This window comes from Olsenella kribbiana, assembly GCF_036408795.1.
GTDB lineage: Bacteria > Actinomycetota > Coriobacteriia > Coriobacteriales > Atopobiaceae > Olsenella_L > Olsenella_L kribbiana.
Genome location: NZ_JAZGJP010000004.1, coordinates 57062 through 113983 on the forward strand (window position 1 = coordinate 57062; position 56922 = coordinate 113983).

Below are 56922 nucleotides of genomic sequence, written 5' to 3' on the forward strand. Positions count from 1 at the left end.
GCTCACCCGCGCGGCGGGCATGCCCGTGGGCAGCGCCGGCAAGCTCGATTGGAAGCGCCTCGTGCGCGAGGCCGGGCTCGAGGTGACGAGCCTGCACACCAACCTCGGCTGCCTCATGGAGCGCCCGGAGGGCACGATTGCGCTCGCCCGGGAGCTCGACACCTCCACCGTGGTGATCACGGGGATGTACCGGTTCGACTATTCCGACCGGGATGCCGTGGAGACGCTCGCCTGCGACCTCGACGCCTGCGGCGAGCGTTTGGCAGCCGAGGGCATCAAACTGCTCTACCACAACCACAACTCCGAGTTCCGCAAGGTCGCACCCGGCGTCACCGCCTACGAACTGCTGCTCGAGCAGACGGATCCCGCTAAGGTAAACTTCGAGCTCGACACGTACTGGCCCGCCGAGGCCGGCGTGGACGTGCTCGGCCTCATGCGCCGCGTGGGCAGCCGGCTGCGTCTCTGGCACATAAACGACCGCGGAGCGCGTGTCAAGGGACCCTCTATGACGCCGATCCTCGCCTCGGACAGCATGGAGCTCGGATGCGGCAACATGCCGCTCGAAGAACTCTGGGCATTGGCGCAAGCCTCGAACGTCGAAGGCATCGTGCTCGAGACGCACAAGAACTGGATCGACAAGTCCCCGGTGAAAAGCCTGGAGGTCAGCGCCGCTTGGCTGCGCGATCACGTGCGTTAAACGGTATCGGTCGGCGAGCCCCAGAACCCTCTCGAACACACCCTTCCGGACCCCTATCACACGGCTCAGGCATGAAGCTTTCCGTACCAGCTCCTTCGCATGCGCGGACCTCCCCTGTTCATACCCGAGAGGTAACTGCCTCGGAACCCCGATACGCCTGCGTGTGCGGATCTGCCGCTTCTGTATCTTTCAAAACGCCCATAAGTGGCAGATTCGCGCACGGGAACATTTCCGAGGGTCGATCGGCGCCGAGCCGGTCGGCCACACCGCCGCAAGTGGCCAATTGAAGCTGGGACGGTGCGGCCGCGCCGACGGACGAGCCGCACAAAAGACGCGGGGCGTCGCACCCGATGGCGCAACGCCCCGCGCAGCGTCCCCCTGCTGCGCCAGTGCCCTACGCGCGCACACTGGAAGCAAGCTCCATGGCTTCGCGACACGCAGCCGTCACCGGTGAGAAGTCACCGCCTGCAAAGAGCGCCGGCTTGACCATCCAGGTGCCGCCGCAGGCGATAATCTCAGGCGAGGCCAGGTACTCGGCCACGTTCGCCGGCGACACGCCGCCGGTGGGCATGAAGCGATGTCCTACGAACGGCGCGCAGAGGGCCTTGATGGTCGAAAGGCCACCGTATTGTGCCGCCGGGAAGAACTTGGTGACCGTGAGACCGAGGGCGCGCGCCGCCGCGACCTCGCTGGGGGTCACCGTGCCGGGCAGCACGGGCACGCCGCGCTCGATCGCGTGGCGCACCACAGCCTCGGAGAACCTGGGCGACACAATGAACTCCGCACCGGCGTCGACCGCGTCGTCTACCTGTTCCGGCGTGAGCACCGTACCAGCACCGATGCACATTTCGGGGTGGGCAGCGCGCATGGCGCGGATGCAGGCGGCGGCGCACGGGGTGCGGAACGTCACCTCTGCGGAGGGCATACCGCCGGCGATGAGGGCGTCCGCGAGGGGCTCAGCGTCCTCCTCGCGCTCGAGCACAACCACAGACACGATCTTGAGCTCAGCAAGCTCATCGTAAAACGCTTCGAACATGGGGCTTCCTTTCGGAGTTGATACGGATTAAGGGGCCGACGCAGGCTCGCTACCGGGCGACGCACGTGCCGCCGCCGGCAGAAACTGCGACAGAGGCAATCTCTGCCTCGGTCACGAGGTTGGAATCGCCATGGATGGTGAGCTTGAGCACCGAGCCGGCGATGGCGTAGTCGACGGCACGCTGGGGGGCGTAGCTGTGGAGCAGCGCGTGCAGGTAGGCGCCCGAGAATGCATCGCCCGCAGCCACGCCCTCGAGCACGTGCATGTCGTAGACGGAGCTGAACCACCACGAGCCGGCCGCATCCGTCCCGGCGGGCTCACCCGGGGCGCCGTGCGGCAGCAGGTCATCGGTCGCCGAACAGAAGAGCATCCCCATCCAACGGGAATCCTCAACCGAGCGAATGTCGCGAATCACCGAGAGAACCTGCTTGCACCCGAACTCGGCGCAGATCTGACGAGCCATCTCCACGTAGCCGTCGCGCTCGGCGATACCGGCCTCGAGCGAGCCGGAAACGCAGGTCATACCAAGGCCGGCAGGCGCGTCCTCGTCGTTGGCAATCACGATATCGACCATTGGCAGAAGCTCGCGCATCACCTTTTGCGAGCGCTCGGGCGACCACATCTTTCCACGATAGTTGACATCGCACACCGTAACGATGCCGCGCTCGCGGCAGGCGACCAATGCCTCCTTGCAAGCACGTGCCATCTCGTCGGAGATGGCCGGTGTCACACCCGAGAAGTAGAAGAGCCCGACGCCCTCAAGGATGCTGTCCCAATCGAAGGCGTCCGCCGACGCGAGGTTGATGGCGGAGTACTTGCGGTCGTACACGCAGCCGTTGCCGCGCACCGACGCCCCCACCTCAAAGACGTAAGACCCCAGGCGATCGCCCGCGCGCACCACGCGCGACGTGTCCACACCATAGGCGCGCAGATGGCGCAGGGCGCACTCCCCCAAGCGGTTCTCGGGCACCACTGAGACATACGCGGCACGGTCATTCTGATATGACAGTGAGAGGGCAACATTGGCCTCTGCACCGCCGTATGCAACGTCAAACGACTGTGCTTGCTCGATGCGCCGCTGGTTGGGCGGAGAGAGGCGCATCATGATTTCCCCAAAGATCAAAACAGTTTCTGACAGTCAAGAAGCCGGGTGATGGTTGCTTCACGTCGAGCTGCGGAAACGTGCATCGGCAAGCATGAGATGGCGGACCACCCTTGCAGTCTCGAGCCACCTCTCGCTGGCCTGCTTGACGCGGAATAGATAGACGTACCAGTTCAGGTATGACTGCAGATACTTCATCTCCATACCGGTGAACCGCCAGAGATAGCGCTTGATCCAGGAGCAGAGGTTGTTCACCATCGCGACCCGCTCGAGATACACCGGATCGTTCACGTCCGCCTTGTAGGCTTCATGGGTGCCCTTGATCGCCTTGACGAGGGCATTGTGGGCACGCTCCCTGTCCCCTACGATGGTCGAGCCATCCGCGATATGCGGCTCGAGGCTCTCCCTGATCCTCCTGGAGGAAGGCTTGCCGTGGCCGCATACGACGGCGACGGGATTCTTGTGGATGTCGATTGCCACTGCGATGCATACCTGCTGCCTGGAGAGCCCGCGCTTCCTGGCCTGCCCGAATCCGTGGGAGAGATCCGTGTCCACGATATATGTCTCGTCGATTCACACCCTGTCCTTCAGGACGATCCGGTCCTGGTAGCCATCCACGGTCGCGAACACCCTGTGACGCCATTCCCATGCCACCTGGTGGGAGACCCCGCAGATCTCGGCCGAAGCGTCGAGCGGCACGCTGAAGCGCATGAGCCGCACGAACTGGATCCATGCGGCCATATCCGCCTTGCTGTGCTCGAGGACCGTGCCCGTGAGGGAGTTGTATCTCCTGCCGCAGCTGCGGCACCGGAACCTCTGCAGCCCGCTCTCCTCGTGCCCGTCCCGCCACGCCCCCTTCGCCCCGCAGGACGGGCAGGCTGGCTGCGAACGGTAGAGGCTGGCGGCATCGGCGAAGGTCCCGAATCCGACGGCTTCCCAGCATTCCCTCTCGTGCACGGCAGACGACAGCAGTGCGAAGTCGCCGGAATCCAGGCCGGCGACCATCTCTGCGAAGGCATTCCCCTTCGGCATGGCGGCATCCCATCTGCAGCCTGGAGCCTGCCCGGTGGGATTGTCGCCAAACAAAGAGCCAGGCAGGCTCCAGGTCGCATTCTCTGTTTGGCAGCGCCATCATACCATGCATGCCGGGCACAGGCACATATGTTCGTCACCCGGGTTCTTGACTGTTAGAAAACGGAAACGAAGCGCGGACGAAGCGTGGAGATGTGGCGTTCTGGGAGCCTGAGGACGCCGAGGAAATGGCGGCGCTGGGGGGGCATACTCGACACCATCGGCGGCGGTTCGGTGGTCTCCCATGACGGGCGATTGAAGAGTTCGTAGACCATTCGTAGACTAAACGCCGGTCCCGAGGTATCGCACGAAAAAAGGTCATGGGCAAACAATGCCCATGACCTGCTGTTTTATATGGAGCCAGCTATCAGACTCGAACTGATGACCCCCGCTTTACGAGAGCGTGGACATCAGGATTATCAGGGTAAATGAGAGAAAATTGAGAATAATATATTCGCAGTTAAATAGCCGTTTTTCACGATTCCTCAGGTAAAGCCTAGAAAAATCTTTCACCCCTATTTCAACCCTAGCATGCTTGCAGGGTTGAAATTTTTCCATTAGGCTCTGTGGCAAAAGCCTACAAAGCTTTTGCCACAGAGCCTAATGGAAAACCTCCACCGACTGGAACGAACTCATGAAGCTGCAAATCAAGGACAGTGCTCAGGGGTACGCCGAGCCTGTCAAAGGAAAGCCAGGCACGTTCCGTCTCTATTTCTCTCTTGGGAAGGATCCTGCCACAGGAAAATATCGCAGGAGCCCCAAGAAGACAATCCACTGCAAAAGCGGCAACCCAAAGAACTGGCACAAGGAGTGCATTAATCAGCTTCGCGAATATCGCAAGGTGCTCGAAGGCGAAGCTGACGAGGACAAGAACAAGGAGTTCACAGTAGCCGACTATGCAGAAAGCTTCCATGAGCTCCGAAAAGATGCATTCAAATCGCCTCTTGCATTCCAGCGTGAGGGGGATTACATACGTCACATCTCTTCGCTTTTCGGAGAAATCCGCCTTTCGGACCTGCATCCAGACGACGTTCGACGTGTCTATGCCAAAGCGCTAGAAAATGGAATGTCCGAATCAGAGCTGCATGGCATGCATATCAAGTTGCGTCAAATACTGCAGGATGCTGTCGACAACGAACTCATAGACCGCAATCCTTGTTCTTCAATCAGGCTGCCAAGGCCTGTCTATCAGGAACGTAAGCCCCTGACTGCTGAAGAAGCATCACGTTTGCTTGACTGCCTTCTGCAAGAGCATGAAGACGCAAGAGCCATTGGGACCGTAATATTGCTCGAATGCGGACTGCGCAAAGGTGAGATGCTGGGCCTCAAGTGGATTGATTATGATCGTGAAAAGCGCACTCTCAGCATTGCTCGTCAGTACTCAAATGACCACATGCTCAGGCCACCGAAATCGAAGACGAGCCAGCGCACCATTGCGATAAGCACAAGACTCATGGTTGTTCTCGATATATGGAAGAGGGCGCAGCAGCAGCTGCTGCAGGAGTTCGGCCTAAAACAAACAGAAGATACTCCCATTGTTCATTCGCTGAACATCCGGACGGCCGATTCGAAAAAGCACGTCGAAGCTACGCATATGGATGGCCACAACTTCGATCGATGGTTCCGGGATTTCTGTGTTGACAATGGGTTCGGGACATACCAGAACGTGAAGAAGCGCTTTGTCCGGAACGGCAAGCTTCATATCAGGGGCGATCACTATCTCGGATTAGTACCCCATGCGCTGCGCCATACACAGGCAACGCTCCTGATTGGTGAGGGAATGGACGTCAAGACCGTTCAGGCACGTCTTGGCCACGCATCGCCCAACATAACTCTGGGCATTTACAGCCATGCCATCGAGACAAACGACAAAAAGGCCGCGAAAATGCTAGACAGCATCATCTCCTCATGACAGTCCGCCAGCAATCTCTTGCATTGAAATAGAGCGAATTTGTCTACTATCTATCGACAAATACGAGTACAATAGTTTTAAGGAGGTGATTAGAATGCGAACGTCCTGGAAAAAGACTGCGCTTGTTCTGGACGAAAACTCGATGACAACTTTCAAGGGGCTTGGCGGAGACCTTTCCGATATGAGCGGACAATCCATCTCTTATTCAGTGCTTAGCTGCATGGTCAGCAATGTAGCCAGGTCTCGGAAAGGCCAGCAGGTCGTTAGGTCGACCTATCTCGACGAACGGCCAACATGCCTGAAGGCCTATGCTGCATTTTTCACCGACCTGTGGTCAGACAGGAGAGATGGGATCAATGCTGACAAGATCGTATATAGCTTCCTGCAGTATTCGATCAGGTTTGAATTGCAGATAGATCTTAAGGATATCCTTGCATTCCACCTGCGCGAGCAATGGGGGTCCATTGCAAGAGCGTTCAAGCGTCCGGCGGCAGAAGATGCTGAAGCAGCAGAGGCGATGGAAGAGGCTGCTCTTCTTGGAAAATATCTAAATCCCGGCGAAGGCAACGCCGCCAAATGCGACGCCAGCAAATTCATAGCTTTCATCTCGGAACATTGGAAGCTGCTGAGCGATTGCGGACCTACCTATGCCGCCCTTGTGGACATGGCACAGATGAGCCATGCGTCCAGCAAGTCCACAGAAGAAGATGCGTCTATGCGGATTTCCCTGCTCATGCAAATCGACCGATGTTACCTGAACTACTACAGAGAGTGATGCGCAGCATCATGAAGCAGCAAAGACATTGTGAAAAAAAAACTGTGAAAGGAGATGCCCACCACAAATTTAGCAATGCAAACCAGCCCGCTCCCCCCTTCCATCCTGCCAGATTGTAGAGGAGGAGCAGACCAGTCGTAAGAAGAATTATATGACACATTGTGATTTTATCCACGCGGAACATATCCCCGTGGATCTCGATGCCTGCTCTCTTGGCATCGAGTACAGCTCTCGTCCGAACGAGAGCATGGACGCCGAAGCTCTCCTCGACGTCAGCGACATACAGGAGCTCACCGGATTGTGCAAGCCCGTTGCGAGAAGGCTGATGAGGGAATCCGGGCACTGCTTCACCCTCCACCGCCATCTCTATGTCCTCAAATCGAGCTTCTTCGACTACCTCCGCTTGCTGGAGGTGAGCGATTCATGCAGCCGCTAGGCACAAGACGTCATGAAGACCCCATATCAGAAGACCTGCTCCTCGACAGCGACATCGAGGGCATGAGGCTTCCAAGCCCACGCATAACGACCGGCTTCGAGCCGCTGGACCAGCTGGTCAACGTCGCGCATTGCGGGCTCATGTACACGATAGGCGCTCAGCCCGGCATGGGGAAGACGACGCTGGCAGTCGAGATTGCAGACAACGTCGCCGCCCAGGGACACCCAGTCCTCTTCATCACGCAGGAACTGCCTCGGCCGAGGCTGGTGGCCAAGAGCCTTGTGCGCCTGAGCGACGGCGTCCTGACCCTGGCGAACATATCCGATGCACTGCCGGTTGGCAGCGACCTTCATGCGGATCTCCTGAACGCGAAGGAACAGTACCGGAAGGCCATCGCTCCGAATATCTATTTCGCGACAGTCGAGGATATCGCAGAGGTCGACCGGCTGGTCAGCGACATCCGCAGCTGCCATGGCGAAGCGCCAATCATCTTCATCGACTACCTGCAGATTCTCGCTGCATGCAGCGACACGCCATACATGGACGAGCGGCTTGCCATCGCAGGATGCGTGAAGCATCTCCGCTCCACCTGCAATGCATACGAGACGACCATCTTCGCGATCAGCTCAATAACACGCGGAGCATACGAAGGCAGGAGCTCGAAGAAGGCTGGCACGTCTCTAGACATATATGCCGGGACCTCAGCGGTTGAATACAGCTTCGACGGCGCCCTCTGTCTCACCGCCGACAGCGAAAGGATAGCCCCCGCAGGCATGTGTGCCGTGAGCATCTCCGCCCTCAAGAACCGCTACGGAGAGCTCGGATCCGTCAGCCTGGATTTCGATGGGGCACACGCTGCCTTTCATCTCGCCGAATAGCCCATCGTGCGGCATGGCCTCCGCCATGCCGCACACTCGGCGCATCACGTAAAAATTTTCCTGCACAATGCCCGATCCACCATATCCAGCGCCTGTCAGGAGATGGACAGGGCATTTCAGTCCAGCTATCCAGTACAGAGGAGAAAGGCATGGATTCAAGAGAGCTCAGACATTGGTTCAAGCCGCTTTATCGAGTCAGCGAGGTCGCAGAGCTTCTTGGTGTTTCCAGAGCCGAGGCATACCGCCTTGCAAAGACCGTCGATGCAATCAAGCTCGGCTCGTCGATACGAATCCCGTACACGGAAGTAATCAAGCTAATCGAGAAGAGGGGGCGGAAAAGCAATGGAAAGAAGGCTGCTCGCTGAAGCCATCCCGAACCTGGAAAGCTCATTGGAGGCATCGGGACCTTGGAAGCCGAAGCCGCTCAGCGAGATATACAAGAACAATTGCATGACACCGGAAGAGATTGCAAGCCTCTGGAGCCCGGCACAGACCTGCAGAGTAGAGGGGGCAACACCCTTCATCGAGAAGCTGGCCGAGGACGACAAGTCTCCCCTGCCGGATTCAGCAGAAGCGTGGCTCAAGACAGCGGGGAGGCGGCACTGGCTCGTTCTTCGGTGTAGCAACCATGAAGAGGCCGATGCTCTCTGTCTACGAGTCCTCAGGCGTACGCATAGCTGCAAGGCTGTGCTCTGCCGTCCTGAGGAGCTGCTAAAGGACTGCAATGAAGCTCCCAAGTATGGGCCAGGCAACAAGGCAAGCATCGTGAGGCACCTGAGCAGGCAGCAGATGCTTGGCATCTCCTGCATCGGGCCTGAAATGCCCGCGAGTGCCGCGGGCTTTGTAGCAGACCTTCTGGAAGAGCGCCTGCAGCAGATGCTAACGACCGTCATCGCTGAAGATGCTTTGAGCACAGCATGGCGGCGGTGCCTCGTGGAACGCGGTGCCACACGCCGCGATGTCGAGCGCATCTTCCAGGCAATCTACAGAGGCATCTCGCTGTAGGCAAACAAAGATCATCGTCCCAAAAACGGGACGATGATCCCGACGGAAATGAGGAATCCCATGATCAGCGAAGACGAGTACGAGGAACTGCTTTTCAGCACACTACAGACTGGAACAGCATACATGCTCGACAACGGCGATGAGACAAATATCACAAGCATCATGCTCAAGAATGACAATCTGCCTGTCTGGGCTGGGTATGGAATCGTCACCATGAAGGCTACCGGCTTTAACATGAAAGATATTCCGGAAGGAGCAACGGGAACCTATTACATCTCCAGCATGATGAGCGACGCCGGAAATGTCTCAGTCATCACCTGTGCCTTCGGCATCGAAAACGGACATCACTGCTCATGGGCAATTGCTCCTGGGATGGAGAGGCCACAGCTCCTGGAAGACGGAAAAGGACTCGAAAGCACTCTTCTCGATATGCCTGAGCGAGTTCCAACGGAAATGACACTAGCAGCATATGTATCCATAGCAGCAATGACGGAAGTCTTGAAATCAGGCTTCCAGTCCTTTGCTGAAGCGGGCAACAGCAACAGATAAGAGATGCATGGAAGCATGGCCAAGCGCGAGGCCTTCCATGCCATACGAAATATGGAGATGGTTCTTCATAAGCAAGACCGGTACGGCACAGGCAGTCAAAATTTGTGAGGCAGAAAGAAGGCGGTAATTCGTGAGACTCACTTACCTGATTGACGCAGGACCAAAGATGACCATATGGCAAGATCGCATACTGCGCGGATGCTGCGATGCATGCATCTACAGTGACGAACGATGCAGGGGCTTCGCATTCCGATTCCCGAAACCAAAGATCATGGATAGGTGGCTCAATTTTCGAAATGTGAGGGACAACATCGACTGCGGGTTCGCAGAAGGTAGAACAGAAGAACTCGGAGAGTTCGAAATCATCGTATTTCTTGGCGGCAGCAGTAGCGTGAAGAAAGGTGGACCCAGTACATATGCAGTACTAATCGAAATCGGAGGCGAAATAGACGGCTCCAAAATCGGAATCCTTGACGAGGGCATTGCCGATGAGGTGAATGACAGACGCAGGAACTGGATGTTCTTCTGCTATGACAAGGCACTGGAATACTGCGACGCCATCGTCGATGGAACCGCATCAATCGATGATGTACTCTTCATCGACACAAGCATCATCTAGCTGCAATTCTTCGCTGAAGGCGGTACCGACAATCGCGGCGGGCCACGGAATATGAAATCCGTGGCCCGCCGCTTTGCATGCGTCGTATGATGCACCCTATCTCCTCGCACCTGTTCCGTCGTCGAGAACCCTGTCCAGGAGCCTCCCTGCATGCCCGAGAGCCCTTGTCATGCCGACCGCATCCTCGATGCCGCCTCGGGAGAGCGAAAGCCTCCTTCCTCCCGGAATGCCGACGTCTCCCAGCGTCCTGGCATTTACCCTGCGAATTCCGCCTGGCACAGAATCATCCCGATACCTGAACTGCAGATCGTCGCGCCTTGCGCTCCACGTCATGACGATCCCGTCCTTCTCCAGGAGCTCCGCAAGCCGGCGCATCCTGTTGAAGGACCCCGGCATGCACGAGACCTCATGCGCCCGCTTCGCGATCCTCCTTCTCAGATGCTCCAGGGAGCTCCGGTTGCCATGGCGCCTCTCGGCACGGGAGGGCTGGCGTGCATGCGTCCGGCTGTTCCTGCCACGCTCAAGCTGGCGGAGTCCATGCTCTCGGTCGAGCTCGCGGACCGCCGCCACTCGTGCATCCCTCGCCTGGCGCCAGTTGCCTTCGTCAAATCTTCGGCCGGACCTGAGGTCGGTGACATTTACGAACATATGGACTGCGTAGCGCTCCGTGCCGTCACGCCTGCAGCCTTCCTTGTGGAGCACGTAGACCGCCTCATGCGCCGGATAGCGGCGCTCAAGGTATTCGCGTGCGTATGCAAGGCAGCCTTCAGGCGTGAGCTTCCCGCCGTTGATATCGCACTCGTCGGGAAGGAAGCCGAGGATCTGGTGGTATCCAAGCACGGGCTCTGTGCCACGCGATGCCCTGTCATGTCCATATGCTGCCCGCGTGGCCGACATCTCTTCCGCCCAGCCCTCCTCGTCAGAGACATTCATCGTGCCGTGTCCGAGGGCCTTCTCCCTGTCGAACGAGAAGTACCTGCCAAGGGAGCGCATGTGTCTGGTGCCCCTGATCGTCACCTGCTTGATCGCGGTCATGGCCCCTCCCCTCAGTCGTAGGCCGCCCATTCGTCCTCGTCGGCAGTTTCCTCTGCTTCGGCCTTCATTGCCGGAAGATCCTTCCAGTCCGGGGCCCATCCGGAGGGCGCAGGCGCTGGCAGGCGGGCAGAGAGCTCTTTCTGTGCATGCATCCTGAATGCAGCCTCCTCATCCCTCGTGCCGAAGCCATAACGGGCGCATGATGGCGTCTGTGTGATGTCTGCCGTCGGGGCGCAGATGACGCCCGCATGGCTCGCAGGCGCGCCCTCCTCTGCCATCTTCACGACGATGGATCCATCCCTCGATGCGAGGCGCGTCTGCCACTCCCAGGTATGGATGAGATCGTCTGCGATCTCGCCCGCGCCTGCCGTGGTGGATTGCCCGGAGGCAGATCTGGAGCTGCCCTTCGACCTGGGATGCCTCGTCGTCTTTCCGCAGAGCGCCGTGAACAAGGCGCAGTCCTCCTGGCTTCCGAGCCTGAGGGCCACCTTGACGGCACAGTTCGCGAGTATCTTCTGCTTGCCATCGCGTCCGTACTTGTCGAGCTGCCCCGTATCCTGGACGAAGCCATGCCATCTTATGCCGAGGCTGCGTCCCAGGGAGCAGAGTGCAGGAAGGCAGGCCACGCGGGGAAGGTTGCCCCACTCGTCGCCCACGATCGTCACAGAACGGGGAAGCCTTCCGCCATTGCCGTCTGCGGCCAGGAAAGCCGCCTGCCAGATCTGGGCAAAGAGCATGGCGAAGACGCCGTTGTAGGGGCTGCCTTCATCCTGGATCCGGAGGAAGAGAGCACATTTGCTCCTTCCCTCAACGATCTCCGCAGGATCGATGCCGCTGCCAGACATGACGCGCCGCACGGCATCGGATCCATACGGGCGGAGGGCCACCTTGAGCGTCGACATGATGGATGCAAGCTCGTTGCCTTCTGCGGAGAGTATCTGCGACCCGAGGGCACGGACCGGGCTGCCATCCGGAAGCGACGCAATGAGCGCCTTGAGGCCTTGGGCGCCTCTCTCAGAGCCCTCGTCCACGATGCGGCAGACGGAAGGCATGGTGCGCATGGCATCGGGGCACTCAGGAGCAGATGCCACATAGGCAATGGCAGCAGCGAGGATGCCTCGCGCGGACTTGACCCAATGGCTTGCTGAGCCCGGACGATCGTCTGGAACGATTGACGCTGCGATATCCTCTGCAGCCTGCTGCATGCCAGAAAGATCCCCTGCAGACGCACGGGTAACGCAGAGCTTCAAAGGATCATAGGTATCGGAGAACGCAGGATGCATGAGGTCGAGCAGGAGCGTCTGATATCCCTGCTGCCGGAGCCCCTCTCCCATGAGCTCGAAGAGCTCGCCCTTGGGATCGCTTATGACAAGCGTCTCGCCTGCTGCGGCGCATAGGTCTACCGTCTCGGCAACAAGGCGGCGCGTCTTGCCAGCGCCGCTCGTCGCAACCGTGATGCTGTGGGGCGATCTCGCCTCGAAGAGATACTTTCCTCGCGAGAACCCATATACGAGCCCCGTGCCCTTGGGAACAGATCTCCCATTCCACGTATCCGATGCACGGACTGCTTCGCTCCCCTGCTTGATGCGTGCATCCCCCAGGCCGGCCGAGGCAGCTTCCGCATTTCCGTGCGAGACGGCATGCACGGCTGCTGCAGAGAGCGGGATGCCGAGAATGCAGCCAATGGGCTCCTGCATGAACATCCCCGAGAGCCACCAGGAGGATGCACCCGAAAGAGCCTCGACTGCATTCTTGGGGATATATCCATGTCCAAGAGCGCCAGCAGCCAGAGGGCAGGCTGCCGCAGCGAGAGCCGCGGCAGCGAAGATCCTGGCGCCTATATGTCCCTGGCGCTCAGGCAAGCGCATCCTCCAAGCAATCGGCAAGAAGGCGCTCCGCATCCATGCTCTTGGAATAGATGTCTGCATCGTCGCAGACTGCCTGGCAAACGTTCACCAACCGAACAGGATGCCCCTTCTGCACCTCATCCGCCAGAAGGCCGACTACGGTGAGCTTGCACGCATCCTCAAGCTCGTCACGGGAGATGCCAGTACGGGCTGCCATGGCATCGAGGCGCTTCTTAGCCAGCTTCGAAATCCCTTCTGCCACGGCTTTCGCCCCGCATGCAGCATCGGGAACCGAAAGCGAGAGCTTCCTTGCCTGCAAATAGAGATACACGCGTGTACTTGCAGATCGCCTGCCGCCCGCCCTGAGCTGATCGATCAGCTTAGCGGCTTCCTTGCGGACCTCTTCCTTCTCCATGACGTTTTCCTTTCTGGATGCTATGCATCCCTCGAAATCCTCACTGCCTCGGCCACCTTTGCCGTTGCAGCAGCCAGCTCCCTGAGACAGGCATCCGCTTCAGGCGAGCCGAGGCCAGCATTGAGCTTGCGCGCAATCTGATTGGCGTTATTGCCGCAGCGCTTGAGCTCGACGAGCGCCTCCCTGAGGCCTTCTGCCGTGACAGCTGGCACGGCAGAACCCTCAGCTTTCTCAAGCCGATGCCTCACATAGTCTGAGCGAGACCTTCCGGAGGCATGGACCCTCTCGTCCAGCGCAGCCATCTCTTCGTCAGTAAGCCGCACTTCGAGTCGAGAGCTTCGCTTCTGCATAAAGGCCTCCTCTGCAAGGCCCGACGCCTTCTGTACCTGATTCTCATTGGATATGCCGTACAGCAGAACGAGATGGAGGAGATGAGACGCATGAGACGGAATTCATCAGTCCCACACTGACATCCGAGATGCAGACAGGCTGCAGGATGCCGAACGAGAATGCTTGGCCTCCAATGAAGGCAGACAGAGCATGCACCGACGAGAGCAGGCTGAAAGGCACAAGCAGAGCCCAGGGGGACATCTCCGAGCTGGCGGACAGATAATCTGTACGGCAGCTCGCACATCTTGCAATCCCCCTGGGCTGCTCTTCATAGCCGATAGCCATCATGGCTGTGACGCTTTCTGCCACAGCCATGATGGCAACACTGTTTCGCTATTTGCCCAGCGCTAGGTGTTCCTGCTGGGCAAATAGGCAGGCGCGGGAGGGCTTGGCTGCGCCCGTGCGCGACAAAATTCGGGCCGCTGGACATACATCCCAGCGGCCCTATATTGCCGACGAGCGGTACTATTTGACGCCTAGCAGGTGCCGTCCCAGCGGCATACAGCGACAAGGTGCCTTATACGTGCATGGTTCTTTCCGACGATAGAAACAGCGCAGACGTCATGACGTATGGAATCCGTATCTTCATGGTCGAGGAGGTAGCTGAGGCATGCCCTTCGCATCGTCCGAATATCATGTTCGGAGATGTGAAGCTCCGGCACAGCTTCGGAGCCTTCCGCTTCGGCAGCACGGACGTCGATAAGCACTGTCTCTCCGTCATCCTCGGCAACAATGACAGGAGCGGCCTCAGAGCTGTGCCACATATTATCTTCGACCTTCAAGCCCCTATGAACAAAGTAGCTCCTGCAGAGAAAGATTGCCTGCTCCTGGGCGGCTCCTGTTGAGTTCTCAGCACCGAATATCTTGCTTGCCATAGTTGAATATCCTCCCGGAATAATTGGGGCCCTCTGCCCCGCTGCTGCCTGTCAAGCAAGCCCTGTCGCATCGAAGGACGCGCCCTTGCGGGCGTGGCGCTGCGTACTGCGATACGACAGGGCGCCGGCGATCGGGAAGAGGTGCTTGATCGCCGTGCTTTACTGGCTGCAGCGGGGCAGAGGGTCCCAACCACTAATATGGACCCGGAGACTGGAATGCCTTCAGGCCGGTGCTCCGAGGCACAAAACTTCACTCATTTCTACATGTATAGGTGCGTTGTACACACTGACGAGTCATCTACCTACAGAAACTATCTAACAATGTGTCTTCAGCTGACATCTGATTCTGCGCCTTGCCTGCCCACCGAGCTAGGTATCCTTTCTGCAGCCAATGCAAGAAGCAAAAGACACGATATGGATACCTGCCCGGATATGAACTTGGCGAGATCTTTATCAGGTCATGCAAGCACGGTACCGAATTAATCTATCCAGCATCATGCAGTGCGTGGTACATGTCGTCGACAAGCACCCCCATGAGCTGCCGCCGCGCCTCCTCGTTGCTGAGGAGGAACCCATACCATTCCTCGTTCTGGTCGTATCCGCGCACCAGGGCATCCTCGCTACGGTCATCGACAGTGTTCTTGAAGTCCGTCTTGCTGTTGACCTTCGCGGATTGCTGGACACGCTCATCGGCTTTGAGGATGTTGTCAAGCGCCATCGCCGACGGCACCACGACCTTCTTGTCAAAGTGGGTGCCCCAACGGGCATTCCACTCGTCGATGATCCGGCTGAGCCTGTCGTAGGTCTTCTCCGTGAAGCCGGAGCCAGTGCCTCTCGGCGCAGTTACCGCAGGCGCCGCAGTAGCGCCTTCGTCTTCATGCTCCTCACCCTTCCTGACCTCGAACTCGTCGAGCCTGACCTTGTCGGCGATGTCGAAGTCGTTGGCGCCGTGCGTGCCCGCCTCGAGGGAACGCAGAAGCGGCACGCAGAAGTTGTACTCCATGTGCATGCGCTCGTCGACGAAGGGCGCCGCTTGGAGCAGGAATGCGTACTGTCTGACGAAGTTCCTCACTGTGCGGCGAATCTCGTCTGCAGTCTCCTCGTCTCTCGATTTCACCCCGCTGGCCGCAGCCTCGACAAGCGCGAACATGCGCGCCTTCTCCTTGGTCGTGCGGGAGTCCTTGGCGAGAAGCACATTGAACTCGCGGACGTCGTCGGCGTCGAGGACGCCATACTCGAGCATGCGCCTCTCGGTCTCGCGGACATCTGCAATGGTCAGCGGCTCCTCGAGCACTGTCGTCTTGTAGAACGGAGCGAACGAGTCGCGTATGGATTGGAAGTCGTTCACGAAGTCGAGCACAAACGTGCGCTTGTCGTATGGCTTGCAGATGCGGTTGAGGCGCGACAGCGTCTGCACCGCGGCGATGCCGTGGAGCGGCTTGTCGACGTACATCGCCGCCAGGAACTTCTGGTCGAAGCCTGTCTGGTACTTGTCGGCGACAATGAGCAGCTTGTAGCTGTCGGTGTCGAAGGCATCCGCCGTCTTTTCTTCGGGAAGTCCATTGAGGCCTGCCTCGGTGTACGTCTCCCCGTCGATGCAGACCTTGTCGGTGAAGGCCACAAGCGCCCGGACGTCGCTGAGCGTCCTCATGTTTTCCTTCCTGAGCGACTCATAGGCAAGGAAGTAGCGGACCGCCGCCTCGCGGGAGCTCGTGACAATCATAGCCTTGGCATGTCCGCCGAGGGTCTGTTTCACGGTGCCGGTGAAGTGCTCGACCATGACCTCGAGCTTGCCAGAGATCGTCCTTGCGTCTACGTTGATGAGATGCTGGAGCGCACGCTTCGCGGGCGCGCTCTCGAGCTTCGGATCGTCAGCGATCGACTTCACGACGTGGCAGTAGGCCTCGTAGGTCGTGTAGTTTGACAGCACATCGAGGATGAACCCCTCCTTTATGGCCTGGTTCATCGAGTAGAGGTCGAACGCCTGGCGATGCCCCTGCTGGTCGATGCTCCCGAACTGCTGGAGCGTCTTCCAGGTGGGGGTCGCCGTGAAGCCGACGATGGTGACATTCGCCTGCTTGCCGGACCTCTTGATGTCCCGCCTCAGGAATTCCTGGACGTCGTCGAGAGTGGAGTCGTCCGCATCTGCCTCGCCTCCGCCTGCAAGCACGCCATCGACCGCGGACATCGACTTGCCCGACGTCGATCCGTGTGCCTCGTCGATGAGGACAGCGAAGCTCTTGCCCGAGCCCTCGAACGTGCCGGGCTTGAGGTAGAGGAACTTCTGTGTCGTGGAGACGACTATGCGGTAGGAGCTGTCGAGGGCCCTTCCGAGATCTGAGGAGGTCTTCCCCTCATCCATCACGCGGACAACGCCAGAGTCTTTCGCCATGTCGAGCATCGCACCCTGAAGCTGGTCGTCGACGACCCTCCTGTCGGTGATCACGATCACCTTGTCGAAGAGGGGCGTGTCCGAGCCTGACTGGTACATGCCCGAGAGCTTGTGCGCGAGCCAGCATATCGTGTTGGTCTTGCCCGAGCCGGCCGAGTGCTCGATGAGGTAGTCGCGGGCGGTGCCGTTCTTCATGATGTCCTCGGAGACACGCCTCACAGCCCTGAGCTGCTGGTAGCGCGGGAAGATGACCGTCTCGTCGACGACCTTCTTCCTCTTGTCTCGCCTCTTCGAGACGAACATGAAATCGTACACGAGGTCGAAGATGCTGTCCTTGGTGAGGATGTCTTCCCATACATACGCCGTATCGGGACCGTCCGGGTTGTGGGGGTTTCCAGGCTCGGTCGCATGGACATCCTCCGGTTCGGCAACGCCCTGATTGAACGGCAGGAACGTCGACGCTTTCCCCTTCAGGGTAGTGCAGACGTAGGCGTTCTCGAGGTCCATCGCGAAGTGGGCGAGCGCGCCAATCTTGGGCACGAGGAGCCTTGTCGTGCAGTCCCGTTCCATATACTGCTCGATAGCGTCGCGGTAGTCCCATCCGGTACCCGACGTATTGCACTTTAGCTCGAATGTGAAGAGCGCGAGGCCGTTCAGGAACACGACGAGATCGAGCCTCTCCCCTGGCTTGTGATAGACCTCCTCCATCACGGAGAGCCTGTTGCCGGCGTAGAGGTCAGAAGCCTTCTTGTCGAAGAGCGCGGATGGTCTGGGCTCCACCAGGTCGAGCGTGACGCCTCCCTCGAGGGGCACGCCGTCCCATATCGCCTGGAGGAGTCCATGCCTCTTGATCTCCCGGTCGATCACATTCAGGACTGTCGCCTTGTAGCCACCGTCGTAGATCGAGCGGAGACGCTCCATGGAGTCGTGCTGCGTCTGCTCCAGGAACTCGAAAAGGAGCTCCGTGTCCATCGCGTAGGCTGGGTCGTAGTCGTGCTTCGAGTCCCGCTCGACGTACTCCCCGCTCTCGACGAGGGAGTCAATAATCAGTCTCTGGAAATCGTGCTCGGTAAGAGGATTGCCACCATGTCGCACGGTATGGACGGACTCGGTGTACGCCTTCACTTCCATGACTTATGCCTCCTGGTCCACGCGGCGCTTGCCGGTGACGTACTCGTAGATGAGTGACTGCCTGCGGCGTCTCAGGACGTCGACCTGCCTGCGCTTGAGATCGAGTATGCGATCAATGCGGGAGCATCTGTCGTCGAGGAAGGAAGCAATCTCGAATTGTTCATGGATTGGGGGGACAGGCGTACGCACCAAAGATAGATTGCCCTGGGATAGCTTCGGCTGTGCGGACCCCGTTATGTACTGTGAATAGTCACACGCCTCCAACGCGTAGAAGAAGAAGCGCATGCACCCACCCTTTGGTCTGAGGATATGCGCATGATTGTTTACCCAATACTTTCCATCCGCGAAATAGACCAATGGTAGATGTCTTAGAACCAAATTCGCTCCATCTTCGCCTATCAAGAGCGCTGGTCCCTCAACGTTATAGTCGTCGATTTCATCAATGATGCCCGATGCACCATAATATGGATATAGAGTTTTGCCGTCTTTTGACCTCTGTGACGCCTCAATAGGTGCCCTTAAATAGTCAAGGAAGTCAAGGACGTACTTCACTCGCTTGGTCTTCCAATGTTCTGGAATTTCGCCGATCCATTCGACGCCGCTCGGCCTCGTCGGCACGTCCCGGTCGAGCCCCTTGGTCACGGCCTCGTGGATGAGGGACGACTTGTAGCGCTCGAGAAGAGCAATCTGTCGATCAAGCAATTCATAAGCTTTGTTTGCCTCGTTTATTGTGCAGTCGAGATAGGTTGCGATGCTCTCCTGCTCGCGCCTTGGAGGCACCGGGAATGAGACTTGCCCTAGCCCGTCGGAAGAGAGTTCCATAAACGTCGTCCCACGACCACTGCGGATGAATTCGGATTTTGCCGCAATAGCGGCATAGTAGGTATAGCGGTGATTTAGGATATGTCCCACCAAGGTCTTGCATCCCTGGTTCGTGCAAATGGGGATCGACACATAGCCAATCTTTCCAATTGGAGCACGCGATGAGATGACGACGCTACCTACTGGAACCATCGTAGTGGTGCAAGAGTCGTATCCCTTCTTGGTAATGAATTTAGACGGTGCATGCAGTTCGCCCTCGTCGCTCATGTCCGCGGGGGTCACCCACGGGATCTCTCCATCCCAATAATCCAGGCTGCTGGTATCAGGCGTTGCCCCTTGAACGATTGAACACAGGTACTTGATTGGCTTCGTACCCCACTCGTCTGGAATGTCACCAATCCACTCGATCCCGCTCGGTTTCATCTACACCAGCCCCTTCAGCTCTTCGTCGAGCTGGTCCTCGAGCTGCATGAACTCCTCCAGGAGCTCGTCGGAGCTCTCGGGTGCCTCATACTTGTAGAAGTAGCGCGTGAACGGAATCTCGGCGCCGATGGGTGCCTCCTTTGCAGCAGCGAGCGTGGGGCCCGAGAGCATCTTGCCGCTGCTGTATATGGCTACCTGTGAGTCCTCGTCGACCCAGCGTGCGTCTGGCACGTACGGCAGGACCTCGCGCTCCATGTAGTCTGCGACAGGCTCGGAGAGCTTGACGAGCTCCTTGTCCTTCGTGCCGTTGTCGAGGACCAGGTAGCCCTCCCTGTTTTTGCGGAGCGGCGCGCCCTTGTCAGGGCGCGAGAGCCTGTCGACGAGCGTCGCCAGCATGCCGGCGTCGGGCGCCACGCCGGCATCCGCAAGTGTCTTCTTGAGTCGCTTCTTGAAGGTACCCTCGTCGTAGGTCACATCGTCCGATGCGTTGTCCCTCAGGACGGCAACCATCCGTTCGAACACGGGCTCGTTGGCGACGAGCCTCTCGAGGTCGGCTTCCTGCTTCTTGGTGCGGTCGGCGGCGTCTATTGCCTGGAGCTTCTCGAGCTTGTCGGGGTTGTGCATGTTCTCCATGAACCTGCCCGTACAGATGTCATCGATCCTCTCGTCCGTCACGGCGTAATCTCGCTGCAGAGGCTGGAACACGGAGTACTCGCGGTAGAGGAACTCCTCGTTGGGGAGGATGTGGGAGCGGTCGGACTCCTCGAACGCCTTGTATATGCCGACAATCTGTTCTATCTGCTCGTCCGAGAGCATCTTGCGCTTGTTGCCCATGGAGCGCCTCATCGGCGTCCAGATGTCGGTCGCGTTGATGAGCTGCACCTTGCCCCGGCGCTCGGGTCGCTTGTTCTTGGAGATGACCCACACATAGATGCCGATGCCGGTATTGTAGAAGAGGTCCGTGGGAAGGCCGATAATCGCCTCGACGAGGTCGTTCTCGAGGAGACCGCGCCTGATCTGGGACTCGCCTGACTTGGTCGATCCTGAGAAGAGCGGCGAGCCGTTAGAGATGACGCAGGCACGGCCGCGCTTGTCGTCGAGCTTGTACACGACGTGCTGCATGAAGAGGAGCTGCATGTCCGACGTCGCCGGGAGCCCCCATGGGAAGCGGCCGTGGTAGCGCTCGTGTTCCCTCTTGACGGCTGCCTCGACGCCGTCGTGGGCGTCCTTGCCACCCCACGGCTGTCCGAAGGGCGGGTTGATGAGCTCTATGCGGAACTTGTCGTCAGGGAAGCAGTCCTCCTTCATCGTGTCGGCATTTCTGATGTTGTCCGCCCTCTGCCCCTTGATGAGCATGTCGGCAAGGCAGATGGAATAGGATTCGGGAAGGATCTCCTGGCCGTAGAGATAGACGTCCGCCTTGGGCGCGAGCTTGGCGAGCTCCGCCTGCGCAGTCGAGAGCATGCCGCCCGTTCCGCAGGCGACGTCGGCCACCTTGATGACCTTGCCAGGCTCGAGGAGGTCCTCCGACCCCCCCGCGAGGGCGAGCTTGGTCATGAGGCGGATCACCTCGCGTGGCGTGTAGTGGTCGCCGGCCTCTGCGTTCTCGGAGAAGCGGCGGATGATCTCCTCGAACATGTAGCCCATCGCATGGTTGTTGACGCGTGCTGGATCGAGGTCGAGGTCTGCAAACTTGCGCACGACGCCCGTAAGGCAGGAGCCATCCTTCATCTTCTTGATCTGCGTCTTGAACTCGAGGCCCTGGATGATCTCCTTGATGTTCGGCGAGAACGCGTCGAGGTACGTGACGAGGTTGCGGTCGAGGTGCTGCGGGTCGGCCAGGAGCGAGCGCAGCGAGTAGCGGCTCGTGTTGTAGAAGGGCAGGTTCCCCGCCTTGCGCCTGAGGATGGCGTCCGGCACCTTGGGATTCGCTTCGAAGGCGGAGCACACGTTGTCCTTGGTCGCCTCGAGCGCGCACTCGAGGCGCCTGATGATCGTCATGGGGATGATCACGTCGCGGTACTTCTCGGGCTGATAGGTCCCCCGCAGGCTGTTCGCGATGCTGAAGACCATATCTATCTGCTTCTTCACGTCAAGTTCGTCGGCCATTTCCCTTGCTCCTGCCGTTCTTGGTATGTGCTGAACATTCTATCAATCGACCGTAAGATGCGAGAGAGACGGACCATCACTGCCTTGAAGAAGAAAGGCGTCGAGACTTGAAAGCACCTATTTCCTGACTTAAACAGGATGTAGACCGATAGAACAAATTCATCTGAACAGCAGCATGCCATTCGGCTTCAGTGAAATAGCCAATTCGCTGAAAGCAGATCCAATCGCAGAGCACATATTGCAGCGCAGTATTGTCATAATCCCGTTGTGGAAACGTCTCCACATTTCTCCATAGAAAAAATTTTCACCCTAATTTCACCCCTGCGGGAGACTTCAGGGGTGCCAGAAAGCAAAACAGCTCAGAAGCTTTCATAGCCTCTAAGCTGCTAAAATTCAATGGAGCCAGCTATCAGACTCGAACTGATGACCCCCGCTTTACGAGAGCGGTGCTCTACCAACTGAGCTAAGCTGGCCTCGCATGCGCGCAAGACGTTGTCTCAAAGCGTGCTGTTTAATAATACGGATGTGAAAACGAAGATGCAAGCATTATTTTGTTCATTCTCAAATTTCTTCGCTCTAGATACGGCACATCCTGTTTCATTCATTAATCCGTGCATTGCAGGCAATCGCTACTTTGCAGCAGCATCCTTCTCGAGCGTCTCCCAGATGCCATTGATGTAGGTGCAGCCGAGCGCGCGGTCGAAGAGGCCATAGCCCGGACGCCCGGTCTCGCCCCGGATCATGCGGCCATGGTCGGGACGCATGTAGCCGTCGAACCCGTTCTCGAAGAGCGCCCGGCACATGCGCCAGATAGAAGCTGGACAGAATAGCGCCTGGGATGCTGAGATGCACCCAGGCGCTCTTCGTATCTCCCGAAGCCGGAATCCTCCTCCTGATATATCGGCTATTCCAGGAAAGCTTCGATGAATGGATGGCTGTCCATGAGCCTCAATCAAGCAGCCCCTTTTCGCGCAGCCTCATATCCTTTGCCTCCTTGAGCGTGAGCCCCTCCATCTCCTTTGCGACCTCTATCTCGGAGAGGCTTTCTGCCCAGGCCTTCGCTGCAGCAAGGCGCTTCCCGCTGCCTCTGCCAGCCTCTCTGTGCCCCTGCGCCTTGGCAGGGCGCTATTCCATCTGCTCTCTCCTCAGCATCTGATCTTTGTATCAGGAAAGAGGCCTGGAATGCAGCTTCATCCCAGGCCCCAGCATCAGTGCTCTATACAGCTGTCTGTATCTACAGCAGGCGCAGCACGCCTCTCACGAGACGCTCGAAGTCGTCTGCATGGAGCTTCGCCTCTTCGAGGACCTTGTCGTGGCCGAAGCCTGCGCTTCCGCTCTGGTTGGCAGCAAGCGTGAGGCCCAAGACATTCATGCCCAGAGCGTGCGCCATGATGACCTCATTCACGGTCGACATGCCGACATAGGATACACCCATCGTCCTCATCATCTGCACCTCTGCAGGCGTCTCTGTGCAGGGACCGATGACACCTGCAAGGACACCCTCCTCGACCGCAATGCCGAGATCGTCTGCGACGCCCCTTGCAAGGGTCCTGAGGTAGGGCGTATAGGCATCCGCCATATCGACGAAGGGAGACTCCACATCGCGGAGTCCTTCATCCTCGGCAAGCGGATTTCTGCCCGTGAGGTTGATCTGGTCCGTGATGATGCCGAGGCCGATGTTTGCCATGCCGGAGACGGCACCCGTTGCGCAGGCAAAGACGATGTCGCGGCAGCCGAGGCGGTGGGCATGGCGGACAAGGGCGCAGATCTCGGAGGCGCTGTAGCCCTGATAGAGATGGATGCGGCCCGGATAGACGATCACCGGGACATTGTCGATCGTGCCGATCGTTGCCTCGAACGTGTGGCCCGGCATCGGCTGTGCCTCATCCGGGAATCCCTCGATATCGTGATAGTCGATGCGGCGCACCGGATGCACGAGGCTTTTGAGATGTCCCAGACCGGTGCCCAGGATGATTGCCACAGGATGCTCTACAGACGGATGCACGGATTCGACAGTCGTTTCGCTTACCACGGTGATTCCTTCCTCTTCGAGGAGGCGGGCAAAGACCCCGTCCCCCTCTATGGTCCTTCCGCTATAGCTACCATCGTAGATGAGACCGGCGCCACATGATGGGCTCTTTGCCTTCAGGACGGCAAGCGGCACGGGCTGCTCCCTCACGCGGGCAAGCGCACACTTCGCCCCTGTCTCGAACTCTTCGGTCACATCCCGCCCGTCCCTGAGATAGACATGCCCATCCCTGATCTCTGCAGGAGGGCGCGGTATGGGCAGTCCCGAGAGCCTCTCCGGGCAGATGGGCACAGGCTCCGTCTTGCCTGAGAGCCGGATGACGGCCTCATCCGGCTTCGTGCCGCCGTCGTATCTGCACCGCTCCCCCAGAAGGCATGCGCTCACCGCAATATGCATGAGGGACACCTCTTTCCGCTATAGAAAAGGACGGACAGGCAAAGATGCCCGTCCGTCCATCGTAGCGCTTGTATCTGCCTCTTAGGCTTCCATCGTGTAGATCTCGATGCTTGCCTTCGAGAGCCGGTCATTCACGTAGTTCGTCCACTGCTGCGATGCAGTCTGGGAAGCCGTGGAGTACTGCTGGTAGGCCACATAGTAGGCAGCCTGTGCTGCAGCGTAGGTCGCAGAGTCGTTCGTGATCTGGTAGTCGGCAAGAGCGGAGGCGTAGGTCGAGGAGGAGTCCTTCCAGGTGCCGGTCTCGGAGTCCCACTCATCGCCTGCGAGGTTGATGATGTAGGTCGCGTAGTCGGCCGTCGGCGTATCCTCGGCGCCGTCAGCAGGCTTCGAAGGAGCCGTCGGCTGGGACGGAATCTCGGCCGTCACGACCTGGCTGCGGAGCTTGGAAAGAGCGCAGGACTGGCGGACAAGGTTCCTCACGGAGTCCTCGTCCATGTTGTAGTTCGAAGCGATTGTCGCGTAGTCGGTGGAGCCGAGATACTGCTGCGCGTAGGCATCCATATCGTCGTCGGAGACCGTGATACCCTGGGCATCGACGACCTTCTGCATGATCTGGTTGCGGGCAAGGTCGATGATGTTGTCAGCGGTCGGCACCGTGTAGCTGCCATCGTCGTTTGCTGCGCTGTCGAGCGAGGAGGACTGCGTGATCACGTCCTTGGCCGTGATCTCATAGGTCTGGCCGTTGTACGTATAGCGTGCGACAACCGTGTCGAGATCGGCTTCCTGCAGGGTCTGGGAGCCGAGCGAGCTCGTGCCATTGAAGCAGAAGTGTCCTACGACACCGCCCAGGACGAGGCAGACGACAGCCGCGACGATGGTTGCGACAAGCGGCACCGTGCGTGCAGGCTTGGAAGGCTTCTTCTCGGCCTTCTCATCCTTTGCAGCATCGGCCTTCTTCGTGTCCAGTTCGGTTTCCGGCTTCTTTTCTGCCATGCTCAATGAACCTTTCCTTTGAGTTCCTTTGCAATGTTTTCGGAGAGCGCCTGGATGTAGCTGGCTCCACTCTTCGTGTCGAAGGCAATCCGGTCGAGAAGCTCATGAGCGCACTTCTCCGATATCGGACCCTGTGCCATATCATAGAGGGCAACAAGCATGTCCCTGTATTCGGCATCCCCATGGTAGCACTGTATGGCTTCGTCCAAGAGAGGCCACACCTCATCCGAGCGAGCTTCAGAAGTCGACCCATATGCTGCGAGGAATCTGAAGGCCGCCAGGCGCACCGGAGCGGAATCCTCATCAAAGAGCGACGTCTCCGCTGCATCGATGCCTGGCTGCACCTCCTGGGGATGTGCCTGGGCGACGAGCGTCAGCGTATCGAGCACTTCCCAGCGCGTCTGCGCCTCGGGACGTCCCAGGGCATCGAGAAGGTCGTTCAGATACGGCAGGATCGCAGAAGGATCCTCCTTTGCGATGCTGTAGACCTTCTGTGCCGCAGCCTGGCGCTGGCGGCGTGAATGGGCAGCAAGGCCGCCTACGAGCGCAGGCAGGGCGCTTGCCAGAGAGCTATCCATCGACTACCTCCATGTATATATCTGTGCTGTGTCAAGAATCCGCCTGCCGCGGACATGCCTGTCAGTGGTGGGACCTCAGGTACGGGCTTTCCTCTGCCGCCTCGACATCCTTCTTCGAGACTTCGGGCGCTGCATGCACGGCAGCCTCATCGTCTGGATCTCCCGAATCGTCGGCCTGGTCAAGAAGCGACCAGTCGAGGCCTGCCTTCTGCGTCTGCGTATCATCCTCGAAGAGCAGCTGCAGGGCCTGCGTGCCCATCTGCGCGCCGCCGATGTTGCAGAGCACGTCGAAGAGGTTGAAGACGGTATCCGTGCCCGGAAGCGTCAGGTCCTCCTCCTCGGCAAGCCTGAGCGCAAGCGCGAGGTCCTTCCTCAGATGCACGGCCTTGAAGCCCGGCTTGAAGTCTCCGGCAAGCGCCTTCGGCGTAAGCTCCTCGAGCTGGCGGGAAGACCCCATGCCATGAGAGATCATATCGAGGACCTCATTGCGGTCGAGCTCGCCCTGCTCTGCCAGCGCCATGGCCTCGCTTGCACCAAGAAGCGCCGATGCCAGCGCGACCTGGTTTGCAAGCTTTGCAATCTGGCCCTTGCCGGCACCGCCGAAGCAGTAGATCTTGCTCGAGAATGTCTCGAGGACAGGACGGATCGGCGCGATATCCTTCTCCGTCGCGCCGGCAATGAGCGTCAAGGTGCCTGCCTGGGCACCAGCCTGGCCGCCTGTCACCGGGATATCGAAGGCATGCTTGTCCTCGATCTCGGCAGAGTCATGCAGGTCGCGCGCCAGCTGGGGCGACGACGTCGTGAGGTCGATGAGGTAGGCGCCCTTCTTCGTGGCACGGATGAGGCCGTCGGTCGTGAGATAGACCTCTTCCACCTCGTCGGGATAGCCGAGCATCGTGAACACGACATCGGCGTCACGCGCAGCATCGGACGGAGACTTCGCCCACTTCGCGCCCTTTGCCAGAAGGTCTTCTGCCTTCGACTTCGTGCGCGTATAGACCGTGAGGCGATAGCCCGCCTCGAGGATATGCGCTGCAATCGGCGCTCCCATGATGCCCGTGCCGATGAAGGCGACCGAGCGAATTGTTCCCAAGGCCATATACCTTGCCTTTCTGTCTTACCTGCTGCGCACCTTGCGTGCGATGCGATCCGTGAGCGAGAGCTTCTCGCGGCGGTCAGAGCCCCAGAATACGAGCGCGACCATGCCCGGGCCGACGTGGGAGCCAATGACCGGCGAGATGGAGCTGTGGATGACCGTCAGGTCCTCGCAGCCATCCATCTTGCGGATCTCCTTCTCGAGCCACTCGGCGTCCTTCGGCGCGTCAGCGTCCATGATGCCGATAGGAAGAGACGTATCGTGGGCGTAGTTGTCCTTGAACTCCTGGAGGATCGCACGCAGCGCCTTCTTGCGGCCACGGCACATGCCCTTGAGCGTAAGCGACCCGTTGAGGTCGTAGGAAAGCTCCGGCTTCACATCGAGCTTGCCACCTACCTGTGCTGCTGTCGGAGGGATGCGTCCTCCTGCTGCAAGCCAGTGGAGGGAATCGAGCGTGAAATAGCCCTGGATGAAGTAGCGGGCATCCTTGGCCCAGGCAACGAGCTCCTCTGCTGCGAGGCCATTTGCTGCCTGGCGCACGACCTCGATTGCAAGAAGCTCTGCTGCCGCAGACGGGCACAGATTGTCGATCACATAGATCTCTGCATCGGGATGCTCGTCACGCACGAGCTGGGCGCCCTGCTCTGCCGCATCGATAGAGGAGGAGAGGCCGCCGGTGAGCCCGAGATAGATGATCGGCTGGTGGCGTTCCTCGAAGAGCCGCTCGAAGACCTCCATGTAGGTGCCCGGCGTCACCGCCATCGTCCTGAAGCGGGCTTCCGGGTTCTTGCGCATGTATTCGTAGAACTCGTGGGGCGTCCGGCTCTGCCACATGTCGTCTGCATGCTCGCCGTCCGGTCCCACGTAGTGGAACGGAATGACCTCGATGCCGAGCTGGTGGGCTACGGACGGATTGAAGTCGGCTGCCGTATCGGCCACGATCGTGACGCCGAGACGCTTCTGATAGGCCTTGACGTAAGAATTAAGCGCCGCGGCGCCGGTCACATTGGGGACTGGCGTCGCGACGGTGTCTGTATCTGTCTGGAGAGATGCAGCTTCTGCATCGTCTTTCGGCTGCTGTGCGCGCTTACTGCTCATCCAGCTCCTCTATCTTCGGTTTGATGATGCCATACCCGCCATTCTTTCTATGGTAGATGACATTCACCAGGCCGGTCTCCGCATTCAGGAACACATAGAAATCATGGCCGAGGAGGTCGGTCTCGACGAGCGCCTGCTCTTCTGTCATAGGCTTGAGGTCGATATACTTCTCGCGCACCAGGAGGTCGTCATCCTCTTCCGGCAGGGGCTCGAGCAGCTTTTCGAGCTCTTCTGCGGTCTGGGCAGGAGGGGCTGCCTTCTGGGCATGCTGCCTCTTGTCGACGATGCGCGTCTTGTACTTCCTGAGCTGACGCTCCACCTTGTCTGCAGCAAGATCGATTGCCGCATACATGTCATCGGCGCTCTCGGAGACACGCACGACAGAATCGCGCACGAAGACCGTAACCTCGCAGGTCCTGCGGTCAGGATTGGAGCGGTTGTAGTCTACCCTGAGCACGACGTCGCAGTTCATGGGCTGGATATCGAATACCTTGAGGGCATTCCCGATCTTTTCGTCCACGTAGCTCCTGAGGGCATCGGTAATCTGGATCTTGCGGCCCGAAAGCTTGATATCGACCATAAATGCCTCCCATCAGAACCCGGAGCGCGCTCCACGCTCCGCTTGTACAGGACTCATACCCATTCGTCGGCCCGAGCCGACGCTCGTGCCGTTCATATCTGCGAATGGACGCAAAGGAGGCGCATTCCTAGGCAGCATCTGCAAGGGCAGGCGGGGACTGCTTTGCCGCAAAGCCTGAGATGGCGGTGGTTCCATCGAGATGGGGCAGGCCGTCAAGCCACTTGTCGCGGATGAGCTCATAGGTCCCATCCTGCTCGGCCTCCGCCTCGGCGTCACCCACAGCTGCGGCAAGCTCGGTGTTCGCAGCTTCCACGCCGATGCCGATCTTCGAGATGTCGCCAATCGTCCCGCAGTAGGAGATCTTCTGGATATAGCGAGAGAGGAGGGCTCCCTGATAGGCCGAGCAGACTGCATAGTCCGCCTCTCCCGCCTCGAGCATGTGGAAGCAGTCGTTCAGATTCGTCGCATAGGCAAAGGTGACCGAAGGCGTGACACGGGAGAGCTCGGAATGCGCCTCGGAGCCCATCTGGACTGCCACCCGCCTGCCGCTCATATCGTCGGCTGTGACCGTGCCATCAACATTCCTGCCGAAGACGCCAAGTGCCGACTCCGCATACGTGCCGACGATCGTGATGCCGTCCTCTTCGCCGTCTGTCATGTCCATCACGATATCGCAGCCCTGGGAAAAGCCATCGGCTGCATCCTCGACGCTCATATAGCGGATCTTGAGGCCGAGATGCTCTGCGATATCTGCGGCAAGGTCGATATCGAGGCCCTGGAAGCTGCCCGAATCGTCCACGGTGCTCATAGGCAGCTGCACGTCCTGCTTGATGCCGACCGTGAGCGTGCCTTCCTCGTGGAGGGCAGAGGCGCTGACCTTGGGCTCCATCTTCGCCTGGGCAGAAGACGTAGCCTCAGCCACCGACTCCTCATCGCTGCCGAAGGCATGCTCCAGGGAGGAGACGAAGGGCAATCCAGAAGCAGCTGCCAGAACGGCACATGCGAGCGCTGCAACGGCAGCGCAGATCGCGATACGTAGCTTCATGGGTCCATCCTTCGCTCAGCCGACAATATGGCCGTCTCTTCCAGCTGACCTGGTCTTTGGCCCCACACCCGCGCACCGGGGCCTCCGCTTCGGATGCTCAGGCACCCCCACTCAAAGCCCTCTTGCCTGTGGGGCTCTTTGCCCCAAAGCCAATCAGGCAGTGCGACTTGCTTCTAGGACGAGCCATGATCGCCAGCATGCCCACACGCTGGCTTACGTGGATCCCTTTGACCTCGTCTGTCATGGACTAGGAGGCAGATCGGTGCCTCCGCAACCACAGACCTGGAAGAGACAGAGAGATTATACGGCTTCCACTCTCGATTCACGCGAGAAATAGGCTCTACGCTGCAGAAATGTCCATGTCTGGCAATAAACTATGCAGCCGCCTGAATGAATAGCCGGCACTTAGCCGTAATTTGCTGCATATTGCAGCAGCATCGGGCAGGAACTTACACATGTCGGAACGCCGTGAATGCATGCGCTGCAGCCACAGAGGGCATGACTGCCGGAAGCGGAAGCTCGAGGCCCTCCGCAAGCGTCTCGAGCGCCGTGCTCGCGAGCAGGAGCCCCTGGGCGCCCTCTTCCCTGCCCTTCGAGACGATCTCCAGAAGATGCTCCTGCATCTCCTCTCTTTCGCCAGTTCCGCCCTGCACAGCATCCACAGCATGCTGGAGCCACAGCTTCTCTTCCTCGTTCGGTGTGATCACGATCGTGTGCGAGAGGATGAGCGGACGCTTCAGGAAGCCATCCTTCATGGTCCGGTAGCTTCCAAGAAGAAATACGCTTCTCCAGCCCTGGGCAAGGACATCCTGCCTGAGCGCCTCGGCGAGGCCCAGTAGTGGAAGCGTGCCTGCATCTGCCAGAGCCTTCTGCACGCAGTGCGCGCTCACCGATGCCAGAAGCGCACAATCTGCTCCAGCTTGCGCCAGATCTTCGAGCGGTGAGGCAAGCTCGCGCACGAGCTCCTCGTCCCTGCCTTCGAAGGCAAGCTGGTGCATAGGCACGCCTGCCTCGGCAGCAGCGATATCTGCCACATCCTCTCCCAGGAGCTGCTCCAGCCGCTCCACGAATGCATCTTTTGGACCTCCGGAAGAGATGATGCCTAGACGTGCCATATGCCCTCTTTTCTGCCAGACCGTATCCAGCAGAGCCTACCAGACCCGGGCAAATGCTGCAGCTGTGACAGCACGGGCGCCGCGCCGCAGGAGCGCCTCTGCCGAGGCCTCGATCGAGGCTCCTGTCGTCACGACGTCGTCCACAAGCAGAAGATGCATGTCCGAGACATCCTCGATCGCCTCGACGGTGCCTTCGAGGTTTTCCCTTCTCGCTTCACGCCCGAGGTCTCTCTGGTCCTTCACGGAATCCTTCACCAAGACATCTGCGAGGGGAAGCCCGAGCTCGTAGGTCAGATGCTTCGCAACAAGCTCCATATGGTCGAAGCCACGCATGCGGAGCGCATCGGGTGTTGCCGGCACGAAGCAGATCGCATCGATATCATCCGGATCGAAGCGCGGCCCGCCGTCTGGCAGGACGCAGCCTTCCGCCTCGTCGAGCGCTGTCGCTATCGCTGCTGCCATGATGCGGGCAAGCCTCGTCTCATGCTGATCCTTGTAGATCCTGACGAGCCGTGCTGCCGTGCCTTCGAAGCTCATGGCACAGATGGTCGTGCGCACGCACCAGTCGCCCTTGCATTCCGTGCAGAGTGTCGCTCCATAGGGTGCCCCGCAGACCGGGCAGGCATCTCTCTGTGATATCCAGGGAAGCGAGAGCCGGCACTCGTCGCAGAGCAGGGTCTCGGGCCTGCCGCAGCCGACGCAGCGGGTCGGCCAGAGCGTCTCTTCTGCCGCATCCCGCATGAAGCGGAGAGCCGAAGCAGCCTTCGCCTTCCAGCCCTCTGCCTCGATGTGCCCTGCCTCCATTGCGCTCTCCAAGCCACGCTGCATCATCCGACATATCCAAGCGTAGCATCAAGGCCAATCTGACAGCTACCGATAGAAGAGCCGGGAGCCGTTCTCCCAGAGTGCCTGATAGGTCTCTTCTTTGGTCTTCGCCAGGCCCGCAGCAAGGCGAAGGTCGGCAAGCGCTGCTGCCGTAAATCCTACCAGGGCAGGCTCGCCTTCCCGTCCCCTCATCGGCACCGGCGCCATGTACGGGCAGTCGGTCTCGGAGAGGAGACGCTCTCTGGGGGCGCTCAGTGCGGCATCGCGGATATCGTCAGACTTCCTGAATGTGAGAGCGCCGCCGAAGGCGACAGAGCAGCCAAGCGCCAGATAGGGCGCGAGGATTTCCCTGTCTCCCGTATAGCAGTGAAGGTCTGCCCCCGCTTCGGGCACGCCTGCCTCTTCGAGCACCTGAAGCGCATCGCGGTGCGCCTCTGCGCACCCATCGCCCTTTGCATCGCGGATATGGAGCTCCACCGGAAGGCCGAGCTCGCCTGCAAGCACGAGCTGCTGGCGGAATGCCTCCTTCTGCTGCCCATGGTCCACATCGCAGGTATAGTCGAGGCCGATCTCGCCGATACCGACACAGCGGGGGCTCCTGAGCAGGACCCCGAGCGCCGCCTTCACAGACGGGTCTTCGAGGTAATCGGCTGCCCCATAAGGATGTGCGCCTGCGACGATCCTGGTCTCGGCGGGAAGCGTGGCGGCAGAGATGCCCGGCTCCTCGAACGCAGGAATCTGCCACCTGCTGCCAAGCTCGCCGATCAGGCTCTCCGCTTCAGCGAGCCAGCCTTCAAGCGAGGCAAGCGTCGGCTCTGCGTCATGTGCATCGTCTGCAGGGTCGAGCGGCACGACAAGGCGGCAGACGCCTGCAAACGCCGCGCGAGCGACGGCGTGCGCCGGCTGAGCCTCCCAGAAGGCCGTGAGATGGCCATGCGTATCCATCAGAGGATAGGGAGGGCGCGGATAATCCTTCGGCCTCCCCTTCTTGTCGTGGAAGAGGACGCCGTCTTCGAGCGTCAGCGTCCACGGGTCTTCCTCAGCGCGCTCCATGGGGCTCCTCGCTGAAGGCACCGGCTGCCTCGAGCGCCTCTTCGAGCGCACAGAAGCGCTCGACAGAAAGTGTCTCTGCCCGGGCGGCAGGGTCTATGCCGGAAGCTTCGAAGGCGCTTGCGAGCGTCTCCTTCGCAAATCCGCTCTTCCCCATCGCATTCCTGAGCGTCTTTCTGCGCTGCGAGAATGCTGCATCGATCACAGACTCGAGGCGAGAGATCTTCTCCGGCATGCAGGGAGCGCCTGTCATGGGATCGACAAGGGGGCTCCGGTCGATGCGCACGACCGCCGAATCCACGTGCGGAGGCGGCATGAAGTTGCCAGGGCCAACCTCGAAGCGGCCTGTAACACGGCCGAAGATCTGGAGCTTTGCCGTGTAGGCGCCATATTCCTTCGAGCCGGGAGCGGCAGAGATGCGGTCTGCCACTTCCTTCTGGACCATTACGACAAGACGCGTGATTGACGGCATCGTCTCGAGCGTCCGCAGGATGATCGTCGCCGCCACCTGGTAGGGCAGGTTCGAGACGAGCTTGGTCGGCTCTGACGGGACACCTTCGCGCCCGAGAGCGGCAATGGCCTCAGAGATCTCGGCAGGAGAGATCTTGAGCGCATCGCCTTCGATGAGGGCAAAGCGCTCGGACCAGTCTCCGCAGGTCTCGGCCAGGACCTTGGGCAGGCTCCGGTCTGCCTCGAGCGCACAGACCGCTCCTGCGAGCGGCAACATCGCGACCGTCAGCGTGCCGATGCCCGGCCCCACCTCGAGGGCCGCATCATGCCCATCGAGCTCGGCGAGGTCCAGGATGTGGCCGATAACATCGTCGTTCACAAGGAAGTTCTGCCCCAGGCGATGCTTCGTCTGGAGGCCGAAGCAGGCAAGCACGTCCTTGGTGGCCGAGGGCTTTGCGAGATAGGAATGCATGGGCCTACTTGTGCTGGAGACGCGGGAAGAGCGCCTCGCCCTTCGTCACCGGCACATCGCTTGCGAGGCGTCCCCACTGGCAGGCTTCCTCGAGCTCGACATCTGCCTCGTCCTCCATGGAAAGACGGCGCAGGACCTCGCGCGACGTCTCGGGCATGAACGGCTCGAAGAGGTGCGCCGCGATGCGGATGGACTCGAGGAGGCTGACGATAATGCCCGTGAGCTCGCCGGCACGGGCAGGATCCTTTGCGACAGCCCAGGGGGCGGAATCCTCGATGTAGTGGTTTGCCGCATGCACGAGCTCCATCACGACATCCTTTGCGCCCACATAGTCGAAGCGCTCCATTGCCTCGGAGTAGCGCCCGCAGATGCCCTCGGCGATTGCCTTGAGCGGATTGTCCTTCTTCTCCCAGCCATCTGCGAGGACCGGGGTCTTGCCGTCGAAGTACTTCGCGCTCATGTTGAGGGAGCGTGACACGAGGTTGCCCCAGCTGTTCGCGAGATCTGCATTGTAGACCTGCTCCATGCGCTCGAACGAGATGGCAGAGTCTTCGCCGTGAATCACGTCGGTCATGAAGTAATAGCGGTAGCCTTCGACTCCTAGAAGGTCCACGACATCCTGCGGGGCGATAGCATTGCCACGGCTCTTGGACATCTTCTCGGCCTTGCCGGTCTCGGCATTCCTGACCGTCAGGAATCCATGGGCAAAGACATGCTCAGGCAGAGGCTCGCCCAGCGCCATGAGCATGGCAGGCCAGATCACGCAGTGGAAGCGGATGATGTCCTTGCCGACGACGTGGTACTGTGCCGGCCAGCGGTAGGCAAGCTCGGCCTTGGCTTCAGGGGTGTCGACGCCGTAGCCCGCGGCCGTCATATAGTTCAGGAGGGCATCGAACCAGACATAGGTGACATGCTTGTCATCGAACGGTACCGGGATGCCCCAGTCGAAGCTCGTACGGCTGACAGAGAGGTCTTGGAGGCCTCCTGCAACGAACGAGCGCACCTCGTTCATGCGGAAGGACGGCTGCACGAAGTCAGGATGCTCGTCGTAGAGCTTCAAGAGACGATCCTGGAAGGCGGAAAGCTTGAAGAAGTAGGACTCCTCCTGGACACGCTCGAGGGGACGGCCACAGTCAGGGCAGAGGTGCTGTCCCTCAGTGTGGTTCTCCTCGTCGGCCTTCCTGACCTGGTTTTCGGTGAAGTAGGTCTCCTCCGGCACGCAGTACCAGCCGTCATAGGAGCCCTTGTAGAGATAGCCGGACTCCTTCATGCGGTTCCAGAGGTGCTGCACGGCATGGTACTGGCGCTCCTCCGTCGTGCGGATGAAGTCGTCGTTCGAAATCTCGAGCTCGCGCCAGAGGTCCTTGAAGAGCGGCGCCTGGGAATCGCACCACTCCTGCGGCGTCATCCCGTGCTTGGCTGCTGCCTCGGCCACCTTCTCGCCGTGCTCGTCCATGCCCGTCAGGAACTTCACGTTGTAGCCGGCAGCCCTGCGGAAGCGTGCCTGCACATCGCAGAGCATCGTGCAGTAGGCAGTTCCCAGATGCGGAGCGGCGTTCACATAGTAGATGGGCGTGGTGATGAAGAATGAAGGCTTCTGTGCCATGGATCTCTCCTCATGACGGAAGGCAAAGGCCTGATGTGCTGGCAGAACCAAGCCATTATACTGCCACCTCTTGCCATCCACCCAAAGTCCCGATGCATTGCTCAGGACAGGGCGAGATCAGGTCTGCTCAGAAGACCCTTCACCGCTCTCGTCCTTCCAATCGGCACCGAATATCTCATCAATGATGGACTGGTCGACGCCATGTGCGGCGAGCCCTTTGGCAATGCGCTCACTCTCTCTGCGCATCTCCTCTGCATGCCGCTCCTCTGCTTCGGCATATCGCTCTTCTGCCCTGGCGGATCGCTCCTCTGCTTCGGCATATCGCTCTTCTGCCCTGGCATATTGCTCTTCTGCCCTGGCACAGCGCTCTTCGGCCTCGCGCATCTCCTCGGCATGCCGCTCTTCCGCTTCTGCATACCGTTCGTCTGCAAACTTCAGGATCTTTCCGCCCATGGCTTCCCTCACCTCTCCCTGCAGGGGAACGCGGCTGACATCATCTATGCCTGCTGAGCGGATGGTCCGCCATCGCTGCCGTCCTTCCTGCCGAAGGAAAGCACCTGATCGATGATGGACTGGTCGACGCCGTGTCGGGAGAGCTCCCTGGCGATACGCGCATTTGCTTCGCGCATCTCCTCTGCATGCCGCTCCTCTGCTTCGGCATATCGCTCTTCCGCCCTGGCACAGCGCTCTTCGGCCTCGCGCATCTCCTCGGCATGCCGCTCTTCCGCTTCTGCATACCGTTCGTCCGCAAACTTCAGGATCTTTCCGCCCATGGCTTCCCTCACCTCTCCCTGCAGGGGCACATAGTCCCGGAGCAGATGGTCTGATACCTCGATTATAAGCTCGGTCATGCGCTTCCAGAATATGGAGCCGCCCTCTGCAGCGCCCGCAGGACGCTTCCTGGCCGGCACTTTATCTGCCGCAGCTTCCGCCAGGCGTTCCTGGATATCTCGGCACTCGGCGAGCAGCTCCTCCTCGAGTGCGCTGTCCCGCGCGATTGCTGCGAACCCTCCCTCATAGCGCATGAGCCAGAATGGCAGAAGGATCAGGAGATGCTTTGCGAACATCTCGTCTGCCGATAGCTGCTTTGCCCATATGGCACGAGACCTATGCTCGAATATCGTCCCATCGAATTCCATGGCCTCAACCGAGATGAAATCCGGCGTGCTCCTTGCATCTCTCAGGAAGACGACACAAGAGGCCGGAAGCACGAGCAGCCGGTCTTCGCCTCTGGCTTCTGCCTCCTCATGTGCAATCTCGTGGTCGTACTCATCCATCCTCATGGCCATATGCGGGTCCCACGAGCTCTGGCACTCGATATGGAAGGTCCTGCCCTCTATGCGGAAGGCCGCATCGACAATCCTCTTCCGCTTTCCGGCATGTTCCTCCCCCAGCCGCGTCACGGGAGCATCTTCCGGATACGCAGTCCCAAAAGCCTCGTTCACGAGCGGCACAAGAAGCTCTGGCATTTTCTCTGCCATGGTCTTGAAGACGGAATCATAGATGGGGCTCCTGTCCATCTTTCCTCCTTCTGGATGGCGCCTGCAATGCTGGGAGGAGGATAGCAGGAAACAGGAACATATGTTCTTACAGCATTCTGGCACAGACCTCACAGGACCGCATCGATATACAGCTCAGGCGTCTGGCAGCGGGAGAGCACAAGAAAAACGCCGCCCGCAGACGGCAGGAAACTGTCTGCGGGCGGCTCTGCATTCTCTGAACCTGAAAGAATCGGTGCAGCAGTGAGCCCCTCAGCCTGCATCCTCCTGTGCAGCAGCAAGAATCTGTGCATAGATGTCCTGCCGGGAGGCCTCGTATTCCTTTGCGAGGCGCTTCGCAAGAGCGCTCTTCGGCTCCCCCTCGGCAAGTCCCGCGGCAATCGCCTTGTCGAGCGGCAGCCGCGTGCCTTCTGCCTCACGCCGCGCCGTGAGCTCTTCTTGTGTCGGAGCCTCGACCACAAAGACGCATTCGCCCTTGATCTCCGGACGTGCCGCAAGCTTCTCCGCCAGCTCGGGCGCCTGCCCGCGCACGCATTCCTCGTGGATCTTCGTGAGCTCGCGCACAAGGGCACACCTGCGCTCAGGGAACGCCTCGGCGAGCGCTTCTGCTGTCTGGAGCGCGCGCCTGGGAGATTCGTAGATGACAAGAGAGCCAGGAATCTGTGCAAGCTCCGCGAGGCGCCTTTTCTGGTCGCCGGCCTTCCTGGGCAGGAATCCTTCGAAGAAGAAGTGGTCAGACGAGAGCCCCGATGCCACGAGTGCACAGATGACCGCTGATGGCCCCGGTATCACTTCGACGGGCAGCGCCGCATCGAGCGCCGCATCGACGAGACGCTGGCCAGGATCGGAGATGCCCGGCATGCCGGCATCCGAGACGAAGGCGATGCGCTCGCCGCTCTCCAGCCGCTCGAGCGTCGGAGCGATCTTCTGGGCGATGATGTTCTCGTCTGCGCGCTCGAGCCGCACATGGATGCCGAGCACAGCGAGGAGCTTCCCTGTGACGCGCGTGTCCTCGCAGAAGATGGCATCAGCGCCCTCAAGGGTCTCCCGGACACGCGGCGAGACGTCCTGGAGGTTGCCGATGGGCGTCCCCACCATGGAGAGCATGCCTGCCATCAATCGAGGAGCCTCCTCTCGAAGCTCGAAAGCGCAATCCGTGCATCCCAGTTCGGGAGCCTGCCCGATGTCTTCCAGGTCTGGAAGAACCAGGCCGGGCAGTCCTTGTAGGCAGCAAGCTGCTCCGAAACATAGACACGCTCGAGGGCGATGCGCCCTTCGGGCGTCGTGACAGAATCGGAATACGGCAGCGCTGCCGACCACTTGCCGACCATGACGGGAAGCTTCGAGCGGCGTTCGCGCGCCAGAGTCTTCGCCGAGCGCTTCGCGAGCGCCCGCACATCGACAGCCGTCGATGCTTTGCTGAGATCGTCGAGATACTGGTAGAGGTGGCAGTCGAGCCACACGTTCCCGTCATGGCTGCGGGCAAGGAAGAAGTCCCACGACGCCGGCATGCCGGCGTCGGGCAGCACGATCACAGGGGCATCCCCTGCCTCGTTCCGGATTGCCTCGTATGCCATGCGGTAGTAGTTCCTGAGCATATGGAGCGGCACGCCGTCCGACATCTGCCAGAGCCCCTGGCGCTTCTGCGGCACCGGATCGTCTGCAAGCTCGATGCCCAGAAACGAGTCCTCCACGGCGTAGCGCCGGACCAGCTCGACCAGAAGATCGATGACCTCGCTCCTGCGGTCCTGCGACATGGCAGCCGCAGAGATCGGGTCGTCACGGAACTCTGAAGCTCCCGGAGATATGGCCAGGGACAGCAGCACCTTGAGGCCGCACCTGTTTCCCCAGCCTATCGCATCGTCGACCTGGGAAAGGCAGCCGATATAGGGACCAGCGGCAGGACCATCCGCTCCGAGGACATACCAGGGCACCGGCAGACGCACGGCATTGTAGCCGCGGTCGGCGATGTTCCTGAAGTCGTCTTCCGTGATGAAGGAGCGTCTGTGTGCGCCAATCAGGTCCTTGTAGTGGACAGGTCCCAGCACCCGTGCCAGATCTCTCTCGGTGAGCGTTCCGGAATCGGCGAACAGCTCGGGCGTCACCCATGACTCGAGCGTGAGCCACCCGGTCAGATTCACCCCGTGGTACCTGGTCTCCTCTGTCATGCCTGCCACCTCATCTCCGGTTGCGCTTTCCTGAAATTATACCCTCAAGCTGGAGAGCCGCCCCTTATGAACAGCTGCATTGTCCGAACGGAACGCAGCCTTCAGCCCTCAGGGAAGTAGCTTGCGCAGTTGAGCGGCGTCTCATACACGTCGACCTCATATATGGGAAGCCCCTCGGCCTGGAGCAGGTCTGCGAAGTGGTGCGCAAGGTTCTCGGCGGTCGTGCGGAACGGCAGCATCTTGAGGACGAAGCCTTCGCCTTCGAGCGCCTCGATCGTGGCAGGAGCAAGCGAGCCCTCCTCGACGAGGAACATGTGGTCGAAGCTGTTCACGACGTCGCGCACCTTCTTCTTGAAGACACCGAAGTCCACGACCATATCCTTCATGGTGCCCTCTTTCCCAAGCTCCTCCTGCCTGATATAGACGACGACACGCCAGCGGTGTCCATGGAGGTTCTCGCATTTCCCGTTATAGTCGGTCAGGAAATGGGCACCGTCGAAGCTTGCTTCGGTCTTGAGCTGATACATGGCATTGCCTTTCCCGGGCAGCATCTGCCCGCCAGAGTCATGGCAGAGGCACGACCTTTGCCTCCACGAACCAGCGCGGCCCCTCGAAGAAGAGGTAGGTCGGATGCCCTCCCACCTTTACGGTGTAGCGTACGCCGCACCCGCCGGTCTTGAGCGAGCAGGCCTGCCGCACGTCGAGCACACGGTCGACATCGTAGCGCACTCCGTCCTCCCACACGACGGTGAGTGGCGTCACCCTGCCATCCTCATCGGTCTTCGATATGACTGTGACATAGCGCTTCTGGCGCTCTACCACGCCCCTCATGGAGTGCTGCCTCCCTTACGCGAAATACGATACCGGATGAACGGTGTTGTCCTTCTCGGGATCGAGAGCGGAAAGCCTCGAATCGGCGAGCTCCGAGAGCCTGCGCACGGCGTGGTTGCCGAAGCGCGACCTGAGCCCGTCGATTGCGTCGTCGAGCGCCTTGAGGCGTATCCTCGAGAGCTCCGTGCCAGCAAGATCAAGCTGGATCGGCCCCTCTGCCGGCACAAGGCCGATCGCGCGCACCCCGATGCCGCGTGCTGGACGGCTCTCGACATCCCAGCTCGCACAGAAGAGATCGGCTGCCGTGCTGCAGAGCTCCTGCGTAAGGCAGGAAGGGCGGGCCAGGCGGACCTGCCGTGTCTCCTGCATGAGCGTGCTCGCGTCCCTCATGGAGACGGCAACGCCTTGCGCTGCGAACCCGAGCGCGCGGAGCCGCTGTGCGACCGACTCGCCCATGAGCCAGACGATCTGGCGGGCGCATCTCTCGTCTGCGACATCGAACGGTGCCGTTATGCCATTCCCTACGCTCTTGATCTCGCGTGCGATATCGGAGGCGGTCGGCACGAACGGCCGCACCGGATCCCTGTCGCGTCCCTGGGCAAACGAGCGCACGACAAGGCCCATCCGGCCGAGCGTGCGGCGTATGAGCTCCTCATCCGATGCCGCAAGCTCGCCTATCGTGCGGATGCCGAGACGGGAGAGCTTGCGCGCTGTCGCAGGCCCGACATAGAGGAGGTCTTCCACCGGATAGGGCCAGACGAGACGCCCGGCATTCTCCGGCCTGATCTCCATGAACCCGTTCGGCTTGTCGTGGTCCGAGCCGAACTTCGCGAATATCTTGTTCCAGGAAAGGCCGACCGAGACCGTGAGCCCGAGCTCGGAGAGGATGCGCTCCGAGATCTCCTGGGCGATGAGGGTCGCATCGCCTCCTGCAAGATGGGCCGACTCCGTGATATCGAGCCAGGCCTCATCCGGTCCGAACGGCTCCACGAGGTCGGTGTAGTCGTAGTAGATCTTGCGGGCCAGCTGCGAATAGCGCTGATAGAGCCTGTAGTGCGGCGGCACGACGATCGCTTCGGGACAGGCCCTGCGCGCCTCCCAGAGCGCCATGGCTGTCTTCACGCCTCGCCTTTTCGCCTCGTAGCTTGCCGTGAGGACGATGCCGTGGCGGGCTTCTTCGTCGCCGCCGACGATGACAGGAAGGCCTCTCAGCTCGGGGTGCTCTGCCTGCTCGACGCTTGCGTAGAAGGCATTCATGTCGCTGTGGATGATGACACGGCTCGTATCGATCGCACCGCCGAAGGCGATGTGCGCCGCGCGGGCGCATGCATGCTTTTCTTCCATCGCTCCTCCTCGCATCCAGTATGGAACATCTGTTCGTAGTATGCCAGAGGGGAACGACAGAAATTCGGCCTCTCCATCATAGCGGAAAGGCCGAACACAAGTTCTTTATATTACGTTCGAATCCGGGAATCACTCGGCGGAAGGGGCGCCAGAGGACGGCTCGGCGCCACCCTGCCCCTTGCCGCCGGAACGATGGCGACGGCGGGGACGCTCGCCGCCCTTCTGCCCTTCAGGACGCAGATGCTTCGGACGGGAGGCTCCATCCTTGCCGGAGCCCTTCTGGGAAGATGCCTCCTGGCGGGAGCCTCTGCCCTTCTGCGCATCCTGCGCCTGACCTCCCCTGTCGCCGGGACGGCGGCGGGTACGACGAGGGCCATTGCCAGCAGCTGCACCCTCTCCCTGCTCCGGTGCGGCATGGCGGCGACGCTGGGGATGCGGCTGCTCTGTCTTCTGTTTCGGCTGCTTCTGCTGCTCCTGGGAAGCCTCAGGAGCGCCTTCGACGTGATGATGGCGGCGACGGGTACGGGAAGGTGCCTCTCCCGCAGACGTACGCTCCTGGGATGCGGCTTCTGATGCCTGCTGCGGCGCGTCCATGCGGACCTTGCGGCGGCGGCGCGGCCTCGGCGTGGCGGGAGCCGGGCTTCCATCCGGAATCTCGACCTTCACCATATGTGCGCTGTCCTGGCCCTGCGTCTTGCTCTCGGCGCGGCGACGTCTCCTCTTCGTCTCGGGCAGGATGTCTGCCTCGGGAAGCGTCGACTCAGGCGGCAGCACGCCGTGCTCGCGGTCGAGCTCTGCCAGCGCCATCTGGATATCGGGAGAATCGAGCTTGTCGAGGACGGCGCGCGTCACCGTATCGGGACGGCAGGCACATCCGAGCTCTTCGGACTTCTTGCAGGCAGCCTCGCTTGCCGTCATGTCCTTCAGGGGCACGCGGAACGACTTGCCGTTCTCGACACGGAGCAGCAGCTCTTCCTTCGGCGTATCGTACTCGACGATCTTTGCCTTGCCGAGCGGCGTGTCAATCACGGCATTCCTCTTCGGCGCCCTGCTCTTGAAGTCGCGGTAGGCCTCGAACTCATAGCGCAGGCAGCACATGAGGCGCCCGCAGGCGCCGGAGATCTTCGAGGAGTTGAGCGGCAGGTCCTGCTCCTTTGCCATCCTTATCGATACCGGCTGGAACTCATGGCCGAAGCGGCGGCAGCACAGCTCCTGGCCGCAGTGGCCATAGCCGCCGACAATGGCAGCCTCCTCGCGGACGCCGATCTGGCGCATATCGATGCGGGCATGCAGCTCATGGGAGAGCTCGCGGACGAGCTGGCGGAAATCGACGCGGTCCTCTGCCGCGAAGTAGCAGACGACCTTCTCGCCGCCGAAGAGATACTCGACGCCGACCGGCTTCATATCGAGACCGGACTCATGGACATGCTTGCGGAAGATCGGCATGGCCTTCTCGCCGAGCTCGGCAAGATGCTCTGCGTGGGCAAGATCGGCCTCTGTCGCGATGCGGAGCACATTCTGGAGAGGCGCCGTGCCGATCGTGGCTTCGAGCGTCTCGTCGTCCACCTCGCACGGGTCGCCAACCGCAAGGCCGATCTCGGTGCCGCGCTCCGTCGTGACAATCACATGGTCGGCTTCGCGGGCACCCGTCTCCTTCGGATCGAACCAGAGCTCGCGCAGCGAGTACTTGAACTTGACAGGGATGATGGTGGTCACGTAAGTGCCTCCTTGATGGCACACAGCATGACCTCCAGGGTCAGCTGGGATGAGACATTATGGGCAAGGCTCTGGCGTGCCTCGCCGACTGCGGCAAATCCTGCCATGATGGCAGGGGTGCCGGCATCGGCAATGCGCTCCTGAAGCCCGGGAATATCGGCATTCACGGCATCTTCCGCGCACCCATCCGCAATGAGCAGGGCATCGCGGAGCACGGATTCCGTGACTGCGAACACCTCCATCATACCCGAACGCTCACGGGCGGAAAGCTCGCGCTTCTGTGTGTCCTCGAGCGAGTGGATGGCAGAGGCGGAAAGGTAGTCGGAAACCCGGTCGCGCTCCTTCTTCTGGTCCTTCTTCACGTCCTTCAGAGGCTCGCGCACAAGCTCCGAGAGTCCCCGCGCTGCCACGAGCACGTCCCACATGTCATCCTCGGCAAGGCCGTCCAGGCACTGGATCGTGCGGGCACGGAGCTCCCGCTTCGAGGGCTCGCCGAGATAGGCAGAGGCTGCATCGGGCGTCCCTGCAACAGAGAGCGCGATCCTTGCATCCTGGGCAGAGACGCCGGTCTTCTGGACAACGCGGGCGACGGCCGCCTTCTCGGGGATGGCACGGAACGGCACGATCTGGCACCTCGACACGATGGTCGAAAGCACCGCCTCCGAAGAGCGTGCAAGCAGGATGAAGACCGTATGCTCGGGCGGCTCCTCGAGCGTCTTCAGAAGGGCATTGGCAGCGGCACCCTTGAGGAGCGCCGCGCTCTCGAGGATATAGAGCTTCGTCTTTGCACGCACCGGTGCAAGCTGCACATCTGCGATAAGATCGCGGATCTCCGAGACGAGGTATCCCTGGGAAGAGCCGGGATGCAGCCAGTGGACATCGGGATGCGTGCGGTGGCGTACCCTGATGCACTCATCGCAGGCACCGTCTCCTCCGTTCGGGCAGACAAGGCACTCGGCAAGCGCCGTGGCTGCCTCCTCCATGCCGCAGCCCGGGGCTCCGCAGAAGAGGTAGGCATGCGTGATATGGCCCTCTGTGACGGAGCGTGCAAGGAAGTCCCTGACCGCATCCTGCATCTCGAGCGCAGCAAGCGCTGCAGGCGTGCTCAGCTTCTCAGACATGGAGGCCACGTCTTCCAAGCTCGGGGAAGGCGTGCAGAAGCACTGCCCGGCATCTCTCTGCGCAGGCATCCTCTGTCCCTTCGGCATCCACCCACCGGATGCGCTCCGGCTCCTCCTTCGCCAGGGCCAGATAGCCCTCGCGGACCTTCTGCTGGAATGCGATGCCTTCAGCCTCAAGGCGGTCGGCACCGCCCTTCGTGGCGCGGGCAAGCGCATGCACCGGGTCCATATCGAGCAGGATCGTGAGGTCGGGCTGAAGCCCGAGCGTGCCGAGCTCATTGGCACGCTTCACAGTCTCGGGAGCGATCTTCCTGCCGGCCGACTGGTAGGCAAAGGTCGAGTCCGCATAGCGGTCGCAGATGACCCAGGCACCACGTGCAAGGGCAGGACGGAGGCACTCGGACACGAGCTGCGCCCTCGATGCCTCGTAGAGCATGAGCTCGCAGCCATCTGCCATCTCGCCGTTCTCCGGATCGAGGAGGATCTGGCGGATCTTCTCGGAAATCTTCGTTCCGCCCGGCTCGCGCGTGAGCACGACCTCGAAGCCTGCTGCCTCGAGCGTATGTGCGAGAATCTGCGCCTGCGTCGACTTGCCGCAGCCGTCGATGCCTTCGAAGCTGATGAATGCGCCCATGCTACTCTGCCGCCTTCTTGCGGGTGGCCTTCTTGGCAGCCGTCTTTCTGGCCGGCGCCTTCTTGGCAGAGGACTTCGATGCAGTGCTTCTCGCAGAGGCGCTCCTTGTCCTGCTGCCGCCCCTTCCAGCCGTTCTCGCCGCTGCCTTCTTCTCGTTTTCCGGGCAGGCAGGATTCGGGCAGAGCTTCCAGGGACCACGGGCAGTATGCACGACGACAAGCGGCGCTCCGCAGGCAGGGCAGGTCTCGCCTGTCGCCTCGAGCTTGCCACGGGCAGGGAGCGGATAGCTCGTCCCGCACTCGTCGTAGTTCTCGCAGCGGATGAAGCGCTTGCCGGTCTTCTCCGACTTGTGTGCGATGAGCTTGGCATCCTTGCCAGCTGCCTTGCAGGCCGGGCACTCGCCGACGACGACATCCGGCTCGAAGTTCGTCGGGCACTTCGGGTTCACGCACATCTCGTAGGCACGGCTCCTGAATGGATGCACCTTGATGCGGGGAGCGCCGCACTCAGGGCACACGCCTGCCTCGCCCTCGATCGGCTCGATCCTTCCCTTCGGCAGAGGATAGGTGACATCGCAGTCCGGCCAGTTCGTGCAGCCGACGAAGCTCGAACGCGTCTTGGCAGACGTCTTCACGACGAGGTCGTGTCCGCACTTCGGGCAGACGCCGATCTTCGCATCGGCTGTGACCGCATCGGCGATTGCATTGCCGAGGTCTTCCGTATGATCGATCAGGGCATCGAGCATGCCCGAGAGCAGGGCACGGGAATGGTCCACAACCTCGCGCTGGGTCTCGCGGCCCTCGGCAACCTCGTTCATGTCCTGCTCGAGCTCGCTTGTCATCTCCGGCGTCGTGATGTGCGGCGCATAGGTGTGCAGGGCCTCGATGACGGCCATGCCGAGCTGGGAGGGCTCGATCGGGTTGTTCTTGAGGTACTTGACCTCGAAGAGGCGGTCGATGATGGAGGCACGGGTCGACTTCGTGCCGAGGCCTGCCTTCTCCATCTCCTGGATGAGCTTGCCCTGGCTGTAGCGGGCAGGCGGCTCCGTCTGCTTTGCGTCCATAGAGAGCGACTCAACGTCGCAGACATCGCCTTCTTGAAGCTGCGGGAGCTGCTCGTCCTTCTTCATGCCGTAAGGATAGATGGCACGGAAGCCCGGCTTCACGAGCACGTCTCCCGTTGCCTGGAACGGCTCTCCCTCGATCGAGAACACAAGCTTCGTGCCTCCGATCGTGGCCGGCTGCATGAGGGTGGCGAGGAAGCGGCGTGCAATCAGGTTGTAGAGCTTCCAGTCGGCAGGCTGGAGGTCTCCTGGGTCTGCAGCGGCTGTCGGATAGATGGGCGGGTGGTCCGTTGTCTCCTGCTTGCCGCGGGTCGCGACGAGCTTCGGCTGTGCGAGGAGCCTGTCGCAGACCGGTGCATACTGCGGCACAGCCTTCAAGGTCCTCACGCATTCCTTGAGGTCGAGCGACTTCGGATAGACCGTATTATCGACACGCGGATACGAGATGAGGCCCTTCATGTAGAGCGACTCGGCAATCCTCATCGCACGTCCGGGCGCTATGCCCTCTGCGGCAGCAGCCGCCTGCATGGAGGTGGTATTGAAGGGGGCCGGCGCATGCACGGTGCGCGACTTCTTCTCGATGCTCGTAACCGTTGCGTGCTTGGCATCCTTCACGGCGGCAAAGGCAGCATCGGCCTTGTCCTTGTCCCAGAAGCGCGACGTCGTATGCACGACCTTGAAGGAATCCTTGTCCTTCGACAGCTCGCCCGAGATGACCCAGTAGTCCTTCGGCACGAAGGCCTGGCGCTCCCGTTCGCGCTCGACGACGAGCGCCAAGGTCGGCGTCTGGACACGTCCGGCCGAGCGGGTGTTGCCGAGGCCGCCGAAGCGTGCGACCGTGAGGTAGCGCGTGAGAGCTGCGCCCCAGATGAGGTCGATATACTGGCGGCTCTCGCCGGCGTCGGCCAGATCCTGGTCAAGCTCGACGAGATGCGTGAAGGCATGGTCGATCTCTGCCTTCGTGAAGGCAGAATAGCGGGCGCGAAGCGCCGGCGTATCAGGGGCGACCTGGCGCACCTGGCGCAGGGCATCGGAGCCGATGAGCTCGCCCTCGCGGTCGAAGTCCGTGGCGATCACGATGGAGTCGGCCTTCTTCGCGAGGTTCTTGAGCGAGCGGATGATCTCCTTCTCTGCCGGCTTCTTCTCGATCGGCGACCAGACAAGATATGGCAGGGCCGGAATCTTCCAGCCCTTCACGTCCACGCCGTCCTCCAAGAACGGCTTCTTCTTCTTGAAAGGCGGCTTGGCAAGCGTATCAGGCAGATGGGCCGGCAGGTGCTCGCCGTCTTCGGTGAGACCGTACCAGCCCTCCTTCTTGCTGTATTTGAGCTCAGGCGGGAAGTCGGGAGCCATGATGTGGCCACGCAGGCCTATGGTCACCCACTCCTCCCCGTCATGCTGGAAGCGATAGATAGGCGTCGAATACACCTTGTCTGCCTTGGGCTTGCCAGATTCGGAAAGCAGCCGCGCAATCTGCGTGGCTGCATCATTCTTCTCGGTGATAACGAGTTTCAAGCTCTTCACCTATTCCTTGTCGAACTCGTGCTCCTCATAGTCCTCGCGTGTCCACTTGAGGGCTTCCTTGCCATCGCGTGCAGTGATGACCTGGCGGGCGATGGCCAGAGCGATCTCGTAGAGGCCGATGAGCGCTGCGAACATGAGCAGCATCGTGACCGGGCTTGCATCCGGCGTGACGATGCCGGAGAGAGTCATGAGGCCGACGTAGATGTAGCGCCACTGGGCGCGGAACGTCGCGTACGGCACGATGTGCAGGATGGACAGATAGAAGATCACCAGTGGAATCTCGAAGGCGATGCCGAAGCCGATCTCGAGCTTCATGAAGATGTCGAGATAGTCCTCTGCGTTGTAGATAGCCGAGGCGAAGTCATTGGTCTGCTGGATGAGCCAGCCGAAGGCCGCCTTCTCGATCACGAAGTAGCAGAAGATCATGCCGAGGAAGAAGAGGATCACAAGTGCTGCAACGGTCGGGATGACCCACTTGCGCTCCTTCTCCTTCAGTGCCGGGAGGAAGAATGCCATGAGCTCCCAGATGATGATCGGCGTGCAGATGATCGTGCCGAAGAAGAACGCGACCTTGAAGCGGATCGTGAAGCCGCCGAGGACCGTGAGGACCTGGAGCTTCGCGTCGTCGCCGAGGATGTCGCGCAGAGGATCGAGCATGAACTCAATCAAGGTCGGCGTCGCGAAATAGATGATGACGGCCGTGGCAAGCACGGACACGACGATGATGGTGAGACGGCGGCGAAGCTCTCCGAGATGGTCGAAGAGCGGCATGCGCGCTGGTCCGATAGGCATCCCTACTCCTCCTTTCCAGAATCGGCGGCAGATGCAGCAGGCGCTGCCTCTGCAGTTGCGGAAGCAGGAGCCTCATCGGCCTTGGCAGGCTCGGAAGGCGTCTCGGCCTTCGCTGCCTTATGGTCTTTGGGCGTCATGGCATAGAGCGCAGCGAGATCGGGCTCCTTCGGAGCCTCATCCTCGCCTTCAGGCAGATCCTCGTCGGAATCGGCGCCAGCAAAGGACTCGCCGACCTCGTCCTTCTCGTTCTCGTCGAAGGCAGCCTGCTTCTTCTCGTCGGCAGCAGCAGACTCCTTGGCCTTGCGCTCTGCCTCGAGACGAGCCTTGCGCTCGGCAAAGGTCTCGGGCTTCTTTGCAGAAGCAACGGCTTCTGCACCCTCGGCACCTTCGATATCTGCATCCTCGGCCTGGGCAGCCTTTGCCTGCTCGGCACGCTTCTTCGCGGCCGGCTCGTTCATGCCCGAGTTGATCGGGTCGACGATCTCGGACTGCACGACCTTCGTCACGCTGTCCTGAGCATCGCGGAACTGGCGGATCGCACGGCCGACCGTGCGTCCCATGCCCGGCAGCTTGTCAGGCCCGAAGATGAGGAATGCGAAGATCAAGATCAGCGCAAGCTCGGTTTCACTTATGCCAAACACGCGTCATACCTCCATAAACGCCGGATCGAACAAGAGAACAGACCTACTCCGTGACATTGAGCTCGCCGTTCACGCCGAGAAGCGCAAGCACGCGCGAGACATTGCGCTGCGGGCGGACGATCGTGAAGCGCACGCCTGCATCCTTTGCAGCGTGTGCCGCTCCCACAAGCACGCCGATGCCGGTGGAGTCGATATAGGGGACGTTCTCCATTGCGACAGCGACCTCTTTGGCGCCGGAAGCAAGGGCGGCCTCGAGGGCCTGCCTGAGCTCAGGTGCATTCGAGACGTCGACTTCGCCCGTCACGCTGACCTTGGCCACGCCTTCCTGCGTGGATGTTTCTATAGAGAGTGCCATGAGAGATTTCCTTTCTCCTGGATGAATTCCTTAGAGGCCGGTGCCCGACTCGTTCGAGAGCGTGTTCGAGAGGCCCGTCGACGTCGACGAAGACGAAGATGTGGAGCTCGAGCTCGAAGACGACGAGGATTCGGAGGCGGCGATGGACGAGAGCTGCCGCTGCGCGAACGACTTCGAGCCGTACTCGTCATTCGGCTCGACGGCAATCGCCTTGTTGTAGGCGTTCTTCGCGGAGTCCGTGCTGCCTTTCACCTGATAGAGCATGCCGAGATTCGCCCAGGCGGGACCATAGTTCGGATCTTCCTGCGTGAGTGCCTCGAGCGAGGAGATCGCATCGTCCGTGTCGCCTGCATAGTACTGGCAGAGCGCCCGGTCGACCTTCACGGCAGAGGAGTCGTTGAGTGCCAGATACTTGTCATAGGTGGCAACAGCATTGTCGAGCACGTCGTAGGCATGGCTCGTGTCGGCATCTGCCGAGCTCGCCTGCAGGAGCGCGACACCCCACTTCATATAGTCATTGCCCATGTTGAGAAGAGCAGCAAGATTGTTGGGGTCGGAATCGAGCTTCTTCTGCTGCGCGTCGACAAGCGCCTGGTAGCGTGAATCGATTGCGTCGGCGGAGCTGTCGTCAGACGAGGAGTCCGAGCTGTCGGAAGATGTATCGGACGTCTGGGAGCTGTCCTGGGAGTCTGCACTCGAATTTCCCGCTGCCAGATAGGTGAGCGACGGCAGCATCATGGAGAGCGCCATGAGGACGATGAAGACGATGAGGACAATGCGGACCGGCAGGCTCACAGGCTCTCCGGGCTTCCAGTGCGCGCCCTTCGACTTCTTCGCGCTCTTTGCGGCCGGAGCGCTCTTCTGCGACGTCTTCTGCGTGGCAGACGCAGCAGCACCCTTGGCCTTGCGTGCGCTTCCCTGTGTCTTCTTCGGCATTGCGACGAGCTCCTTCTTCATTGCATGGCTCCCAAGCATCATACGACGCTGTCCAAGACAGCCATCATACGTCCGCCATACATACTATGTTTGCTGCCATCCAGCAATTGTTGATGAACACCCATATTAAAGTAACACCTCCCGCAGGTTGTGCGGGAGGTGCCAAAGAGTGTGAAGATTCTCCGGAGAGCTATGCGCGCGCTTCGCGGGCAAGGCGTGCCGAGACGAGCTTCACGGCGACAACGAAGACATCGAGCGCACGGCCGAGATCCTCGATCTTCGGGAATGTCGGGGCGATGCGGATGTTCGTATCGTAGGGGTCGTGTCCATACGGCCAGGTGGCACCAGCTGCCGTGAGCTTCACGCCGATCTCTGCACAGAGCGACACGATCCTTGTGGCCGAGCCCTTGGGGCCATCGAAGGAGACGAAGTAGCCGCCACGCGGATGGGTCCATGTCGCGACGCCGAGGTCGGAGAGGCCCTCCGTGAGCTTCGACTCGACGAGCTCGAAGCGCGGACGGACGATGGCAGCATGCTTCATCATGTGCTCGTGGATGGTCTTCATGTCCTTCAGGAACAGCACGTGGGCATACTGGGAGATCTTCTCCGGCGAGACGCGCATGACGGAGAAGGCCTCACGGATCTCTGCCATGTCGGCAGGAGATGCTGTCATGAAGGCGATGCCATTCGACGGGAACGTGATCTTGGCCGTGGAGCCGAACTCGTAGACGAGGTCGGTCGTGCCTGCCTCTGCCATGGCCTCGAAGATGTTGAGGAGATGGTCCCCCTCCTCGTAGAAGTCGTGCACGGCGTAGGCATTGTCCCAGAAGATGCGGAAGTCGGGTGCCGCCGGATGGAGGTTCGCGAAGGCACGGACAACCTCGTCCGAATACGTGATGCCAGTCGGGTTCTCGTACTTCGGCACGCACCAGATGCCCTTGACCGTCGGGTCGCCCTCGACGAGGCGGCGCACCATGTCCATGTCGGGACCGTCTGCCTTCAGGGGAACCGGCACGTTCTCGATTCCGTAGTAAGCCGTGACCTTGAAGTGGCGGTCATATCCCGGAGACGGGCAGAGGAACTTGACCTTGCCCTGCTCGCACCAAGGCTTGTTCCCTGCGATGCCGTGCGTATAGGCGTGGCAGACAACGTCGTGCATGAGGTTCAGGCTCGAAGAGCCGATAACGACGACATTGGCAGGATCGACACCAAGGTAGTCGGCCGCAAGGCGACGTGCCGACGGCAGGCCATCCGGACCTCCGTAGTTGTTCACCTGGAGCGTGCCATCCATCAGATCGGAATGGGAATTCACGAGGTCGAGCATCGGACGGGAGAGGTCAGTCTGCTCGGGCGACGGCTTGCCACGCGTCATATCGAGCGCAAGCCCCTGCGCCTTGAGATCTTCAACCTCCTGCTCGAGCTCCGCGATAGTGCGGTCGAGCTCTTCGGTCTCCATGCTTTCATATACGTTGCCCATGGGGCCTCCCTCATCGTTGCTGCACAGGGAGTCCTGCATCTCCCTGCACGTGATGCATGCTTTACAAGTATAGGTGCATTCTGGATGACAGATGCATCCTCCTTGCTATCATGTCACATATGAGAAACCATGCATCTGCCCCGCACAGGGGCCACAGCACACACAAGACGCTCCGCACGAACGAGCGCTCGGATGAATACGGCGAGCTGCAGCACCTGGTAGACGAGCTCTACCAGGGCAACATGAGCGGCTCCGTCTCGAGCATCGATGTGATCACGCGAGGCGAGGTGGACGACCTTGGCCCCGACCTCATGGAGGTCTTGGAGCTCCTGCCTTCGGGCTCCTACAAGCGGGCACGCCTCTGCGACCAGCTGAACTCCATCATCACGGCACATGGCTGGGGCTACACGTACGGCACCGTGGAGTAGGCCTGCATATATATATCTCTTGCCATCAGAAGAGAAAGCGAAGGGCGCATCCGGCTGTACCGGTGCGCCCCTTCTGCATGAGCATCTCTATCTATGAGGCTCTCTCGGAGGCCTTGTCGGGCTCCTTCTTCCTTCCCTTCGTGACCGCATCGGCGATGTGGATGAAGGCAAGACCCAAAAGCGCCGATGTCACGGAAGCGGCAAGGATGGCGCACTTGGCCTCGAGCTGCTCCTGTGCATCTGCGAAGGCAAGGCCGGAGATCAGGATCGACATCGTGAAGCCGACGCCGCCCATAAGCCCCATCGTGATGGCCTGCTTCACATCCATGCCGCGGGGAAGCTTCGCGAAGCCGAGCTTCACAAGCACGAGCGTCACGAGGATGATGCCCAAGGGCTTCCCGAGGACCGCACCGAAGTAGGCGCCGCGCGTGACCGAGCCAGCAAGCACGGCTGCCATATCGACACCGACAAGACGCACCTGGGCATTCACGAACGCGAAGACCGGCAGAATGAAGAAGTTCGTGAAGACGGAGAAGTAGCGCTCGACACGGCGCAGGGGCGGCGTCGCATGATGGAGGACGCGCTCTGCGATGTAGGCATGCTCCGTGAAGTCATGCTGGCCAAGGATGTGGGACTCATCGTCGTATACATCATCAAGCGCTGCCGACTCCTGCGAGAGCCAGTCTCCCAGACTCGAGAGACGGATGTCACTCTTGCCGGGAAGCGTGAAGGCAAGGATGACGCCAGCAAGGGTGGCATGGATGCCGGAGTTGTACATGCAAAACCACAGCACGAGGCCGACAATCAGGTAGGGCTTTACCGAGTAGACCTTTGCATGGTTGAGCGCCATGAGGACCAGCACGACGATAGCGGAAGCTGCGCACCAGGCAATATCGGGCGACTGCCCATAGAAGAGGGCAATCACGACGATTGCGAGGATATCGTCTGCAATAGCAAGCGTCTGGAAGAAGACCTTCGTCGAGACAGCGATGCGATCTCCTGCAAGAGACATGACGCCGAGCGCGAAGGCAATGTCGGTTGCGATCGGCACAGCCCAGCCATGGGGAGCGCCGCCCTGCGCATTGAAGGCAAGATAGATGAGCGCAGGGCAGGCGACGCCGCCAACCGCTGCAAGCATCGGCACGGCAGCCTGACGGGGATTTGCAAGCTCCCCTACCGTCATCTCGTATTTGAGCTCGATGCCGACCTCGAGGAAGAATATTGCCATCAGAAAGTCGTTCACGAAGCCTTCGAGCGAGAGCTCGCCCACGAAGCTGCCGAGACGTATCTCGACCGGCCACCTGAGCGCCGACTCCACCACCTCGTAGGCAGGCGTATTCGCAACGAGCACGGCCAGAAGGGCGCAGATGACCATGGCGCCAGCGGCAATCGTGCTGTTCGACGTGATCTCCCGGAATGCGCTCCTGACGCCGAGGCGGCGCAGGACCTGCTCTTCCTCTATGACAGGAGACAGCGCCTCGGGCAGGGACCCATCCTGGGAAAAAGCAGTTGATTCGTTCTGCCGTGTCTGATCCAGCTTCTCTTCGGCCATGTTCGCCTCCATATGCGGTATCCGATACTGATTGTCATATACACATATATACCTTACCGGAACCGCTTGAAGAAAGGGACAGGTGTCGGTGCAGGCTAGCCTGTCCATAAGGTGTACATTTCATAGCAGCTCCATGCGATGCAGCTGCCAGGCAAGCGCGTCCCAGGAACGGGTAGGAACCAAGCAATAACCTGCAATCATCGGAGGCATCCGTGAACGACCAGCGTATTGCGGTCCTGTGCGACAGTGGAACCGATACTCCCGAAGCATTCGTGCATGCACACGACGTGAGGGTCGTGCCGCTGCGCATCAACTATTCCGATGGCACAAGCTACCAGAGCGGTGTCGATATCACGGCGGACGAGGTGATCGAGCGCTTCAAAGACGAGATACCGACGACGTCGCTTCCGACACCCGAGGCAATACGCCAGGCGCTCGAGCAGGCGAAGGCGGACGGCTACGAGAAGGCTGTGATCGTGACGATCTCCTCGGGCCTTTCTGCAACCTTCCAGACGGCCGAGCTCGTAGCCCATATGATGGACGATTTCCCGATCGTCTGCATCGACACGAAGAACATCGGCCTTGCTGCCGGCATGGTCGTGCAGCGTGCGGTCGAGCTCATCGAGTCAGGCGTGCCCTTCGAAGAGCTCGAAGCGCGCCTCACGAAAGCCGCCGAGAACACCCGTGTCTTCTTCAGCTGCAAGACGCTCGAGTATCTGCGCAAGGGCGGCCGCATCAACGAGGCGACCTACCGTCTTGGCTCGATGCTCAACATCAAGCCTGTCATCAGCTGCGACAAGCAGGGCTACTACTTCGCGGTCAAGAAGGCCCGCGGCTGGGAGAAGGCCCTTGCGACAGAGGTGAAGCTTGCCCGCGAATGGTCCGTCTTCTTCGATAAGGTCCGTCTCGGCATCTGCTGCACGAATGCCCTCGATGTCTTCGACGAGATGGAGGAGAAGCTCAGAGCGGCTGTCCCCAACGCGCTTCCTGACATCCAGCGCACGCTCATCTCCCCCGACCTTCTGATCCACACCGGGCCTGAACTTGTCGGCGTCTCCGTGATACCGGCAACGGAGGAGGACCCTGCCCGGTAGCACAGGATGCACAGAGCTCCATATGTGAGACAATGGGCAGGACATGGCAGGAAGTGCAAGCGAGGAAGGCATTCATGGAAGACTATCAGCGCGAATTCATCGACTTTATGGTAGACAGCCACGTGCTCAAGTTCGGCAGCTTCACCCTGAAGAGCGGGCGCCAATCCCCCTTCTTCATGAATGCCGGTGCCTATGTGACAGGCGCCCAGCTCCATGAGCTGGGACGCTTCTATGCGAAGGCCATCCACGACAACTTCGGCCTCGACTTCGATGTCGTGTTCGGTCCCGCCTACAAGGGCATTCCTCTGGCCGTCGTCACCGCCATCGCCTTGGACGAACTGTATGGCAAGGAGGTCGCCTACTGCGCTGACCGCAAGGAGGCCAAGGACCATGGTGCCGACAAGGGCAACTTCCTCGGAGCATCCCTGAAGGACGGCGACCGTGTCGTGATCGTCGAGGATGTCACGACCTCCGGCAAGTCCATCGACGAGACCTACCCGAAGCTCAAGGCAGCTGCCGATGTGGATGTGAAGGGCCTCATCGTCTCCCTGAACCGCATGGAGGTCGGCAAGGGCGGCGTCAAGAGCGCCCAGGACGAGATCCAGGAACGCTATGGCTTCCCTGTCGCCAGCATCGTGAGCATGAAGGATGTCCGCGAGGCGCTGACCGGTACTCTCATCACGCCCGAGCTCGACAAGGCGCTCGATGCCTACTATGCACAGTACGGCGCCAAGGAATAGCAGAAGAGCTTCCCTTCTCCTTGCGCCCACAGCGAAGGCGCCCCAGGAACGCATCTCCTGGGGCGCCTCCTCATATGTATCTCCAGTGCGGCACGGGCACTGCCTAGCAGCCGCAGCCTTCCGACTCCGTGAGCTCGGAGCGCACGACGGATCGCAGATGCTCCTCCGCTTCGCGCATGGCTTCGCTGTCTCCCGACTTCCGTGCCGCACGGTAGGCATTCATGGCCTGGAAGAAGGCAGTCTGGGTCGGATCTTCGTCTGCATCCTTCTTCCCTTCGGGCTCCTTCATGCTCCCAAAGGTGTGGACAGACGATTCAGGCGCTTCGTCCTTCTGGCTGCTCCCAAGCGCCTCTTCGAGCGCCTCGGACATCTTGTAGCCCGACTTTGCCAGATCGTCTGCCAGGGTATGGCTCTCGTTTTTGCTCACGCAAGTCCCTCCAGCTTGTCTACCTCGTTCAGAAGCTGCGTACTCCTGTCATGGAACATGAGGCCGCGGCTGTGCTCCACGAACTTCTTCGACCCATGCTCCGCCACGAAGTGCATGAAGTCCGGATCCACCGCCAGGCGTGTCATGAATATCAGCATCTCCTGGGAGTCGCCGTAGGCATCGTTCACGAAGTCGATTGCACAGTCGATCTTCGAGACGAACTCCTTCGAGCCAGCGCCGAGGTCGCGCACCATCGCGTTGAAGCTCTCCTTGGCCGCATTGTAGGCATCCTCCTGGCTGAGAGAGCCTCCTGCCTGTGCGACGGCGCGGGCGACTGCCTTCCTGATGGCCTCGAGGATCTCCCCTTTCTTCGCCTCTGCCATCTGGCGGGCACCCGAGGCAAAGCCGGATGCGACAAGGCGCCTGAGCTCGAGCTGGCACTCGTTCTCCTGTGCTGTGAGCGATGCCAGGAGCGACACGCCGGAATCGGCCTCCTTGAGCTTTGCCAGAATCTGGCGCACCTCGAGGAGCGCCTTCTTCCTTGCAGTCAGGCGGTGCACATCGCCCAGGAGCACATCGAGCAGCAGGTTCACGAGGGCGACTCGCTCGTCGAACGGTGCCTCCTTTGCACGGTCTTTCAGCTCCTCGCCGGCAGCGCCCGAAAGGATCGCGGAAACCTGGTAATCGTCCTGGTACTTCTCGAAGAGCTCGAGATAAAGGCTGAAGTCCTCTGCGATCTCCTGGTCCTGGAGATACTGGGCAATCAGGTTGAGGTCGACAGAAAGTCCCTCATGCTCGTAGGCCAGGATCATGCGGGAGAGGTCTTCCCAGCCACGGGCCGTCACGATGCTTGTGCTCTCCACGCCCGCATGGACATGGTAGAAGTTCTGCGGCTTGTTTGTGAGGTACGTGAGGATGGCAGGATGCACGCCGTGCGTTGTCGCATAGTCCATCCAGACATCGAGGTCGGGCTCGATGTCGATCCTTTTCATGCGGTCGAGCATGGCGGCATCGAACTCGCGGGCGCTCCTGTTGTACTCAGGCGGATTGCCGGCCGTCACGATGACCCAGCCGACAGGCAGCTTGTGCTGGCCGAACGTCTTGTACTGCAGGAACTGGAGCATGGCGGGAGCGAGCGTCTCGCTCACGCAGTTGACCTCGTCGAGGAAGATGATGCCCTCAGGAATGCCTGTGCGCTCGATTGCGTCATAGGTGGCTGCAATGATCTCGGACATCGTGTAGCGCGAGACTTTGTACCCCTTCCCGCCATACGTCGCATCGGCGATATAGGGAAGTCCCAGTGCCGACTGCCTCGTGTGGTGCGTCATCGAGTACGAGACGAAGTTGACGCCGAGCTCCTCTGCGACCTCCGAGACGATAGCGGTCTTGCCGATGCCCGGAGGGCCCATCATGATGAGAGGGCGCTGCATCTGGGGCGGAATCAGATAGAGCCCGTTCTCGTCCTTTGCGAGATACGCACGCACGGCGCCCTTGATCTGCTCTGTCGCTGTCTTGATGTTCATGCTTCCCTATCCTCGCTTCTCGGCCTTCTGGGCACGGTAGCTTTCCGATTCGTCAGATTCGCGTTCGAGCTCCTCTGGCGGCAGCACAAGCTGTATGGCCCAGGGCGGAACGCTTTCCTTGCGGTAGCTCTCATCGTAGAAGATGAAGGCACATTTATATGGAGGCTTCCTCTTCGGATACGTGCCGAAGCCATCCGTGAAATAG

57 protein-coding genes and 1 tRNA gene (2 of these 58 only partly in view) are annotated in these 56922 nt (G+C 60.3%); 12 read left to right on the forward strand and 46 right to left on the reverse strand.

Annotated features, from left to right (window positions below; genetic code table 11):
• Positions 1-697, forward strand: the 3' portion of a protein-coding gene (locus VXJ24_RS03945) for a sugar phosphate isomerase/epimerase family protein (protein ID WP_330971620.1). It extends 155 nt beyond the left edge of the window; the window shows 697 of its 852 coding nt (coding positions 156-852); its start codon lies beyond the left edge, outside the window; the stop codon is at positions 695-697.
• A gap of 394 nt (positions 698-1091) precedes the next feature.
• On the opposite strand, the gene eda is transcribed toward VXJ24_RS03945, so the two are convergent.
• The 4 genes from eda to VXJ24_RS03965 are packed head-to-tail and all read right to left on the reverse strand — an operon-like array spanning position 1092 to position 3867.
• Positions 1092-1733 carry a bifunctional 4-hydroxy-2-oxoglutarate aldolase/2-dehydro-3-deoxy-phosphogluconate aldolase gene (eda, locus tag VXJ24_RS03950; RefSeq protein ID WP_330971621.1) on the reverse strand — a complete coding sequence of 214 codons (642 nt, stop codon included), beginning with the start codon at positions 1731-1733 and terminating at the stop codon, positions 1092-1094.
• 49 nt (positions 1734-1782) lie between these two features.
• Positions 1783-2856 carry a sugar kinase gene (locus tag VXJ24_RS03955; protein ID WP_330971622.1) on the reverse strand — a complete coding sequence of 358 codons (1074 nt, stop codon included), beginning with the start codon at positions 2854-2856 and terminating at the stop codon, positions 1783-1785.
• 39 nt (positions 2857-2895) lie between these two features.
• Complete coding sequence (locus tag VXJ24_RS03960; RefSeq protein ID WP_330971725.1) at positions 2896-3408, reverse strand: transposase; 513 nt, start codon at positions 3406-3408, stop codon at positions 2896-2898.
• Positions 3409-3867 carry an IS1/IS1595 family N-terminal zinc-binding domain-containing protein gene (locus tag VXJ24_RS03965; protein WP_330971623.1) on the reverse strand — a complete coding sequence of 153 codons (459 nt, stop codon included), beginning with the start codon at positions 3865-3867 and terminating at the stop codon, positions 3409-3411.
• A gap of 673 nt (positions 3868-4540) precedes the next feature.
• Here VXJ24_RS03965 and VXJ24_RS03970 point away from each other — a divergent pair.
• The 8 genes from VXJ24_RS03970 (at position 4541) to VXJ24_RS04005 (ending at position 10080) form a co-directional block, all read left to right on the forward strand.
• Entirely contained in the window at positions 4541-5818 is a 1278-nt protein-coding gene (locus tag VXJ24_RS03970; protein WP_330971624.1) for a tyrosine-type recombinase/integrase, read from the forward strand.
• A gap of 94 nt (positions 5819-5912) precedes the next feature.
• Positions 5913-6593, forward strand: a complete 681-nt coding sequence (locus VXJ24_RS03975; protein ID WP_330971625.1) for a hypothetical protein — start codon at positions 5913-5915, stop codon at positions 6591-6593.
• A gap of 190 nt (positions 6594-6783) precedes the next feature.
• Positions 6784-7029 carry a hypothetical protein gene (locus VXJ24_RS03980; protein ID WP_330971626.1) on the forward strand — a complete coding sequence of 82 codons (246 nt, stop codon included), beginning with the start codon at positions 6784-6786 and terminating at the stop codon, positions 7027-7029.
• On the forward strand, positions 7017-7907 hold the full coding sequence (locus VXJ24_RS03985) for a DnaB-like helicase C-terminal domain-containing protein (RefSeq protein WP_330971627.1): 891 nt from the start codon (positions 7017-7019) through the stop codon (positions 7905-7907). The genes VXJ24_RS03980 and VXJ24_RS03985 overlap by 13 nt, the downstream gene beginning before the upstream one ends.
• 149 nt (positions 7908-8056) lie before the next feature.
• The gene (locus VXJ24_RS03990) at positions 8057-8272 is read left to right on the forward strand and encodes a helix-turn-helix domain-containing protein (RefSeq protein ID WP_330971628.1); all 216 of its coding nucleotides are present in this window, start codon (positions 8057-8059) and stop codon (positions 8270-8272) included.
• Entirely contained in the window at positions 8250-8912 is a 663-nt protein-coding gene (locus VXJ24_RS03995) for a hypothetical protein (RefSeq protein ID WP_330971629.1), read from the forward strand. The genes VXJ24_RS03990 and VXJ24_RS03995 overlap by 23 nt, the downstream gene beginning before the upstream one ends.
• 60 nt (positions 8913-8972) lie before the next feature.
• On the forward strand, positions 8973-9461 hold the full coding sequence (locus VXJ24_RS04000; RefSeq protein ID WP_330971630.1) for a hypothetical protein: 489 nt from the start codon (positions 8973-8975) through the stop codon (positions 9459-9461).
• Positions 9462-9591: 130 nt separating this feature from the next.
• Positions 9592-10080 carry a hypothetical protein gene (locus VXJ24_RS04005; protein WP_330971631.1) on the forward strand — a complete coding sequence of 163 codons (489 nt, stop codon included), beginning with the start codon at positions 9592-9594 and terminating at the stop codon, positions 10078-10080.
• Positions 10081-10176: 96 nt separating this feature from the next.
• On the opposite strand, the gene VXJ24_RS04010 is transcribed toward VXJ24_RS04005, so the two are convergent.
• From VXJ24_RS04010 to VXJ24_RS04195, 38 genes are all read right to left on the reverse strand, one after another.
• Positions 10177-11115, reverse strand: coding sequence for a relaxase/mobilization nuclease domain-containing protein (locus VXJ24_RS04010; RefSeq protein ID WP_330971632.1), 939 nt, complete (start codon positions 11113-11115; stop codon positions 10177-10179).
• 11 nt (positions 11116-11126) lie between these two features.
• Positions 11127-12977, reverse strand: coding sequence for a type IV secretory system conjugative DNA transfer family protein (locus VXJ24_RS04015; protein WP_330971633.1), 1851 nt, complete (start codon positions 12975-12977; stop codon positions 11127-11129).
• Positions 12970-13377, reverse strand: coding sequence for a hypothetical protein (locus VXJ24_RS04020; RefSeq protein WP_330971634.1), 408 nt, complete (start codon positions 13375-13377; stop codon positions 12970-12972). Before VXJ24_RS04020 ends, VXJ24_RS04015 begins: the two co-directional genes overlap by 8 nt.
• A gap of 20 nt (positions 13378-13397) precedes the next feature.
• Positions 13398-13727 (reverse strand): plasmid mobilization protein, encoded by a 330-nt coding sequence (locus tag VXJ24_RS11480; protein ID WP_430623809.1) that lies wholly within the window; start codon positions 13725-13727, stop codon positions 13398-13400.
• 516 nt (positions 13728-14243) lie between these two features.
• Entirely contained in the window at positions 14244-14642 is a 399-nt protein-coding gene (locus tag VXJ24_RS04030) for a hypothetical protein (protein WP_330971636.1), read from the reverse strand.
• 484 nt (positions 14643-15126) lie between these two features.
• The gene (locus VXJ24_RS04035) at positions 15127-18165 is read right to left on the reverse strand and encodes a type I restriction endonuclease subunit R (protein ID WP_330971637.1); all 3039 of its coding nucleotides are present in this window, start codon (positions 18163-18165) and stop codon (positions 15127-15129) included.
• 3 nt (positions 18166-18168) lie between these two features.
• The gene (locus VXJ24_RS04040; RefSeq protein WP_330971638.1) at positions 18169-19410 is read right to left on the reverse strand and encodes a restriction endonuclease subunit S; all 1242 of its coding nucleotides are present in this window, start codon (positions 19408-19410) and stop codon (positions 18169-18171) included.
• Entirely contained in the window at positions 19411-21519 is a 2109-nt protein-coding gene (locus VXJ24_RS04045) for a type I restriction-modification system subunit M (RefSeq protein WP_330971639.1), read from the reverse strand. It abuts the gene before it with no gap.
• 397 nt (positions 21520-21916) lie between these two features.
• Positions 21917-21992: transfer RNA gene (locus VXJ24_RS04050), tRNA-Thr, on the reverse strand.
• 156 nt (positions 21993-22148) lie between these two features.
• Positions 22149-22322 carry a mannonate dehydratase gene (locus VXJ24_RS04055; RefSeq protein WP_330971640.1) on the reverse strand — a complete coding sequence of 58 codons (174 nt, stop codon included), beginning with the start codon at positions 22320-22322 and terminating at the stop codon, positions 22149-22151.
• 431 nt (positions 22323-22753) lie between these two features.
• Positions 22754-23944: a 2-thiouracil desulfurase family protein gene (locus VXJ24_RS04060; protein ID WP_330971641.1), complete on the reverse strand. Its 1191-nt coding sequence runs from the start codon at positions 23942-23944 to the stop codon at positions 22754-22756.
• A gap of 81 nt (positions 23945-24025) precedes the next feature.
• The gene (locus VXJ24_RS04065) at positions 24026-24937 is read right to left on the reverse strand and encodes a SurA N-terminal domain-containing protein (protein ID WP_330971642.1); all 912 of its coding nucleotides are present in this window, start codon (positions 24935-24937) and stop codon (positions 24026-24028) included.
• A 2-nt stretch (positions 24938-24939) separates the two neighbouring features.
• Positions 24940-25515: a hypothetical protein gene (locus VXJ24_RS04070; protein ID WP_330971643.1), complete on the reverse strand. Its 576-nt coding sequence runs from the start codon at positions 25513-25515 to the stop codon at positions 24940-24942.
• Positions 25516-25576: 61 nt separating this feature from the next.
• Positions 25577-26614, reverse strand: coding sequence for an NAD(P)-dependent oxidoreductase (locus VXJ24_RS04075; protein WP_330971644.1), 1038 nt, complete (start codon positions 26612-26614; stop codon positions 25577-25579).
• Between the two features lie 18 nt (positions 26615-26632).
• Positions 26633-27709: a DegV family protein gene (locus VXJ24_RS04080; RefSeq protein ID WP_330971645.1), complete on the reverse strand. Its 1077-nt coding sequence runs from the start codon at positions 27707-27709 to the stop codon at positions 26633-26635.
• Positions 27699-28289, reverse strand: a complete 591-nt coding sequence (hpf, locus tag VXJ24_RS04085) for a ribosome hibernation-promoting factor, HPF/YfiA family (RefSeq protein ID WP_330971646.1) — start codon at positions 28287-28289, stop codon at positions 27699-27701. Before hpf ends, VXJ24_RS04080 begins: the two co-directional genes overlap by 11 nt.
• Before the next feature lie 127 nt (positions 28290-28416).
• Positions 28417-29334: a substrate-binding periplasmic protein gene (locus VXJ24_RS04090; protein ID WP_330971647.1), complete on the reverse strand. Its 918-nt coding sequence runs from the start codon at positions 29332-29334 to the stop codon at positions 28417-28419.
• Between the two features lie 449 nt (positions 29335-29783).
• Positions 29784-30449 (reverse strand): aspartate/glutamate racemase family protein, encoded by a 666-nt coding sequence (locus tag VXJ24_RS04095; protein ID WP_330971648.1) that lies wholly within the window; start codon positions 30447-30449, stop codon positions 29784-29786.
• A 36-nt stretch (positions 30450-30485) separates the two neighbouring features.
• Complete coding sequence (locus VXJ24_RS04100) at positions 30486-31253, reverse strand: ComFC family protein (RefSeq protein ID WP_330971649.1); 768 nt, start codon at positions 31251-31253, stop codon at positions 30486-30488.
• A 66-nt stretch (positions 31254-31319) separates the two neighbouring features.
• Positions 31320-32327 (reverse strand): TatD family hydrolase, encoded by a 1008-nt coding sequence (locus tag VXJ24_RS04105; protein WP_330971650.1) that lies wholly within the window; start codon positions 32325-32327, stop codon positions 31320-31322.
• Complete coding sequence (gene rsmA / locus VXJ24_RS04110; protein ID WP_330971651.1) at positions 32314-33246, reverse strand: 16S rRNA (adenine(1518)-N(6)/adenine(1519)-N(6))-dimethyltransferase RsmA; 933 nt, start codon at positions 33244-33246, stop codon at positions 32314-32316. The genes VXJ24_RS04105 and rsmA overlap by 14 nt, the downstream gene beginning before the upstream one ends.
• 4 nt (positions 33247-33250) lie before the next feature.
• A complete protein-coding gene (metG, locus tag VXJ24_RS04115) occupies positions 33251-34852 on the reverse strand; it encodes a methionine--tRNA ligase (protein WP_430623810.1) in 1602 nt (533 codons plus the stop codon).
• A 117-nt stretch (positions 34853-34969) separates the two neighbouring features.
• Positions 34970-35305 carry a hypothetical protein gene (locus VXJ24_RS04120; RefSeq protein ID WP_330971652.1) on the reverse strand — a complete coding sequence of 112 codons (336 nt, stop codon included), beginning with the start codon at positions 35303-35305 and terminating at the stop codon, positions 34970-34972.
• Positions 35306-35349: 44 nt separating this feature from the next.
• Entirely contained in the window at positions 35350-36372 is a 1023-nt protein-coding gene (locus VXJ24_RS04125) for a hypothetical protein (RefSeq protein ID WP_330971653.1), read from the reverse strand.
• A gap of 231 nt (positions 36373-36603) precedes the next feature.
• A complete protein-coding gene (gene rsmI / locus VXJ24_RS04130) occupies positions 36604-37467 on the reverse strand; it encodes a 16S rRNA (cytidine(1402)-2'-O)-methyltransferase (protein WP_330971654.1) in 864 nt (287 codons plus the stop codon).
• On the reverse strand, positions 37467-38519 hold the full coding sequence (locus VXJ24_RS04135) for a glycoside hydrolase family 5 protein (protein ID WP_330971655.1): 1053 nt from the start codon (positions 38517-38519) through the stop codon (positions 37467-37469). Before VXJ24_RS04135 ends, rsmI begins: the two co-directional genes overlap by 1 nt.
• A 101-nt stretch (positions 38520-38620) precedes the next feature.
• Complete coding sequence (locus tag VXJ24_RS04140; RefSeq protein ID WP_330971656.1) at positions 38621-39046, reverse strand: 6-pyruvoyl trahydropterin synthase family protein; 426 nt, start codon at positions 39044-39046, stop codon at positions 38621-38623.
• 37 nt (positions 39047-39083) lie between these two features.
• The gene (locus tag VXJ24_RS04145; protein ID WP_330971657.1) at positions 39084-39350 is read right to left on the reverse strand and encodes a hypothetical protein; all 267 of its coding nucleotides are present in this window, start codon (positions 39348-39350) and stop codon (positions 39084-39086) included.
• A gap of 15 nt (positions 39351-39365) precedes the next feature.
• Positions 39366-40694 (reverse strand): DNA polymerase IV, encoded by a 1329-nt coding sequence (gene dinB / locus VXJ24_RS04150; protein WP_330971658.1) that lies wholly within the window; start codon positions 40692-40694, stop codon positions 39366-39368.
• A gap of 129 nt (positions 40695-40823) precedes the next feature.
• The gene (locus VXJ24_RS04155) at positions 40824-42410 is read right to left on the reverse strand and encodes a regulatory iron-sulfur-containing complex subunit RicT (protein WP_330971659.1); all 1587 of its coding nucleotides are present in this window, start codon (positions 42408-42410) and stop codon (positions 40824-40826) included.
• On the reverse strand, positions 42407-43531 hold the full coding sequence (locus VXJ24_RS04160; RefSeq protein ID WP_330971660.1) for a DNA polymerase III subunit: 1125 nt from the start codon (positions 43529-43531) through the stop codon (positions 42407-42409). The genes VXJ24_RS04155 and VXJ24_RS04160 overlap by 4 nt, the downstream gene beginning before the upstream one ends.
• Complete coding sequence (gene tmk, locus VXJ24_RS04165) at positions 43524-44165, reverse strand: dTMP kinase (RefSeq protein ID WP_330971661.1); 642 nt, start codon at positions 44163-44165, stop codon at positions 43524-43526. Before tmk ends, VXJ24_RS04160 begins: the two co-directional genes overlap by 8 nt.
• A gap of 1 nt (position 44166) precedes the next feature.
• Positions 44167-46743, reverse strand: coding sequence for a DNA topoisomerase I (locus VXJ24_RS04170; RefSeq protein WP_330971727.1), 2577 nt, complete (start codon positions 46741-46743; stop codon positions 44167-44169).
• Positions 46744-46752: 9 nt separating this feature from the next.
• Positions 46753-47544 carry a twin-arginine translocase subunit TatC gene (gene tatC / locus VXJ24_RS04175; RefSeq protein WP_330971662.1) on the reverse strand — a complete coding sequence of 264 codons (792 nt, stop codon included), beginning with the start codon at positions 47542-47544 and terminating at the stop codon, positions 46753-46755.
• 2 nt (positions 47545-47546) lie between these two features.
• Positions 47547-48185, reverse strand: a complete 639-nt coding sequence (locus VXJ24_RS04180; protein ID WP_330971663.1) for a twin-arginine translocase TatA/TatE family subunit — start codon at positions 48183-48185, stop codon at positions 47547-47549.
• A gap of 43 nt (positions 48186-48228) precedes the next feature.
• Positions 48229-48540 (reverse strand): STAS domain-containing protein, encoded by a 312-nt coding sequence (locus VXJ24_RS04185; RefSeq protein WP_330971664.1) that lies wholly within the window; start codon positions 48538-48540, stop codon positions 48229-48231.
• Between the two features lie 30 nt (positions 48541-48570).
• Complete coding sequence (locus VXJ24_RS04190; RefSeq protein WP_330971665.1) at positions 48571-49497, reverse strand: tetratricopeptide repeat protein; 927 nt, start codon at positions 49495-49497, stop codon at positions 48571-48573.
• Between the two features lie 169 nt (positions 49498-49666).
• Positions 49667-50953 (reverse strand): aspartate aminotransferase type Ic, encoded by a 1287-nt coding sequence (locus tag VXJ24_RS04195; RefSeq protein WP_330971666.1) that lies wholly within the window; start codon positions 50951-50953, stop codon positions 49667-49669.
• Between the two features lie 119 nt (positions 50954-51072).
• Here VXJ24_RS04195 and VXJ24_RS04200 point away from each other — a divergent pair, with 119 nt between their 5' ends.
• Positions 51073-51381 (forward strand): hypothetical protein, encoded by a 309-nt coding sequence (locus tag VXJ24_RS04200; protein WP_330971667.1) that lies wholly within the window; start codon positions 51073-51075, stop codon positions 51379-51381.
• A gap of 91 nt (positions 51382-51472) precedes the next feature.
• Here the strand turns inward: VXJ24_RS04200 and nhaA are convergent, their stop codons facing one another.
• Positions 51473-52933 (reverse strand): Na+/H+ antiporter NhaA, encoded by a 1461-nt coding sequence (gene nhaA, locus VXJ24_RS04205; protein WP_330971668.1) that lies wholly within the window; start codon positions 52931-52933, stop codon positions 51473-51475.
• Between the two features lie 212 nt (positions 52934-53145).
• On the opposite strand from nhaA, the gene VXJ24_RS04210 reads away from it, so the two are divergent.
• Together VXJ24_RS04210 and pyrE are read left to right on the forward strand one after the other, a co-directional pair.
• On the forward strand, positions 53146-54027 hold the full coding sequence (locus tag VXJ24_RS04210; RefSeq protein WP_330971669.1) for a DegV family protein: 882 nt from the start codon (positions 53146-53148) through the stop codon (positions 54025-54027).
• Between the two features lie 74 nt (positions 54028-54101).
• On the forward strand, positions 54102-54767 hold the full coding sequence (pyrE, locus tag VXJ24_RS04215; RefSeq protein ID WP_330971670.1) for an orotate phosphoribosyltransferase: 666 nt from the start codon (positions 54102-54104) through the stop codon (positions 54765-54767).
• Between the two features lie 103 nt (positions 54768-54870).
• On the opposite strand, the gene VXJ24_RS04220 is transcribed toward pyrE, so the two are convergent.
• The 3 genes in view from VXJ24_RS04220 to VXJ24_RS04230 are tightly spaced (at most 6 nt apart) and all read right to left on the reverse strand, a layout consistent with a single transcriptional unit that may run on beyond the window.
• Positions 54871-55194, reverse strand: coding sequence for a hypothetical protein (locus tag VXJ24_RS04220; RefSeq protein ID WP_330971671.1), 324 nt, complete (start codon positions 55192-55194; stop codon positions 54871-54873).
• Entirely contained in the window at positions 55191-56717 is a 1527-nt protein-coding gene (locus tag VXJ24_RS04225; protein ID WP_330971672.1) for a MoxR family ATPase, read from the reverse strand. Before VXJ24_RS04225 ends, VXJ24_RS04220 begins: the two co-directional genes overlap by 4 nt.
• Positions 56718-56723: 6 nt before the next feature.
• Positions 56724-56922, reverse strand: partial view of a vWA domain-containing protein gene (locus VXJ24_RS04230; protein ID WP_330971673.1) — the 3' portion only. 1412 nt of this gene lie beyond the right edge of the window; 199 of the gene's 1611 nt are visible here — the last part of the coding sequence; its start codon lies beyond the right edge, outside the window — the gene reads right to left on this strand; the stop codon is at positions 56724-56726.

Excerpts from the sequence above, each read along its gene's own strand:
- VXJ24_RS04190 (WP_330971665.1), bottom strand. The coding sequence starts at position 49,497 with ATGAAGAAGGAGCTCGTCGCAATGCCGAAGAAGACACAGGGAAGCGCA.
- rsmA (WP_330971651.1), bottom strand. The coding sequence starts at position 33,246 with ATGCATTCCTATCTCGCAAAGCCCTCGGCCACCAAGGACGTGCTTGCC.
- VXJ24_RS04020 (WP_330971634.1), bottom strand. The coding sequence starts at position 13,377 with ATGGAGAAGGAAGAGGTCCGCAAGGAAGCCGCTAAGCTGATCGATCAG.
- VXJ24_RS04100 (WP_330971649.1), bottom strand. The coding sequence starts at position 31,253 with ATGGAGGCAGGGCACATCGAGGCAGAGGGCTGGAAGGCGAAGGCTGCT.
- rsmI (WP_330971654.1), bottom strand. The coding sequence starts at position 37,467 with ATGGCAGGCATGCTCTCCATGGTGGGGACGCCCATCGGCAACCTCCAG.
- VXJ24_RS04010 (WP_330971632.1), bottom strand. The coding sequence starts at position 11,115 with ATGACCGCGATCAAGCAGGTGACGATCAGGGGCACCAGACACATGCGC.
- tmk (WP_330971661.1), bottom strand. The coding sequence starts at position 44,165 with ATGGGCGCATTCATCAGCTTCGAAGGCATCGACGGCTGCGGCAAGTCG.
- tatC (WP_330971662.1), bottom strand. The coding sequence starts at position 47,544 with ATGCCTATCGGACCAGCGCGCATGCCGCTCTTCGACCATCTCGGAGAG.
- VXJ24_RS04095 (WP_330971648.1), bottom strand. The coding sequence starts at position 30,449 with ATGGCACGTCTAGGCATCATCTCTTCCGGAGGTCCAAAAGATGCATTC.
- VXJ24_RS04145 (WP_330971657.1), bottom strand. The coding sequence starts at position 39,350 with ATGAGGGGCGTGGTAGAGCGCCAGAAGCGCTATGTCACAGTCATATCG.
- VXJ24_RS04060 (WP_330971641.1), bottom strand. The coding sequence starts at position 23,944 with ATGCATATTGCGGTGAGCGCATGCCTTCTGGGGGAGCGGTGCAGATAC.
- VXJ24_RS04135 (WP_330971655.1), bottom strand. The coding sequence starts at position 38,519 with ATGACAGAGGAGACCAGGTACCACGGGGTGAATCTGACCGGGTGGCTC.
- VXJ24_RS04040 (WP_330971638.1), bottom strand. The coding sequence starts at position 19,410 with ATGAAACCGAGCGGGATCGAGTGGATTGGTGACATTCCAGACGAGTGG.
- VXJ24_RS04070 (WP_330971643.1), bottom strand. The coding sequence starts at position 25,515 with ATGGATAGCTCTCTGGCAAGCGCCCTGCCTGCGCTCGTAGGCGGCCTT.
- VXJ24_RS04200 (WP_330971667.1), top strand. The coding sequence starts at position 51,073 with ATGAGAAACCATGCATCTGCCCCGCACAGGGGCCACAGCACACACAAG.
- VXJ24_RS04000 (WP_330971630.1), top strand. The coding sequence starts at position 8,973 with ATGATCAGCGAAGACGAGTACGAGGAACTGCTTTTCAGCACACTACAG.
- VXJ24_RS04125 (WP_330971653.1), bottom strand. The coding sequence starts at position 36,372 with ATGGACAGGAGCCCCATCTATGATTCCGTCTTCAAGACCATGGCAGAG.
- VXJ24_RS04090 (WP_330971647.1), bottom strand. The coding sequence starts at position 29,334 with ATGAAGCTACGTATCGCGATCTGCGCTGCCGTTGCAGCGCTCGCATGT.
- eda (WP_330971621.1), bottom strand. The coding sequence starts at position 1,733 with ATGTTCGAAGCGTTTTACGATGAGCTTGCTGAGCTCAAGATCGTGTCT.
- nhaA (WP_330971668.1), bottom strand. The coding sequence starts at position 52,933 with ATGGCCGAAGAGAAGCTGGATCAGACACGGCAGAACGAATCAACTGCT.
- VXJ24_RS04065 (WP_330971642.1), bottom strand. The coding sequence starts at position 24,937 with ATGGCAGAAAAGAAGCCGGAAACCGAACTGGACACGAAGAAGGCCGAT.
- VXJ24_RS03990 (WP_330971628.1), top strand. The coding sequence starts at position 8,057 with ATGGATTCAAGAGAGCTCAGACATTGGTTCAAGCCGCTTTATCGAGTC.
- VXJ24_RS04030 (WP_330971636.1), bottom strand. The coding sequence starts at position 14,642 with ATGGCAAGCAAGATATTCGGTGCTGAGAACTCAACAGGAGCCGCCCAG.
- VXJ24_RS03970 (WP_330971624.1), top strand. The coding sequence starts at position 4,541 with ATGAAGCTGCAAATCAAGGACAGTGCTCAGGGGTACGCCGAGCCTGTC.
- VXJ24_RS03975 (WP_330971625.1), top strand. The coding sequence starts at position 5,913 with ATGCGAACGTCCTGGAAAAAGACTGCGCTTGTTCTGGACGAAAACTCG.
- VXJ24_RS04035 (WP_330971637.1), bottom strand. The coding sequence starts at position 18,165 with ATGGAAGTGAAGGCGTACACCGAGTCCGTCCATACCGTGCGACATGGT.
- VXJ24_RS04045 (WP_330971639.1), bottom strand. The coding sequence starts at position 21,519 with ATGGCCGACGAACTTGACGTGAAGAAGCAGATAGATATGGTCTTCAGC.
- pyrE (WP_330971670.1), top strand. The coding sequence starts at position 54,102 with ATGGAAGACTATCAGCGCGAATTCATCGACTTTATGGTAGACAGCCAC.
- VXJ24_RS04160 (WP_330971660.1), bottom strand. The coding sequence starts at position 43,531 with ATGTCTGAGAAGCTGAGCACGCCTGCAGCGCTTGCTGCGCTCGAGATG.
- metG (WP_430623810.1), bottom strand. The coding sequence starts at position 34,852 with ATGGCACAGAAGCCTTCATTCTTCATCACCACGCCCATCTACTATGTG.
- VXJ24_RS04140 (WP_330971656.1), bottom strand. The coding sequence starts at position 39,046 with ATGTATCAGCTCAAGACCGAAGCAAGCTTCGACGGTGCCCATTTCCTG.
- VXJ24_RS03985 (WP_330971627.1), top strand. The coding sequence starts at position 7,017 with ATGCAGCCGCTAGGCACAAGACGTCATGAAGACCCCATATCAGAAGAC.
- VXJ24_RS04225 (WP_330971672.1), bottom strand. The coding sequence starts at position 56,717 with ATGAACATCAAGACAGCGACAGAGCAGATCAAGGGCGCCGTGCGTGCG.
- VXJ24_RS04105 (WP_330971650.1), bottom strand. The coding sequence starts at position 32,327 with ATGGAGCGCGCTGAGGAAGACCCGTGGACGCTGACGCTCGAAGACGGC.
- dinB (WP_330971658.1), bottom strand. The coding sequence starts at position 40,694 with ATGGAAGAAAAGCATGCATGCGCCCGCGCGGCGCACATCGCCTTCGGC.
- VXJ24_RS04195 (WP_330971666.1), bottom strand. The coding sequence starts at position 50,953 with ATGGGCAACGTATATGAAAGCATGGAGACCGAAGAGCTCGACCGCACT.
- VXJ24_RS04185 (WP_330971664.1), bottom strand. The coding sequence starts at position 48,540 with ATGGCACTCTCTATAGAAACATCCACGCAGGAAGGCGTGGCCAAGGTC.
- VXJ24_RS11480 (WP_430623809.1), bottom strand. The coding sequence starts at position 13,727 with ATGCAGAAGCGAAGCTCTCGACTCGAAGTGCGGCTTACTGACGAAGAG.
- VXJ24_RS03995 (WP_330971629.1), top strand. The coding sequence starts at position 8,250 with ATGGAAAGAAGGCTGCTCGCTGAAGCCATCCCGAACCTGGAAAGCTCA.
- hpf (WP_330971646.1), bottom strand. The coding sequence starts at position 28,289 with ATGGTCGATATCAAGCTTTCGGGCCGCAAGATCCAGATTACCGATGCC.
- VXJ24_RS04055 (WP_330971640.1), bottom strand. The coding sequence starts at position 22,322 with ATGTGCCGGGCGCTCTTCGAGAACGGGTTCGACGGCTACATGCGTCCC.
- VXJ24_RS04075 (WP_330971644.1), bottom strand. The coding sequence starts at position 26,614 with ATGGCCTTGGGAACAATTCGCTCGGTCGCCTTCATCGGCACGGGCATC.
- VXJ24_RS04080 (WP_330971645.1), bottom strand. The coding sequence starts at position 27,709 with ATGAGCAGTAAGCGCGCACAGCAGCCGAAAGACGATGCAGAAGCTGCA.
- VXJ24_RS04120 (WP_330971652.1), bottom strand. The coding sequence starts at position 35,305 with ATGGGCGGAAAGATCCTGAAGTTTGCAGACGAACGGTATGCAGAAGCG.
- VXJ24_RS03965 (WP_330971623.1), bottom strand. The coding sequence starts at position 3,867 with ATGCCGAAGGGGAATGCCTTCGCAGAGATGGTCGCCGGCCTGGATTCC.